At 64.9% G+C, this 55,843-nt stretch carries 56 protein-coding genes and 1 riboswitch (2 of these 57 running past the window's edge); of the genes, 25 read left to right on the plus strand and 31 right to left on the minus strand.

Annotation, left to right across the window (positions count from 1 at the left end; genetic code table 11):
* Together leuS and JL811_RS12820 are read right to left on the minus strand one after the other, a co-directional pair.
* Positions 1-209 carry the 5' portion of a leucine--tRNA ligase gene (gene leuS / locus JL811_RS12815; RefSeq protein WP_202689099.1) on the minus strand. The gene continues 2,347 nt to the left of window position 1, outside the view, so the window shows 209 of its 2,556 coding nt (coding positions 1-209); the start codon lies at positions 207-209; its stop codon lies off the left edge, out of view.
* 79 nt (positions 210-288) lie between these two features.
* Complete coding sequence (locus JL811_RS12820) at positions 289-843, minus strand: DUF3576 domain-containing protein (RefSeq protein WP_237684957.1); 555 nt, start codon at positions 841-843, stop codon at positions 289-291.
* Positions 844-1,305: 462 nt separating this feature from the next.
* Between JL811_RS12820 and JL811_RS12825 the strand changes: the two genes are divergently transcribed.
* The 4 genes from JL811_RS12825 to JL811_RS12840 all read left to right on the plus strand — a co-directional run bounded on the left by JL811_RS12825 (position 1,306) and on the right by JL811_RS12840 (position 4,154).
* Complete coding sequence (locus tag JL811_RS12825; RefSeq protein ID WP_202689100.1) at positions 1,306-2,250, plus strand: porin; 945 nt, start codon at positions 1,306-1,308, stop codon at positions 2,248-2,250.
* Positions 2,251-2,404: 154 nt separating this feature from the next.
* On the plus strand, positions 2,405-2,713 hold the full coding sequence (locus JL811_RS12830; protein WP_202689101.1) for a porin: 309 nt from the start codon (positions 2,405-2,407) through the stop codon (positions 2,711-2,713).
* Between the two features lie 126 nt (positions 2,714-2,839).
* Positions 2,840-3,487: a YggS family pyridoxal phosphate-dependent enzyme gene (locus tag JL811_RS12835; RefSeq protein WP_202689102.1), complete on the plus strand. Its 648-nt coding sequence runs from the start codon at positions 2,840-2,842 to the stop codon at positions 3,485-3,487.
* Positions 3,488-3,491: 4 nt separating this feature from the next.
* Positions 3,492-4,154 carry a hypothetical protein gene (locus JL811_RS12840; protein ID WP_202689103.1) on the plus strand — a complete coding sequence of 221 codons (663 nt, stop codon included), beginning with the start codon at positions 3,492-3,494 and terminating at the stop codon, positions 4,152-4,154.
* Here the strand turns inward: JL811_RS12840 and JL811_RS12845 are convergent.
* Together JL811_RS12845 and ribA are read right to left on the minus strand one after the other, a co-directional pair.
* Positions 4,111-4,674: a L,D-transpeptidase family protein gene (locus JL811_RS12845; protein ID WP_202689294.1), complete on the minus strand. Its 564-nt coding sequence runs from the start codon at positions 4,672-4,674 to the stop codon at positions 4,111-4,113. The two genes, JL811_RS12840 and JL811_RS12845, sit on opposite strands and share 44 nt — an antisense overlap.
* Complete coding sequence (gene ribA / locus JL811_RS12850; protein ID WP_202689104.1) at positions 4,674-5,750, minus strand: GTP cyclohydrolase II; 1,077 nt, start codon at positions 5,748-5,750, stop codon at positions 4,674-4,676. The genes JL811_RS12845 and ribA overlap by 1 nt, the downstream gene beginning before the upstream one ends.
* A 154-nt stretch (positions 5,751-5,904) precedes the next feature.
* On the opposite strand from ribA, the gene JL811_RS12855 reads away from it, so the two are divergent.
* Positions 5,905-6,591, plus strand: coding sequence for a response regulator transcription factor (locus JL811_RS12855; protein WP_202689105.1), 687 nt, complete (start codon positions 5,905-5,907; stop codon positions 6,589-6,591).
* A 299-nt stretch (positions 6,592-6,890) separates the two neighbouring features.
* On the opposite strand, the gene pncB is transcribed toward JL811_RS12855, so the two are convergent.
* Entirely contained in the window at positions 6,891-8,183 is a 1,293-nt protein-coding gene (gene pncB, locus JL811_RS12860) for a nicotinate phosphoribosyltransferase (RefSeq protein ID WP_202689106.1), read from the minus strand.
* Between the two features lie 28 nt (positions 8,184-8,211).
* Positions 8,212-8,832, minus strand: coding sequence for a bifunctional nicotinamidase/pyrazinamidase (gene pncA / locus JL811_RS12865; protein ID WP_202689107.1), 621 nt, complete (start codon positions 8,830-8,832; stop codon positions 8,212-8,214).
* A 101-nt stretch (positions 8,833-8,933) separates the two neighbouring features.
* On the opposite strand from pncA, the gene trhO reads away from it, so the two are divergent.
* The 6 genes from trhO to JL811_RS12895 all read left to right on the plus strand — a co-directional run bounded on the left by trhO (position 8,934) and on the right by JL811_RS12895 (position 14,561).
* On the plus strand, positions 8,934-9,839 hold the full coding sequence (trhO, locus tag JL811_RS12870) for an oxygen-dependent tRNA uridine(34) hydroxylase TrhO (protein WP_202689108.1): 906 nt from the start codon (positions 8,934-8,936) through the stop codon (positions 9,837-9,839).
* A 165-nt stretch (positions 9,840-10,004) separates the two neighbouring features.
* Positions 10,005-10,772, plus strand: coding sequence for an SDR family NAD(P)-dependent oxidoreductase (locus tag JL811_RS12875; RefSeq protein WP_202689109.1), 768 nt, complete (start codon positions 10,005-10,007; stop codon positions 10,770-10,772).
* A 59-nt stretch (positions 10,773-10,831) separates the two neighbouring features.
* Positions 10,832-11,722: a 2-dehydro-3-deoxygalactonokinase gene (locus tag JL811_RS12880; RefSeq protein WP_202689295.1), complete on the plus strand. Its 891-nt coding sequence runs from the start codon at positions 10,832-10,834 to the stop codon at positions 11,720-11,722.
* Positions 11,722-12,324, plus strand: coding sequence for a 2-dehydro-3-deoxy-6-phosphogalactonate aldolase (locus JL811_RS12885; RefSeq protein WP_202689110.1), 603 nt, complete (start codon positions 11,722-11,724; stop codon positions 12,322-12,324). The genes JL811_RS12880 and JL811_RS12885 overlap by 1 nt, the downstream gene beginning before the upstream one ends.
* Complete coding sequence (locus JL811_RS12890; RefSeq protein ID WP_202689111.1) at positions 12,321-13,196, plus strand: SMP-30/gluconolactonase/LRE family protein; 876 nt, start codon at positions 12,321-12,323, stop codon at positions 13,194-13,196. The genes JL811_RS12885 and JL811_RS12890 overlap by 4 nt, the downstream gene beginning before the upstream one ends.
* A 126-nt stretch (positions 13,197-13,322) precedes the next feature.
* Positions 13,323-14,561, plus strand: a complete 1,239-nt coding sequence (locus JL811_RS12895) for an MFS transporter (RefSeq protein WP_202689112.1) — start codon at positions 13,323-13,325, stop codon at positions 14,559-14,561.
* Positions 14,562-14,655: 94 nt separating this feature from the next.
* Here the strand turns inward: JL811_RS12895 and panC are convergent, their stop codons facing one another.
* Together panC and panB are read right to left on the minus strand one after the other, a co-directional pair.
* Positions 14,656-15,498, minus strand: coding sequence for a pantoate--beta-alanine ligase (gene panC / locus JL811_RS12900; protein ID WP_202689296.1), 843 nt, complete (start codon positions 15,496-15,498; stop codon positions 14,656-14,658).
* Between the two features lie 14 nt (positions 15,499-15,512).
* A complete protein-coding gene (panB, locus tag JL811_RS12905; protein ID WP_202689113.1) occupies positions 15,513-16,355 on the minus strand; it encodes a 3-methyl-2-oxobutanoate hydroxymethyltransferase in 843 nt (280 codons plus the stop codon).
* Between the two features lie 242 nt (positions 16,356-16,597).
* On the opposite strand from panB, the gene JL811_RS12910 reads away from it, so the two are divergent.
* Complete coding sequence (locus JL811_RS12910) at positions 16,598-16,945, plus strand: cupin domain-containing protein (protein WP_202689114.1); 348 nt, start codon at positions 16,598-16,600, stop codon at positions 16,943-16,945.
* A 39-nt stretch (positions 16,946-16,984) separates the two neighbouring features.
* On the opposite strand, the gene JL811_RS12915 is transcribed toward JL811_RS12910, so the two are convergent.
* From JL811_RS12915 to argH, 3 genes are read right to left on the minus strand one after another with little or no spacing between them, the layout of a single operon-like run.
* A complete protein-coding gene (locus tag JL811_RS12915) occupies positions 16,985-17,302 on the minus strand; it encodes a DUF2834 domain-containing protein (protein WP_202689297.1) in 318 nt (105 codons plus the stop codon).
* The gene (locus JL811_RS12920; RefSeq protein ID WP_202689115.1) at positions 17,302-17,439 is read right to left on the minus strand and encodes a hypothetical protein; all 138 of its coding nucleotides are present in this window, start codon (positions 17,437-17,439) and stop codon (positions 17,302-17,304) included. The genes JL811_RS12915 and JL811_RS12920 overlap by 1 nt, the downstream gene beginning before the upstream one ends.
* Complete coding sequence (gene argH, locus JL811_RS12925) at positions 17,436-18,857, minus strand: argininosuccinate lyase (RefSeq protein WP_202689116.1); 1,422 nt, start codon at positions 18,855-18,857, stop codon at positions 17,436-17,438. The genes JL811_RS12920 and argH overlap by 4 nt, the downstream gene beginning before the upstream one ends.
* Before the next feature lie 25 nt (positions 18,858-18,882).
* Here argH and JL811_RS12930 point away from each other — a divergent pair, with 25 nt between their 5' ends.
* On the plus strand, positions 18,883-19,443 hold the full coding sequence (locus tag JL811_RS12930; RefSeq protein WP_202689117.1) for a TlpA family protein disulfide reductase: 561 nt from the start codon (positions 18,883-18,885) through the stop codon (positions 19,441-19,443).
* Between the two features lie 96 nt (positions 19,444-19,539).
* Here the strand turns inward: JL811_RS12930 and JL811_RS12935 are convergent, their stop codons facing one another.
* Both JL811_RS12935 and JL811_RS12940 read right to left on the minus strand, forming a co-directional pair.
* A complete protein-coding gene (locus JL811_RS12935) occupies positions 19,540-20,235 on the minus strand; it encodes a hypothetical protein (RefSeq protein WP_202689118.1) in 696 nt (231 codons plus the stop codon).
* A 62-nt stretch (positions 20,236-20,297) separates the two neighbouring features.
* Entirely contained in the window at positions 20,298-20,879 is a 582-nt protein-coding gene (locus JL811_RS12940) for a DNA-3-methyladenine glycosylase I (protein ID WP_202689119.1), read from the minus strand.
* A gap of 120 nt (positions 20,880-20,999) precedes the next feature.
* On the opposite strand from JL811_RS12940, the gene JL811_RS12945 reads away from it, so the two are divergent.
* The 3 genes from JL811_RS12945 (at position 21,000) to phbB (ending at position 23,969) form a co-directional block, all read left to right on the plus strand.
* Positions 21,000-21,821: an EAL domain-containing protein gene (locus tag JL811_RS12945; RefSeq protein WP_202689120.1), complete on the plus strand. Its 822-nt coding sequence runs from the start codon at positions 21,000-21,002 to the stop codon at positions 21,819-21,821.
* 151 nt (positions 21,822-21,972) lie between these two features.
* Positions 21,973-23,148, plus strand: a complete 1,176-nt coding sequence (locus JL811_RS12950) for an acetyl-CoA C-acetyltransferase (protein WP_202689121.1) — start codon at positions 21,973-21,975, stop codon at positions 23,146-23,148.
* 98 nt (positions 23,149-23,246) lie between these two features.
* Positions 23,247-23,969 (plus strand): acetoacetyl-CoA reductase, encoded by a 723-nt coding sequence (gene phbB / locus JL811_RS12955; RefSeq protein WP_202689122.1) that lies wholly within the window; start codon positions 23,247-23,249, stop codon positions 23,967-23,969.
* Positions 23,970-24,124: 155 nt separating this feature from the next.
* Here phbB and JL811_RS12960 read toward each other — a convergent pair whose 3' ends face one another.
* From JL811_RS12960 to JL811_RS12970, 3 genes are read right to left on the minus strand one after another with little or no spacing between them, the layout of a single operon-like run.
* Positions 24,125-24,916, minus strand: a complete 792-nt coding sequence (locus tag JL811_RS12960; protein WP_202689123.1) for a metal ABC transporter permease — start codon at positions 24,914-24,916, stop codon at positions 24,125-24,127.
* Complete coding sequence (locus JL811_RS12965; RefSeq protein WP_202689124.1) at positions 24,909-25,763, minus strand: metal ABC transporter ATP-binding protein; 855 nt, start codon at positions 25,761-25,763, stop codon at positions 24,909-24,911. Before JL811_RS12965 ends, JL811_RS12960 begins: the two co-directional genes overlap by 8 nt.
* The gene (locus JL811_RS12970; RefSeq protein WP_202689125.1) at positions 25,760-26,263 is read right to left on the minus strand and encodes a Fur family transcriptional regulator; all 504 of its coding nucleotides are present in this window, start codon (positions 26,261-26,263) and stop codon (positions 25,760-25,762) included. The genes JL811_RS12965 and JL811_RS12970 overlap by 4 nt, the downstream gene beginning before the upstream one ends.
* A gap of 72 nt (positions 26,264-26,335) precedes the next feature.
* Between JL811_RS12970 and JL811_RS12975 the strand changes: the two genes are divergently transcribed.
* Together JL811_RS12975 and JL811_RS12980 are read left to right on the plus strand one after the other, a co-directional pair.
* Positions 26,336-27,394, plus strand: coding sequence for a zinc ABC transporter substrate-binding protein (locus tag JL811_RS12975; protein ID WP_202689126.1), 1,059 nt, complete (start codon positions 26,336-26,338; stop codon positions 27,392-27,394).
* 74 nt (positions 27,395-27,468) lie between these two features.
* On the plus strand, positions 27,469-28,446 hold the full coding sequence (locus JL811_RS12980) for an aldose epimerase family protein (protein ID WP_202689127.1): 978 nt from the start codon (positions 27,469-27,471) through the stop codon (positions 28,444-28,446).
* Positions 28,447-28,586: 140 nt separating this feature from the next.
* On the opposite strand, the gene JL811_RS12985 is transcribed toward JL811_RS12980, so the two are convergent.
* The 12 genes from JL811_RS12985 to JL811_RS13040 all read right to left on the minus strand — a co-directional run bounded on the left by JL811_RS12985 (position 28,587) and on the right by JL811_RS13040 (position 44,258).
* Positions 28,587-29,747 (minus strand): iron-containing alcohol dehydrogenase, encoded by a 1,161-nt coding sequence (locus tag JL811_RS12985; RefSeq protein ID WP_202689128.1) that lies wholly within the window; start codon positions 29,745-29,747, stop codon positions 28,587-28,589.
* Complete coding sequence (locus JL811_RS12990; protein ID WP_202689129.1) at positions 29,744-31,129, minus strand: aldehyde dehydrogenase family protein; 1,386 nt, start codon at positions 31,127-31,129, stop codon at positions 29,744-29,746. Before JL811_RS12990 ends, JL811_RS12985 begins: the two co-directional genes overlap by 4 nt.
* Positions 31,130-31,179: 50 nt before the next feature.
* A complete protein-coding gene (locus JL811_RS12995) occupies positions 31,180-32,559 on the minus strand; it encodes a glutamine synthetase family protein (protein ID WP_202689130.1) in 1,380 nt (459 codons plus the stop codon).
* Positions 32,560-32,707: 148 nt separating this feature from the next.
* A complete protein-coding gene (locus tag JL811_RS13000; protein ID WP_202689131.1) occupies positions 32,708-33,598 on the minus strand; it encodes a DMT family transporter in 891 nt (296 codons plus the stop codon).
* 110 nt (positions 33,599-33,708) lie between these two features.
* Complete coding sequence (locus tag JL811_RS13005; RefSeq protein WP_202689132.1) at positions 33,709-34,644, minus strand: 2-hydroxyacid dehydrogenase; 936 nt, start codon at positions 34,642-34,644, stop codon at positions 33,709-33,711.
* Between the two features lie 104 nt (positions 34,645-34,748).
* A complete protein-coding gene (gene rodA, locus JL811_RS13010) occupies positions 34,749-35,888 on the minus strand; it encodes a rod shape-determining protein RodA (RefSeq protein ID WP_202689133.1) in 1,140 nt (379 codons plus the stop codon).
* Positions 35,889-35,905: 17 nt separating this feature from the next.
* On the minus strand, positions 35,906-37,846 hold the full coding sequence (mrdA, locus tag JL811_RS13015) for a penicillin-binding protein 2 (protein ID WP_202689134.1): 1,941 nt from the start codon (positions 37,844-37,846) through the stop codon (positions 35,906-35,908).
* The gene (locus JL811_RS13020; protein WP_202689135.1) at positions 37,843-38,382 is read right to left on the minus strand and encodes a rod shape-determining protein MreD; all 540 of its coding nucleotides are present in this window, start codon (positions 38,380-38,382) and stop codon (positions 37,843-37,845) included. The genes mrdA and JL811_RS13020 overlap by 4 nt, the downstream gene beginning before the upstream one ends.
* A complete protein-coding gene (gene mreC, locus JL811_RS13025) occupies positions 38,375-39,343 on the minus strand; it encodes a rod shape-determining protein MreC (protein WP_202689136.1) in 969 nt (322 codons plus the stop codon). The genes JL811_RS13020 and mreC overlap by 8 nt, the downstream gene beginning before the upstream one ends.
* A 52-nt stretch (positions 39,344-39,395) precedes the next feature.
* Positions 39,396-40,433 carry a rod shape-determining protein gene (locus JL811_RS13030; RefSeq protein ID WP_202689137.1) on the minus strand — a complete coding sequence of 346 codons (1,038 nt, stop codon included), beginning with the start codon at positions 40,431-40,433 and terminating at the stop codon, positions 39,396-39,398.
* A gap of 278 nt (positions 40,434-40,711) precedes the next feature.
* Entirely contained in the window at positions 40,712-42,289 is a 1,578-nt protein-coding gene (locus tag JL811_RS13035) for a 2-isopropylmalate synthase (protein ID WP_202689138.1), read from the minus strand.
* Positions 42,290-42,764: 475 nt separating this feature from the next.
* On the minus strand, positions 42,765-44,258 hold the full coding sequence (locus JL811_RS13040; protein ID WP_202689139.1) for an MORN repeat-containing protein: 1,494 nt from the start codon (positions 44,256-44,258) through the stop codon (positions 42,765-42,767).
* A 182-nt stretch (positions 44,259-44,440) separates the two neighbouring features.
* Between JL811_RS13040 and JL811_RS13045 the strand changes: the two genes are divergently transcribed.
* Positions 44,441-46,111, plus strand: a complete 1,671-nt coding sequence (locus tag JL811_RS13045) for an NAD+ synthase (protein ID WP_202689140.1) — start codon at positions 44,441-44,443, stop codon at positions 46,109-46,111.
* Between the two features lie 166 nt (positions 46,112-46,277).
* Positions 46,278-46,868 carry an NAD(P)H:quinone oxidoreductase gene (wrbA, locus tag JL811_RS13050; RefSeq protein WP_202689141.1) on the plus strand — a complete coding sequence of 197 codons (591 nt, stop codon included), beginning with the start codon at positions 46,278-46,280 and terminating at the stop codon, positions 46,866-46,868.
* A gap of 158 nt (positions 46,869-47,026) precedes the next feature.
* Here the strand turns inward: wrbA and JL811_RS13055 are convergent, their stop codons facing one another.
* Positions 47,027-47,956: an MBL fold metallo-hydrolase gene (locus JL811_RS13055; RefSeq protein WP_202689142.1), complete on the minus strand. Its 930-nt coding sequence runs from the start codon at positions 47,954-47,956 to the stop codon at positions 47,027-47,029.
* 221 nt (positions 47,957-48,177) lie between these two features.
* Positions 48,178-48,588 (minus strand): metallopeptidase family protein, encoded by a 411-nt coding sequence (locus JL811_RS13060; protein ID WP_202689143.1) that lies wholly within the window; start codon positions 48,586-48,588, stop codon positions 48,178-48,180.
* 122 nt (positions 48,589-48,710) lie between these two features.
* Between JL811_RS13060 and gltX the strand changes: the two genes are divergently transcribed.
* Positions 48,711-50,051 (plus strand): glutamate--tRNA ligase, encoded by a 1,341-nt coding sequence (gene gltX / locus JL811_RS13065; protein WP_202689144.1) that lies wholly within the window; start codon positions 48,711-48,713, stop codon positions 50,049-50,051.
* Positions 50,052-50,157: 106 nt separating this feature from the next.
* On the opposite strand, the gene JL811_RS13070 is transcribed toward gltX, so the two are convergent.
* Positions 50,158-50,790 (minus strand): gamma-glutamylcyclotransferase family protein, encoded by a 633-nt coding sequence (locus JL811_RS13070; protein ID WP_202689145.1) that lies wholly within the window; start codon positions 50,788-50,790, stop codon positions 50,158-50,160.
* A gap of 74 nt (positions 50,791-50,864) precedes the next feature.
* A riboswitch (glycine riboswitch) is annotated at positions 50,865-50,968 on the plus strand.
* A gap of 156 nt (positions 50,969-51,124) precedes the next feature.
* Between JL811_RS13070 and gcvT the strand changes: the two genes are divergently transcribed.
* The 4 genes from gcvT to JL811_RS13090 form a co-directional block, all read left to right on the plus strand.
* Complete coding sequence (gcvT, locus tag JL811_RS13075) at positions 51,125-52,252, plus strand: glycine cleavage system aminomethyltransferase GcvT (protein ID WP_202689146.1); 1,128 nt, start codon at positions 51,125-51,127, stop codon at positions 52,250-52,252.
* A gap of 13 nt (positions 52,253-52,265) precedes the next feature.
* Positions 52,266-52,637 carry a glycine cleavage system protein GcvH gene (gcvH, locus tag JL811_RS13080; protein WP_202689147.1) on the plus strand — a complete coding sequence of 124 codons (372 nt, stop codon included), beginning with the start codon at positions 52,266-52,268 and terminating at the stop codon, positions 52,635-52,637.
* 106 nt (positions 52,638-52,743) lie between these two features.
* Entirely contained in the window at positions 52,744-55,581 is a 2,838-nt protein-coding gene (gcvP, locus tag JL811_RS13085) for an aminomethyl-transferring glycine dehydrogenase (protein WP_202689148.1), read from the plus strand.
* 133 nt (positions 55,582-55,714) lie between these two features.
* Positions 55,715-55,843 carry the beginning of an acetate/propionate family kinase gene (locus tag JL811_RS13090; RefSeq protein ID WP_202689149.1) on the plus strand. Its footprint extends 1,008 nt past the window's final position, so 129 of the gene's 1,137 nt are visible here — the first part of the coding sequence; it begins with the start codon at positions 55,715-55,717; its stop codon lies beyond the right edge, outside the window.

Raw genomic sequence — 55,843 nt, forward strand, 5'->3', positions numbered from 1 at the left:
AACCCTTGTGCGGCCTTGGTGCGCGCCACGACATCGCCCATCGTGTAATTGCGCACATGGCCCATATGGATGCGCCCCGACGGATAGGGGAACATCTCAAGCACATAGTATTTCGGGCGGGACGGGTCGCGCCGCGCGGTAAAAACCCCCGCCTCATCCCAGGCCTTGCGCCAGCGGGGTTCGATTTCAGCGGGATCGTAGCGCGACATGACAGGGCCTCAGACCGGGGGATTTCCGGGCGCAGTTAACCCGCATCCCCCCCGAAGGTCCAGAGCCGCAAACGGGTGGTCAAAGCCTGCTGTCACGCACCCGCAACTGCCGCGCCCGGGTCAGGATCGCATCCTCGACCGCCCGCGCGGTTTCGCGGCTGACCGGTCCGCCGCCGCGTGTCTGAAGCGCCAGTTTCAGGCTGCGCGCATCCAGGGCCGTATCCTGAATATAGGCGGTGGCCCGATAGGCGCGTCCGCCGCCGGGCGGGGTGCCATAGCCGGTGACGATCACCCCGGTGAAGGGATCGACCGATTCAATCGGCAGGAAGTTCAGCACGTCCAGCGTGGCGTTCCAGATGTATTTGTTGACCTCGACCGTGGTGTTGGGGTCCGACGAATTGCCGAAGATCGACCAGATCGTGCTGTTGCCGCGCCGTTCCTGTTCCAGTTCGGCCTCGGCCACCTGTGCTGCGCGTTCGCGTGCGGCAAGCGCCTGATCCGAGGGCACATCATTGCGGCTGCCGCCGAAGAACCCGCCGAAACCACCCCCGCCACAGGCCGCAAGGCTGGTCAACAGGGCCAGCGCGGTTCCCATGCGCAGCATTCGGATCGGCAAAAGGCGGTGCAGCTTCATACGGTCCCCCGTTTCTTGACCCGTTCTGTCTATCTTGGCGCGCCATGCCGGACAAGGGCTTTTGCCCCCTTGGCCGGGACGGGCGTCCGGCAGGGGGATGGCGGGCGGGAATCACCCCCGCGTCCCGTGTGGCGCGGCGCGCCCGCGCGCGACTCATCCTTTATGGACGGCGACGGGCGACATGCGGGGCGGCAGTTGATCCGTGCCTTGGGCAGGCAAGGGCCGCGAAACTGCGCCCGATCACGGCTGCCTGCCGCTGCGGAAGGCGCGCGCAACGGCGCAGGATGCCTGCCATCAAAGAGGCCCTGCCCGCGACTGTGGCATAGCTGCACCATCATCCACGTCTTTCCGTCCGTCCGGGCCGCTGTCGTTGCAATCCGGGGCGTGAGAGTGGAAACACAATGCATACCCAATTCGGATTTCCCTGAGTTGGGCAGCACCTTTGAACAAACGAGGGAAACCATGAAAAAGCTTCTGATTGCGACGACCGCGCTCGTGGCAACCGCTGGCGTCGCCGCTGCCGACGTCAAACTGTCCGGCTACGGCCGCTTCGGTCTGGACTATCGCGCTGATCGCGGCCTGCCGAATGGCCCGGGCGGCGCTGTGACCGACTCCAAGACCCAAGTCAACATGCGGATGCGTCTGAACATCGACGCCAGCACCGAAACCGATTCCGGCGTGACCTTCGGCGGTCGTTTCCGCCTGCAGTCGTCGACCAACAGCAATGCTACCGCGACCAGCGCAGCGCTGCTCTATGCCACCTATGCCGGCATGCGCATGGAAGTTGGTAACACCAACAACGCGTTCGATACCGCGAAGCTGGTTTACAACTCGGAAATGGGCTACCTGGACCGCTCGTTCGGCGACCCGATCACCGTCGGCGCAGCATACAGCTCGTCCACTGGTGTTGCTAACACCATGGGCATCTTCGCTTCCTACAACTTCGGTGCAGGTAGCGTCCGCGTTTCGTGGAAAACTCCGGACCAGACCACGAATGCTTCGGTCGACGAAGAAGTCCAGATCTCGGCTGACTATGCCTTCGGTCAGTTCACGGTTTCGGGTGTCTACAGCGACAACACCGGTGGTCTTGCTCGCAAAGACTACTTCATCGGTGCTGAATATGCCGTGAACTCCGACATCAATGTCGGCCTGCTGCACTTCCGTGGCAAGCCCGATGGCGGCGCTTCGCAAAACCGCACCACGCTCTATGGTAACTACTCCATGGGCGCGATCACCTATCGTGGCTATGTCGCTCATGACAACTCCATGACCCTTCCGTTCCAAACCAAAACCGCTTTCGGTCTGGGCCTCGACTACGATCTGGGCGGCGCGCGTCTGGGTGCGGACATCCACCGCTCCTACGACAAAGAGACCGTTGCCGGTCTTGGTGTTCGCTTCGACTTCTGATCTTAACCGATCCGAAGCACAGCTACGGGAAGGCGGGCCATTGGCCCGCCTTTTCGCTTTGCGCCCCATCCTTCCCTGCGCGATCCCCCGCCGCCAAAGCGCCCGCCGGGTCCGCGCCCTTGCCCGGCCCGGGCGGATCGGGCAGGATTGCGGCATGAAACCCCGGATTGCCCCCCTTTGCCTTGCCCTGATCGGCAGCCTTGCGGCAGCGCCCGCCATGGCGCAGATTTCGCTTTCGGGTCAGGCGGCGATGGGGCTGGACCGCGCAGAATCGGGCGATGTCTCGATCCGCAACAAGACGCGGCTGGATATCGACGCCGCCCGCGTGACCGATGGCGGCATAACCTTCGGCGCCCGCATCCGGGTTGAGGATGATACAGGCCGGGGCGGCTGTCGCCGCGCCGGGCGCCGCGATTGCGGCCTGCCGATGCCGATGCTGTATCTGCAATTCGGCGAAAACTGACCCCCCCTGGAAATACCTCTCACGCAAAAACCGCCCGGAAACCTGACACGAAATTCTGAAAGGGCTGGTCTTTCCATCCCGCCCCCGCGCGCCTAGGGTCCGGCCAGCGCAAAAGGGGGGCTTTCCATGTCACTCGATCTGATTCGAAACCGCATTGCCGCCGCCTGCACCGCCGCCGGGCGCGACCCGGCCAGCGTGACGCTGATTGCGGTGTCGAAAATCCAGCCCATCGACCGGGTCGAGGCCGCGCTGGCGCAGGGGCAGCGGGTTTTCGGAGAAAACTACGTTCAGGAAGCGCAAGGAAAATGGCCCGATCTGCGCGTGCGTTTCGCCGATGTCGCGCTGCATATGATCGGCCCGTTGCAAAGCAACAAGGCCAAGGCGGCGGCAGAGCTTTTCGACGCGATCCACAGCCTTGACCGCGCCAGCCTGCGCGACAAGCTGGCAGCACAGGCGCAGTCGCGCGGTGCTTCGCCCGATCTGTTCATCCAGATCAATACCGGGTCCGAACCGCAAAAGGCAGGCGTGGACCCTGCCGATGCCGATGCCTTCATCGCCTCTGTCCGCGCCAGCGATCTGCCGGTGCGGGGCCTGATGTGCATTCCCCCTGAAGGGCAGGACAGCCGACCCCATTTCCGCGAACTGGCGGCCATTGCGGCGCGCAACGGTCTGGCGGGCCTGTCGATGGGGATGAGCAGCGATTTCGAGAACGCAATTACTGAAGGCGCCACGCATATCCGTGTGGGTTCGGCGCTGTTCGGCGCGCGGGGCTAGGGCGATGCGTCTGGCGCTGGTCCTGCTGGCCTGCCTGCCGCTGCCCGCCCTTGGCGAGGACTGGATCGTCCGGCTGGGGGAGCGTCAGATCGGCAGCGTCACTTTCGAGACCGGCGCCAAGGGCGCGTTGCAGATCGCATCGACACTGGATGCAACGCCGCTGGGTCTGGCCGATGGCAGTTTCACCGCCCGCAGCTTTGCCGCCCTGACGCCCGATGGCCGCGCCGTCACGCAGTATCTGAGCGAATCACGATCCGCGCGGGAGGCGCGCAACATCTCGGTCCTGACCGATGCGGGGCGGGTTCTGGAAACGCAGATTGAACCCCCCGGTGAGGCCACGGCCCTGTCCGATCCGGCGGTGGTGCAAGGGGTGGTCCTGAACCCGGTCGAGGCCTTTGCGCGGCTGGTCACCTCGACCGATTGCCCCGATGCGCTGCGCTATTATGACGGGCGGCGGGTGGTGGCGATTGCACTGGCCGAAAGGGTCGAACAGGCGGACGGCCTGCGCTGCGCGATGGATTATCGCGTGACGGACGGCCCGGGCCATCTGTCGCCGCTGCGCTTTCGTCAGGTGGCGATGGAACTGGATTATTCCGGGGCGGGGCCCTTCACCCTTCGCCGGATCACGATGACGGCGGCGGGGTTTTCGGTCTCGCTGGCGCGCTAGCCCCGGATTTCCAGCCCCGGATTTCCAGCGTCGTGCCGGGCCGGATCCGGGCGGCCAGCCACAGAAGATCGGGCCGGGAAAAGGCAAGGCACCCGGCGGTGGGGTGGCGCGGCCTGCGCCATGTATGCACAAAAATCGCCGAACCGCGCCCCGGCACCGCATCGGGATGGTTCCAGTCGGTCAGCAGGATCAGATCATAAAGCGGATCAGGCCGCGACAGGCGTTCATGCCCGAATGGATGCGGCGCGCGGACCGGGTGATTATAGGCCGGGTCGCGCAGATCATCCGACCACAGATCCCGCGGCCCGATGGGCACGGCCCAGCCCGGCAGGCGGGCAGGCGCAATCCGGTCGGGCCGGAACAGCATACCGACAATCCGGTGCAGCCCGGCAGGTGTCGCCCCGTCCCCCTCGCACTTTTGCGCGGCAGGCACGATCCCGCCCCGCCCGATGGATGCCGCCAGACGCCGCCCCGCGAACTGCACGCCCCAGCGGGTTGCCAGAATCGTGCCGGGGTGAATCACAGCAAATGCCCGGATTTGCGCGCCTTGGTCGCCAGATAATCCGCATTCTGCGCGGTCTGGCCCACCTGCAGCGGCACCCGTTCGGCGACGGAAATGCCCATCGCCTCCATCATCGCGATCTTGGCGGGGTTGTTGGTCAACAGCCGCACGGCGGAAAACCCCATTTCCCGCAGGATCGAGGCCCCAAGCCGGAAATCGCGTTCATCATCCTCGAACCCCAGCCGGTGATTGGCCTCGACCGTGTCAAAGCCCTGATCCTGCAGCGAATAGGCGCGCAGCTTGTTGGCAAGGCCGATGCCGCGCCCCTCCTGATTGAGATAGAGCAGAACGCCGGCACCTTCGGCCCCCATCCGGGCAAGGGCGGCGCGCAGTTGCGGGCCGCAATCGCATTTCAGACTGCCCAGTACATCGCCGGTGAAACAGGCCGAATGCAGCCGCGCCAGAACCGGACGGGCGCGGTCGGGCTGGCCGATTTCGATGGCGTAATGTTCCGGCCCGCCATCCTCGGGGCGGAAGACATGAACCCGTCCGGCATCCGAGGCGACCATCGGCAGGCGCGCGGCGGCGACCGGATGCAGCGGTGAGGCGCGCAAAAGTTCGGGCGCGATATCGGCCAGCGCCAGACGGGTCAGATCGGGATCGGTCAGCGCATGGACCCGCACCAGCAAAAGCGCAGGCAGAAGCTGCGCCGATTTCACCAAGGCCAGTCCGGCGCGGTGCAGGGCAGGTGATCCGTTGCGCAAGGGGCGGAACGGCCCCTTCATCGGGCGGGCCAGATCCTGCGCCGGATCGGCCATGGCAAGGATCCATGCCAGATCGGCCTCGTCCGGCAGGGCGAAGCGGGCAATATCCCCGTCATAGACCGGGCTGCGCAGGGTTTCGGCGCGGCGCGCACTCAGCACCAGTTCCGGCTGACCAAGGGCGCGCAACTGCGCCAGCCTGCCTGCCGTCAGCGGTTCCGCCGCGATGACCAGCGCCGCCGCCCCCGCCTCGGTCAGAACCACGGGAACGCCCATACGCAGATCGCCCCGCGCGCGGGTCAGGCGTTCGACTGTGGAAAGCGCAAGAACCATGGCGCATCCTTCCCGCGCTTTCCGGTCATGTGCAAGCACGGCAATTTGAAACATACGCGCTTTTTGCGACACGAGCGCGTGATTTTCCTGCCACAAATCTTGATGACACAGGGGCACAGGCGCATGTCGAAGCCAAGGAATGATGGAGGATGCCATGGCTGCGCTGCGCAAGATACTGCTGGTGGATGATGACGAGGACCTGCGCGAGGCGCTGAGCGAACAGCTTGTCATGACCGAGGATTTCGATGTGTTCGAGGCCGGTAGCGGCGCCGAGGGCATGGAGAAGGCCAAGGCCGCGCTTTACGATCTGGTCATCCTTGATGTTGGCCTGCCCGATACCGACGGGCGGGAGGTGTGCCGCCGGATGCGCAAGGCGGGGGTGAAATGCCCCATCCTGATGCTGACGGGCCATGACACCGATGCCGATACGATCCTCGGGCTGGATGCCGGGGCGAATGACTATATCACCAAGCCGTTCAAGTTCCCGGTTCTTCTGGCCCGCATCCGGGCGCAACTGCGCCAGCATGAACAATCCGAGGACGCGATTTTTCAGCTTGGGCCCTATACGTTCAAACCCGCGCAGAAAATGCTGCTGGACGAAAAGGATCGCAAGATCCGCCTGACCGAGAAAGAGACCAATATCCTGAAGTTCCTGTACCGCGCGAGCCAGAGCGTGGTGGCCCGCGATGTGCTGCTGCATGAGGTCTGGGGTTATAATGCGGGGGTCACGACCCACACGCTTGAGACGCATATCTACCGCCTTCGTCAGAAGATCGAACCCGATCCGTCAAACGCCCGGCTGCTGGTGACCGAGTCCGGTGGTTACCGACTTGTGGCCTAAGCGCCATATCTTGCCTATTTTCCGGGCGACCGGGAACCATATGCAACTTTATGGGGTATAGTTAACAGGCGGATGAAATTCAGTTCCCCTTGTCGCGTCGGGGTTATGGCGCGGCATCCTCCCTGTTGGACCTGGCCGGGCTTTATGCCCGGCCTTTTTTTGCGCTTCGGGTTTCGGTGCTGCGGCTTCATCCGCAGCTTCTTCCGACGGGGCAGGGGGGCTGTCTGCCCCCCTCGGCCCTGACGGGCCTCACCCCCCGAGGATATTTGTAGACAGAAAAATCCGCCGGGGACGGAAGATCAGACGATCACTTCTTGTGCCTGCTGTTCCCCGACGCCGAAAACCCGCTTGTAGCGCGCGATTTCCGCCTCGGGGCCCATGGCCTTGTTGGGATTGTCCGACAGTTTCACCGTCGGCCTTCCATCGGCGGCCACGGCCTTGCAGACAAGGCTGAACGGGGCCAGCCCGTCGCCCGCAACCAGCCCCCGGAAATCATTGGTCAGCATCGTGCCCCAGCCGAAGGACACCTTGACCCGTCCGGCGAAACGGCGCTGCAACTCCTCGATCTTCTCGACATCCAGCCCGTCCGAGAAGATCACCAGCTTGTCGCGCGGGTTCTCGCCCCGCGCGGTCCACCAGTCGATGGCGGTTTCCGCGCCCAGTGCCGGATCGCCGCTGTCGATGCGGATCCCGGTCCAGGCCGCAAGCCAGTCGGGCGCGCGGTCCAGAAAGCCCTTGGTGCCATAGGTATCGGGCAGCATGATGCGCAGATTGCCGTCATGTTCCTCATGCCAGTCGGCCAGCACCTGATAGGGGGCCTGCGCCAGCGCCGCATCATCGGGCGCCAGCGCGGAATAGACCATCGGCAGTTCATGCGCATTGGTACCGATGGCCTCAACCTCGCGCCGCATCGCGATCAGGCAGTTCGATGTGCCGGCAAAGGCCCCGCCCAACCCTTCCTGCAGCGCCTGAACGCACCAGTCCTGCCACATGAAGGAATGCCGCCTGCGCGTGCCGAAATCGGCAAGGCGCAGGCCGTCGACCGCGCGCAGCCGCTCAACCTTTTCCCAAAGCCGCGTCATCGCGCGGGCGTAAAGCACCTGCAATTCGAACCGCCCCATGCTGCGCAGCACCGCGCGGGACCGCAGTTCCATCAGCACCGCCAGCGCAGGAATTTCCCACATCATCACCTCGGGCCAGCGTCCCTCGAAGGTCAGTTCATACTGGCCATCGCGCTTTTCCAGATGATAGGGCGGCAGTTGCAGCCCCTCGAACCATTCCATGAAATCCGGGCGGAACATCTGCCGCTTGCCGTAAAAGGTGTTGCCGCGCAGAAAGGTGCTTTCGCCACGCGACAGGCGCAGGCTGCGGATATGGTCAAGCTGTTCGCGCAACTCTCCCTCATCCACCAGATCCGCCAGCCGGATGGATTTCGTCCGGTTGATCAGGCTGAAGGTTACAGTGGTGTCGGGCTTGTTGCGAAAGATCGACTGACACATCAGAAGCTTGTAGAAATCGGTGTCGATCAGCGACCGCACAATCGGGTCGATCTTCCATTTGTGATTGTAGACGCGCGTGGCGATATCGACCATTTCAGGGGCTCCGTTCGGGCGGCGGCTGTCAGGACAGGCGGACGCCGGCGGCGCGCATCTGGTCGGACATGGTGGCAAGCGATCCGTCAAGGTCGATGGCGCGGCACAGATCCATCCGCACCGTGACCTCATATCCCAGACGGGCGGCATCAAGCGCCGAAAAGGCGACGCAGAAATCGGTGGCAAGCCCCGCCAGCACCAGACGGTTGATCCCCCGGTCCCGAAGATAGCCGTCCAGCCCGGTGGCGGTGCTGCGATCATTCTCGAAAAAGGCGGAATAGCTGTCGATGGCGGGACGGAAGCCTTTGCGGATCACCAGATCGGCGCGCCGCGTGTCCAGTGCCGCATGAAATTCCGCGCCCGCGCTGCCCTGCACGCAATGACGCGGCCAGAGAACCTGCGAACCATAAGGCATGTCCGTCATGGAAAAGGGTGCAGCACCGGGGTGATTTTCGGCAAAAGAGGCGTGATCGGCCGGGTGCCAGTCCTGCGTCAGCACCACCGCCGTAAAATCCGCCATCGCCGCATTGATGCCGGGCAGGATCGCATCGCCATCCGCCACCGCCAGCGCGCCACCGGGGCAGAAATCATTCTGCACATCAATGACGATCAGCGCCTCATCCGGCAATGTCTTGTCCGGTCCGGCCATGACCTGTCCCTCCGCCTGTCCCTGCCTTGGGGTAAGCCGCGCATCGGGGGGCGTCAAGCGCGGGACTTGCAAATCGGCGGGCTTCGCGCCAAGGGACGGGAATGATCGTGATTGCAGCCCTCTATCATTTTACCCGTTTCGACGACCCTGCAGCGCTCTGCGCGCCCCTGCGCGCGATTGGCGCGGAAGGCGGGGTTCGCGGCTCATTGCTGATCGCGGCCGAGGGGATCAATGGCACCATCGCAGGGACGCGCGCCGGCATTGACGCGATGCTGGCCCATATCCGCGCGCTGCCGGGCTGTGCCGGGCTGGACTGGAAGGAAAGCCATGCCGAGATGCAGCCCTTCGGGCGGCTGAAGGTGCGGCTGAAACGTGAAATCGTCACCATGGGCCAGCCCGATATCGACCCCGGCACAAGGGTCGGGCATTATGTTGATCCGGTTGACTGGAACGCATTGATCGCGTCGCCCGATGTGGCGGTGATCGACACGCGCAATGATTATGAGGTCGGGATTGGCCAATTTTCGGGCGCGGTGGACCCCGGAACCCGCAGTTTCCGCGATTTTCCGCAATGGTGGCAGGACAATCGCGACCTGTTCCGGGGCAAGCGCATCGCGATGTATTGCACCGGCGGCATCCGCTGTGAGAAATCGACGAATTACCTGCTGGGGCAGGGGGTGGAGGATGTCTTTCACCTCAGGGGCGGTATCCTGAAATATCTTGAGGAAGTGCCCGAGGCCGAAAGCCTGTGGCAGGGGGAATGCTATGTGTTCGACGGGCGGGTGTCGGTCGGGCATGGGCTGGTGCCCGGCCCGCATGTCACCTGCCATGCCTGCCGCCGCCCGCTGTCACCCGCGGACCGCGCCCATCCCGATTATCAGGAAGGCGCGCAATGCCATCACTGCAAGGATGAATATTCCGAGGACGACCGCGCCCGGTTCCGCGAACGCGCCCGCCAGATCGCGCTGGCAGCAGCGCGGGGTCAGCGGCATCTGGGGCAGGACTGACCGCCCGCGCCCTGTGCCGAACGGCTTGACCCTGCAGGTAGGACGTGCTGTTTCATCTTGGTAAAAATACCGCCGCCGGAGGCGCAGGCCAGCCAGAGGCACACGCTCTCTGACCCCCGTCCTGACCCCGCCGCGCCCGGCCCCAGCAATGCCAAAGGCCCGATCATGACCGAAGCGACCTTTTCCGACCTGCGCGGACAATCCGTCTTCATCACCGGGGGCGGGTCCGGTATCGGTGCGGCGATCACCGAGGCTTTCCTGCGGCAAGGCGCGAATGTGGCCTTCGTCCAGCGCTCTGACGCGACCGCCTTTTGCGATGCGATGGAAGCGGCGACCGGCCAGCGCCCGCTTTTCCTGCAATGCGATATCACCGATACGGGCGCATTGGGGGCCGCAATCGCGGCAGCATCGGCGGCCCATGGCCCGGTGCGGGTGCTGGTCAACAATGCCGCGAACGACCAGCGCCATGCGACGCTGGACGTGACCGAGGAATTTTTCCAGTGGTCACTGGATATCAACCTCAAGGCCTATTTCTTTGCCGCGCAGGCGGTGATTCCGGGCATGCAGGCCGCAGGCGGCGGGTCGATCGTGAATTTCTCCTCGATCAGCTACATGATGGGCAATGCGGGTTATCCGGTCTATGCGGCGGCCAATGCCGCGATCAATTCGCTGTCGCGCAGTCTGGCGCGGGAATTCGGCGCTGACCGGATCCGGGTCAATGCGCTGATGCCGGGCTGGGTGCTGACGCAGAAACAGAAAGACCTTTGGGTGACGCCCGAAGGGCTGGAGGCGCATCTGGCGCGGCAATGTCTGAAGGACACGCTGGCGCCCGAGGATATCACCGGGGGCGTGCTGTTCCTTGCGTCGGATCTGTCGCGCATGATGACCGGGCAGGCGCTGGTCATCGATGGTGGCGTGGTGGTGACGGGATGACCGGCATGGTGAACGGAATCGCGGCCAAGTCCGTAGCCGAAGGGAATGCCGCCGGGCGCATCGCCCCTGACTGGATTGCGGTGGACTGGGGCACCTCGAACCTGCGCGTGACCGCGATGGGCCCCGAGGGGCCGCTGGCCACACGCGGATCGGATCAGGGCATGGGACAGCTTGCGCCCGACGGGTTCGAACCTGCGCTGCTGGCGCTGATTTCCGACTGGCTGCCCGCGACGGGGCAGATGCCGGTCATGGTCTGCGGCATGGCGGGCGCGAGGCAGGGCTGGGTCGAGGCGCGCTACCGCGCCGTGCCCTGCACCCCGCTGGATGCGGGCGCGCTGACGCCGGTGCCGACCCGCGACCCCCGGCTGGAAGTCCGGATCGCACCGGGCCTGTCCCAGGCCGACCCGGCCGATGTGATGCGGGGGGAGGAAACCCAGATTGCGGGCGCGCTGACGCTGGATCCCGGTTTCGACGGGGTGATCTGCCTGCCGGGTACGCATTCGAAATGGGCCCATGTCAGCGCAGGCGAGGTGGTCAGTTTCCAGACCTTCCTGACGGGTGAGCTGTTCGCCCTGCTGTCGGAACAATCGGTGCTGCGGCACGGGCTGGCGGGCGGCGACGGGTTTGAGGAAGACGCCTTTGACGCGGCGCTGTCCGATGCGCTGTCCCATCCGCACCGCTTTGCCGCGCGGTTGTTCGGGCTGCGGGCCGAGGGGCTTTTGTCCGGTCTGACGCCGGTTGCGGCGCGCTCGCGCCTTTCGGGGCTGCTGATCGGCGTCGAACTGGCCGCCGCGCGCCCTTATTGGCTGGGTCAGCCCGTCACCCTTGTCGGGGCAGAGAAGCTTTCTGCCCTTTATGCCCGTGCCTTGGCCCAGCAGGGTATCACGGCGCGTCAACTCTCCGGTCCGGCCTCGGCGCTGGCCGGGCTTGCCAGCCTGCGGAGGCCCTGATGACCCTTCCCCTGATCGCCATTCTGCGTGGTATCACGCCCGCCGAGGCCCTGCCGGTGGCCGAGGCCCTGATTGCAGCGGGCATCACGTCGATCGAGGTGCCGCTGAACTCGCCTGACCCGCTGGACTCCATCGCCGCCATGGCGCGGGAATTCCGCGACCGCGCCCTGATCGGCGCGGGCACGGTGCTGACCGTGGCGCAGGTGCAGGATGTGGCGGCGGCAGGCGGGCGGCTGATCGTGTCCCCCAATACCGACGCCGAGGTGATCCGCGCCACGGTCGCGGCGGGCATGGCAAGCTGGCCCGGGGCGCTGACCCCGACCGAATGTTTCGCGGCCCTTGGCGCCGGTGCGACGGGGATCAAGATCTTCCCTTCTTTCCTGATGGGTTGTGAAGGCTTGCGCGCCATCCGCGCGGTGCTGCCACCGGGCACACAGGTCTATGCTGTGGGCGGTGTCGGGCCTGCGAATTTCGCCGAATGGCGCGGCGCGGGCGCCGACGGGTTCGGCATCGGCACGGCGCTGTATCGCCCGGGTCAGCCGGTTGCCGAGATCGCGGCCAATGCCCGCGCGCTGGTCACCGCATGGAGGGGGATGGAATGACAGATCCGGCACAGGGTTATGAAATCGCTGATGACCGGCGCTGCGAATTGGGCGAGGGGCCGCTGTGGCATCCGCTGCGCGAACAGCTTTACTGGGTCGACATTCTGGGCAAGCGGCTGCTGACGCAGGAAAACGGGCAGCCGCGCGAATGGCAATTCGATGAACATGTTTCGGCAGCGGGCTGGATCGGGCGGGATGCGCTGCTGATCGCCTCGGAAACCGCGCTGTTCCGCTTCGATCTGGTCACCGGCGCGCGGGAGGATCTGGTGCCGCTTGAGGCCGACAATCCGGTGACGCGGTCGAATGACGGACGCGCGGACCCCTGGGGCGGTTTCTGGATCGGCACCATGGGGAAGGCGGCGGAAAAGGCGGCCGGATCAATCTGGCGCTATTACCGGGGGGAGTTGCGCCGCATCTTCCCCGGGATCAGCATCACCAATGCGATCTGCTTTTCGCCCGATGCCGGTTTCGCCTGTTTCACCGATACCGACAGTTGCCAGATCCGGCGGGTCGCACTGGACGGGCAGGGCTGGCCGGTCGGCGATCCGGTGGTGCATGTCGATACGCGGGCGGGCGGGCTGCGCCCGGATGGCGCAGTGTTCGACCGGCAGGGCAATATCTGGGTTGCCCATTGGGGCGCGGGCTGCGTTGCGGCTTATGACCCGTCAGGCCAGCCCCTGACGCGGATCGACCTGCCGGTGCGCCAGCCCTCCTGTCCCGGGTTCGGGGGGGCTGACATGACCACGCTGTACGTCACCTCGGCGCAGAAAGGCATGACCGAGGCCGCGCGCGCCGAGCAGCCGCATTCGGGCAAGCTGTTCCGCATCGAGACGGAATTTCGCGGGCAATACGAACATCAGGTCATTCTTTGACTCCGACAGGGCAAGCCGAGGGCTGAGGGATAGGCCAAGGTCTGCGGCGATTGTGTCGCAGACAATTCCGGCATTGACCCCGGATCGGCGCAGGTTCACCTTGCGCGCCGGTTCAGGAGCCTTCCCATGCAACAGAAATCCCCCCTTATCACCCCGGTATTGGTCGCGGGGTGCATCATCCTGATGCTGTCCTTTGCGGTGCGGGCCAGTTTCGGCGTGTTCCAGATCCCGATTGCCGATGAATTTGGCTGGCTGCGGTCGGATTTCTCGATGGCCATCGCGATCCAGAACCTTGCCTGGGGGATCGGGCAGCCGATCTTTGGCGCCTTCGCCGAACGCTTCGGGGATCGCCGCGCGATCATCCTGGGCGCCCTGATCTATGCGGCGGGGCTGATCCTGTCCTCTTTCGCGGTGACGCCGGGCCAGCATCATGTGCTGGAAATCCTTGTCGGTTTCGGCGTCGCGGGCACCGGGTTTGGCGTGATTCTGGCCGTCGTCGGGCGCGCGGCCAGTGCGGAAAACCGGTCAATGGCGCTGGGCATCGCGACGGCGGCGGGATCGGCGGGGCAGGTCTTCGGCGCCCCCACGGCGGAATTCCTGTTGCAAAGCTATACTTGGCAAACGGTGTTCGTGATCTTTGCAGTGGTCATTCTGGCCAGCCTGCTGGCGCTGCCCTTCATGCGCGCGCCGGTCACCGCAACCAAGGCGGAACTTGAGGAAACGCTGGGTCAGGTGCTGCGGCGGGCCTTTCGCGATCCGTCCTATACGCTGATCTTTCTGGGATTCTTCTCCTGCGGTTATCAGCTTGCCTTCGTCACCGCGCATTTCCCGGCCTTCGTGACCGAGATGTGCGGACCCATCGACCCGAACGGATCGCTGGCGGCCATCGGCGTGACGACAACCTCGGCGCTGGGGGCGGTGGCCATCGCGCTGATCGGGCTGGCCAATATCGTGGGCACGCTGACGGCGGGCTGGCTGGGCAAGCGCTATTCCAAGAAATACCTGCTGGCCGGGATCTATACCGGGCGCACGATCATCGCGGCGCTGTTCATCCTGCTGCCGATGACGCCGACGACGGTCGTGCTGTTCTCGGTCTCAATGGGGGCGTTGTGGCTGGCCACGGTGCCGCTGACCTCGGGGCTGGTCGCGCATATCTACGGGCTGCGCTATATGGGCACGCTTTACGGTCTGGTGTTCTTCAGCCATCAGCTGGGGTCATTCCTGGGCGTCTGGCTGGGCGGCCGGATGTATGACATCACCGGCGATTACACACTGGTCTGGTGGATCGGCGTGGGGGTCGGGGCGTTTTCGGCCATCGTGCATCTGCCGATCCGCGAGCGCCCGATGGACCTGCGCCCGGCCTGACGCGGCCCCGTTCTGCCCCGGCGGCGCATGGCGCGGCCGGGGAAGCCTCCGGCGGAGGTACTTGGGCCATGTGAACGCCGGAAGGGCGCAGGTTTCAGACCGCGATATTGTCGATCAGGCGCACGCCGCCCAGATGGGCTGCGGCCAGCATCCGGGCCGGGGCGGACAGGTCCTGCACCCGGTCCAGCGTCGCCGCCGAACGCAGTTCAAGATATTCGACCGAGGCGAAACCGGCCTCGACCAGCTGCGCGCGGGCGGTTTTCATCGTCTCCGGCACCGGCGCGCCAGCCCGGATCAGGGCGGCGCTTTCCTGCATGATCCGATGCAGGGCGGGGGCGATGGCGCGGGCGGCAGGATCCAGCCTGCGGTTGCGCGAGGACATGGCCAGCCCGTCGGTTTCGCGGATCGTTTCACAGCCGACCACGGTCAGCGGCAGGTTCAGATCGGCCACGAAACGCTGCACGATCTGCAATTGCTGCCAGTCCTTCTGCCCGAAATAGGCGCGATCCGCCTCGGTCATGCCGAAGAGTTTCGTGACCACGGTCGCCATTCCGTCGAAATGGCCGGGCCGGTGCTCGCCCTCCATCGGGGCGGAAAGGCCCGAAACCGAAACCGTAGTGGCAAAGCCGGGGGGATAAACCTCCTCCGGGGGCGGGGACAGCACCGCATCGACCCCCAGCGGCGCAAGAAGGGCCAGATCCTCGTCTTCGGTGCGGGGATATTTCGCCAGATCCTCGGTGCTGTTGAACTGTTTGGGATTGATGAAAATGGTGACGATCACCCGGCTGCATTCGGCACGGGCGGCGCGCACAAGGCTCAGATGGCCTTCATGCAGGGCGCCCATGGTGGGGACGACCCCGACGGTTTCATTCGCGCGTTTCCAGCCCGCGACAAGCGGGCGCATCATTGCAACGCGGCGCAGAACGGGGGGCGGCATGATCGGGGGGCGGGTCATGATCTGTTGCCTTTCGGCTGCGGGGCGGTATCGGCGAAACTGTGTTCGGCGCCGGGAAACTGGCCCGCGCGCACCTCATCGGCATAGGCGCCGATCGCGGTCGCGGCATCGGCGCCCAGACTGGCATAGCGCTTGACGAATTTCGGCCGGAAATCGGTGAAAAGCCCCAGCATGTCGTCGATGACCAGAATCTGCCCGTCGCAATCGGGACCTGCCCCGATGCCGATGGTGGGGATGGCCAGATCGCGCGTGATCTGCCCGGCCAGCGTTGCCGGCACCTTTTCCAGCACTACGGAAAACGCCCCGGCAGCCGCCACGGCGCGGGCATCCGCCATGACCGTTTCAGCCTCGGCATCGCGTCCCACGACCTTGTAGCCGCCCAGTGTGTTGACCGATTGCGGCGTCAGTCCGATATGGGCCATGACCGGCACACCGCGCGCGGTCAGAAAGGCGATGGTTTCGGCCATATGCTGCCCGCCTTCCAGTTTCACCGCCGGGGCGCCGGTTTCGGCCATCAGCCTTGCGGCATTGCGGAAGGCCTGTTGGGGGCTTTCCTCATAGCTGCCGAAGGGCATGTCGATCACCGCCAGCGATCTGGTCAGCCCGCGCATCACAGCCTGTCCATGCAGGATCATCATCTCCATCGTCACGCCCAAGGTCGAGGGCAGCCCGTGGATCACCATGCCCAGACTGTCACCCACCAGAACCAGATCGCAATGCGGATCGACCAGCCGGGCAACCGGGGTGGTATAGGCCGTCAGGCAGACCAAGGGTGCGGCCCCCTTGCGGGACTGGAAATCGGCGGGAAGGGGGGGGCGGACCGGGGTTTGGGCGCTCATCCGTCAAGGCTCTCCGTCTTGGATATCGGCTGGGGGTCTCGGCTGGGTCTCGGCGCGGGCGTTATACCGGGCCGGGGCGGGGGGGGCCAGAGGGAAGCGGTGACCTAAGGGAAAGAACACCGGGGGGAAAGAACGCCGAGGGGAAGGAAAGACCGGGGCGCGGCGGGACAAGGCGGGGCCTTGCCGGATGCCGGGCTTTCGGTCAAAGCTGCCTGCGAAACCGCCAACGACGGAGACCCCTGATGACCACCCCCCTGATCCTGCGGATGGACCGCGACAGCGTGCCTGTGGAAGAGGAACGCCCCGCCCCGGACCGGCTGATTTCCGGGGATCCGGTGCACCGGACGTGGAATCTGGAAGACAGTGACGGGCTTTATTGCGGGCTCTGGCAGTCGACGCCGGGAAAATGGCGCGTGTCCTATGTGGAATGGGAATATATCCGCATTCTGGAAGGCGTCTCGGTGCTGACCGATGCCGACGGCCACGAGACGCGGCTGGTCGCGGGCGACAGCTGGATCATCCGCCCGGGGTTTGAGGGCACATGGGAGGTGATTGAGACTACGCTGAAGGATTATGTGATCCGGCTCTGATCGGCGCTTGTTCTGCCCTCATGGCGGGGCGCGGCGTCGTCAGGTGACAGGGCGGGTGCGCAGGAACAGGTAAAGCGGCAGGCCGCAGGACAGACCTATGCAGAAGGTCGCGGGTATCGCGGCCAGCGCTGTCCAGTTCTGCCGCACCCGGACCTCGGCCACGATCCAGACCGTCAGCGCAATGGCCGCGATGGTCAGATCCCATGTCAGGCCCGTGGTGGAGGCATTGGCATGCCAAGCCGAGATCAGGCCGGAAAGACCTGTGCCCTCGGCCCGCATATGGGTCACGAACCAATACATCGGATGGACCGCGCCCCAGATCGCCAGCGCCAGATACAACAGGCGCAGCGGCGAGATCACTTGGTGGTGATCCCGAAACGCGCATCCCCGTCGACCGACAGGTTTGCGCCGGGGGCGGTGGGCGCGCCATCGACCCCGCAGGCCGCCAGCAGGACAAGCGCCGTCAGCGCGGCAAAAATGGGACGATGCTTCATTTCAGACGGGCCTTCCAGTCATTGATCCGGGCGCGCACCTGATCGGGTGCCGTGCCCCCGAAAGAGATACGGCTGCGGACGGAATTTTCAACGCCCAGCACATCGAACACATCGGCGCTTATCTGCCCATGCACCGATTGCATCTGCTCCAGCGTCAGATCGGGCAGGTCGATGCCGGCCCTTTCGGCCATGGCGACAAGGCTTCCGGTGATGTGATGCGCGTCGCGGAAAGGCAGGCCCAGTTCCCGCACCAGCCAGTCGGCCAGATCGGTTGCGGTTGAAAAACCGCTGGCGGCGGCGGCGGCAAGGCTGTCGCGGTTGGCGGTCATGTCGCTGACCATGCCGGTCATCGCGGCCAGTCCCAGCATCAGCGTATCGGCCGCGTCAAAAACCTGTTCCTTGTCTTCCTGCATATCCTTGGAATAGGTCAGCGGCAGACCCTTCATCACCGTGAACAGCGCCACCGTCGCCCCGAGGATCCGCCCCAGTTTCGCGCGCAGAAGTTCTGCCGCATCGGGGTTTTTCTTCTGCGGCATGATCGACGATCCGGTCGTCCAGCGATCCGACAATTGCACAAACCGAAACTGGGCCGAGGACCATATGACCAATTCTTCGGCAAAGCGGCTCAGGTGCATTGCACAAATCGAACTTGCAGACAGGAATTCCAGCGCGAAATCCCGATCCGAGACCGAATCGAGGCTGTTTGCCGTGGGCCGGTCAAACCCAAGCGCCTGCGCCGTCATGTTCCGGTCGATAGGAAAGGAGGTGCCCGCCAGCGCCGCCGCCCCCAGGGGGCTTTCGTTCATCCGCGCGCGGGCATCCTGAAACCGCGACCGGTCGCGCGCAAACATCTCGACATAGGCCATCATGTGATGGCCCCAGGTTACGGGCTGGGCGGTCTGCAGATGGGTAAAGCCGGGCATGACCCAATTCGCCCCGGCCTCGGCCTGCGCCAGAAACGCCCGGATCAGCGCCTCAAGCCCCGTGATCGCGGCATCGCACTGGTCGCGGACCCAAAGCCGGAAATCCAGCGCCACCTGATCATTGCGCGACCGCGCGGTGTGAAGGCGACCCGCCGGTTCACCGATAAGCTCCTTCAGGCGTGCCTCCACATTCATGTGGATATCCTCAAGCTCGACCCGGAAGGGGAAGATGCCCATTTCAATCTCTGACAACACCGTGAGAAGCCCTTCCCGGATCGCCTCGGCATCCTTAGAACCGATGATGCCGGTGGCAGCCAGCATCGCGGCATGGGCGCGGGAGCCTTCGATATCCTGACGCGCCAGCCTGCGGTCAAACCCGATGGAGGCGTTGATCGCCTGCATGATGGCGTCATTGCCGGCCTCGAAACGGCCGCCCCACATGGCATTCGCGCCGGGGGCTGCGCTGGCGGGGGATTTGGACAGGGTATCGGTCATGGATCGGCCCTTCGGAGGGAATGGGATGCGCGGTTTTCTGGTGGTGCTTTATACGGCCTTGGCGCTTGGTGCAAATCCGGCGCTGGCCGATGCGACCGCTGCCGCCGCACTGCGCGAGGGCGACATGCGCAAGCTGGCCTTTCACGAGTCGCCGCAACCGGTGCCGCAGGCCGCGCTGGTCGATCTGGCCGAAGCGCCCCGGTCGCTGGACGAATGGCAGGGCCAATGGGTGGTGTTGAATTTCTGGGCGACATGGTGTGCGCCCTGCCGCCATGAGATGCCCGCGCTGGACCGGCTGGCAGCCCTGATGGCGGATGAGGGCGTGGCGGTAGTGACGGTTGCGACCGGGCGCAATCCGGTGCCGGGGATTGAACGGTTCTTTGATGAAATCGGCATGCAGAACCTGCCCGCGCTGCGCGACCCGAAATCCGAACTGGCACGCGCCATGGGCGTTCTGGGCCTGCCGGTCACGGTGATCCTGAATCCCGAGGGACAAGAGGTCGCGCGGCTGATCGGCGATGCCGAATGGGACAGCGCCAATGCGCAGGCCGTTCTGCGCGCCTTGACGGCCGGTCCCGAGATGTGACCGGTGGGGGGGCATTCGCCTGATATGCCAAGCGCTGCCGGTCACCCCGATCAGGTGAGACGCCAATGGCCCGGCCCCTGTGATGCCATGCTGGGGTCAGGCGCCCGGGGGCGGATCACCGCGCCCGCCACCCAGACCCACCCCCATTCCCATACCCATGCCGCCGCCCCCGGCGGCACCTCCGCCCGCGCCGCCTCCGCCGCCGCCCTGACCGCCACCCTCGCGCCGTCCGCTTCTGCTGCCTCCGCCGGTTGCCGGTCGGGTCGGCCCCTGAAACGGGATCGCCACGCCTGCGGGCACGGGGTCAAGATCCAGCGCCTCGCGGATATAGTTGCGCAGGCTGATCACCAGTTCGGCGGTATGGATGGGCTGGCCCGCCGCCAGATCCGCCGCGGCCTGACCGGCAAGGCGGACATGGGTTTCGGTGCCCAGCAGCAGGATATCCGACAGGGCCGCCTCGACCGCATCGCGGATCCGCCGGGGCCGGTCTGATCCGGTCTGGCCCGCGTTTTCCGGATCTGCCTCGGCCGCAGGATCGGTTCCGGTTTCACGAAGGTCACGCAGATGCAGCGGGCTGACCGTCAGATCGCCGGTGAACGACCCGCCCAGCGTGCGATAGGCCGCCATCAGCGTTCTGAGCCGTTCATTGATCTGGCGGTTGCGCCGCTGCTGACGCTGCTGGATCGTCAGCATCATCAGAACGCGGATGCCGACCCCGATCAGTGTAATCAGCGCAAGCCCCAGCACGGTGCCCAGAATGCCCTGCCAGCTGGTCAGATCAAGAAAGCGCATGGTCGGTCTCCTTGCCCACACGGCCGGAATGGCCGCTTCGGGCGGATTGAACAAAGGCCGGATCAGCCCGCCATCGCCGCGACGTCTGCATGGCGCGGGCAGGACAGCAGATGGTCATTCACCAGCCCCGCCGCCTGCATGAAGGCATAGGTGATCACCGGCCCGCAATAGCCGAAACCAGCCTGTTTGAGGGTCTTCGACAGGATCACCGAGCCGGGTGTCTGGGCCTGCGCCCCGGCCATGGATGCAAGCCCTGTCTGCACCGGGCGCCCGTCGACATGGCCCCAGATCCAGCCCGAGAACCCTTCGCGCGCCTCGATCTCCTGAAAGGCGCGGGCGGCGCGGATCGTGCCCTCGATCTTGCCGCGATGGCGGATGATGCCCGGATCGGCCAGAAGGCGCGTCACCTCGTCCTCCCCCCAACCGGCAATCTGGCCGGGATCGAAGCCGCGAAAGGCCGCGCGGAAATTTTCACGCCGTTTCAGGATCGTATACCAGCTGAGACCGGCCTGAAATCCTTCGAGGATCAGCATTTCCCACAGCGCACGGGAATCGCGTTCCGGCACGCCCCATTCCTGATCGTGATAAGCGACATACAGCGGATCGGTCCCGCACCAGGGGCAGCGCCCGTTTTCCTGATCCAAGGAAGGCCCTCCGAAATGTTCGTTAAGATTTGCGTCAAACCCGCGACCTTTACCACCCCTTTACGCCGTCTGCCGCAGTCTGCCCATGTCAGGGGACACGGCGTCATTACGGAGAGCGGCATGAACCGCAGGGTCAGGACCGATATCGCGTCCGGGCAGGAAAGCCCGCTTGCCGCGGCGATTGCCGCGCAGGATCGCGAAACCATCGCCATGGTGCAGCGGGCCGTGGCGGAAAAACGCTTGCGTCTTGCCTGGCAACCGGTGGTTTCGGCGGCCGATCCGTCGCGTATTGCCTTTCATGAAGGGCTGATCCGGGTGCTGGACGATACCGGCCGCCCGATTCCGGCGCGTGATTTCATCGGCGCGGTCGAGGCGGATGAACTGGGCCGCCAGATCGACTGTGCCGCGCTGGACATGGGGCTGAACACGCTGATCCGTCATCCGTCCCTGCGCATCTCGGTCAATATGTCGGCGCGATCCGTCGGTTATCCGCGCTGGATGCGGATCCTGCGCCGGGCCCTGTCGGCCCATCCCACGCTGGGCGAAAGGCTGATCCTTGAAATCACCGAAAGTTCCGCCATGCTGGTGCCGGAACTGGTGATCGCCTTCATGGATGACATGCAGGCCGAGGGGGTCAGTTTCGCGCTGGATGATTTCGGCGCCGGCCAGACCGCGTTCCGCTATTTCCGCGATTTCTGCTTTGATATCCTCAAGATCGACGGGCAGTTCATCCGCGACGTGCATCGCAACCCCGACAATCAGGCCCTGACCCGGGCACTTTTGTCGATTGGCAGGCATTTCGACATGCTGACGGTCGCGGAATCGGTCGAAACCCCGCAGGATGCCGCATGGCTGCATCAGGCCGGGGCAGGGGGGCTGCAGGGCTTTCTGTTCGGCGCGCCGACCATTCATCCGGCATGGCAGCAGCAGAAATCGGCCTGACCTTTCGTCGCGCGGCGGCTGTAACACTCTGTCATCCCCTCGGGGCGCCGCACTGCGGCAGGGCCTTGCTTTTGCGCCGGTCAGCCCTTAGCCAGAAAGAAAAGGCGCCGGGACATCCCCCGCGCATCGGCCAAGGGAGAGGATCAGAGCCATGACCAATGTCGTGATCGTATCGGCAGCACGAACCGCTGTCGGCAGCTTCAACGGCGCTTTCGCCGCGACCCCGGCGCATGATCTGGGCGCCGCGGTGATCGCCGAAGTCGTGACCCGGGCAGGCGTCGACAAGGCCGAGGTCGAGGAAACCATCCTCGGTCAGGTCCTGACCGCCGGGCAGGGGCAGAACCCCGCGCGCCAGGCGCATATCAAGGCGGGTCTGGCGAAAGAGGCCAGCGCCTGGTCGCTCAATCAGGTTTGCGGATCGGGCCTGCGGGCGGTTGCGCTGGGCGCGCAGCATGTGCAGTTGGGCGACGCCGCCATCGTGGTCGCCGGCGGACAAGAGAATATGAGCCTTTCACCCCATGTCGCGCATCTGCGTGCGGGGCAGAAGATGGGTGATCTGAACTTCATTGACAGCATGATCCGTGACGGGCTCTGGGATGCGTTCAACGGCTATCACATGGGCCAGACCGCCGAGAATGTTGCGAACCAGTGGCAGATCAGCCGCGAGATGCAGGACGAATTCGCGGTTGCCAGCCAGAACAAGGCTGAGGCCGCGCAAAAGGCCGGAAAATTCGCCGATGAGATCGTGGCCTTCACCATCAAGACCCGCAAGGGCGATGTGACGGTCGATGCCGACGAATATATCCGCCATGGTGCCACGATCGAGGCGATGCAGAAACTGCGCCCCGCCTTTGCCAAGGATGGTTCGGTGACGGCGGCCAATGCCTCGGGCCTGAATGACGGCGCGGCAGCGGTGCTGCTGATGACCGAGGAAGAGGCCGCAAAGCGCGGACTGACGCCGCTGGCGCGGATCGCCTCCTATGCCACCGCCGGGCTGGATCCGTCCATCATGGGCGTGGGGCCGATCCATGCCAGCCGCAAGGCGCTGGACAAGGCGGGCTGGAAGGTCGGCGATCTGGGGCTGGTCGAGGCGAATGAGGCCTTTGCGGCGCAGGCCTGCGCGGTCAACAAGGATATGGGCTGGGATCCGGCCATCGTGAACGTGAATGGCGGTGCCATTGCCATCGGCCATCCTATCGGCGCCTCGGGCGCGCGGATCCTCAACACGCTGCTGTTCGAGATGCAGCGTTCGGGCACGAAGAAGGGCCTTGCCACGCTGTGCATCGGTGGCGGCATGGGCGTCGCGATGTGCCTTGAACGGGCCTGACCGCATCGCGGTGTGAAAAAGGCGGGCGCAACAATGTTGCGTCCGCTTTTTCATTTCGATAACACTGTTTCAAATCAACGTCTCGCGGAGGAGAGAACATGTCCAGAATTGCCCTTGTCACCGGAGGATCGCGCGGCATCGGAGCGGCCATTTCCGTGGCCCTGAAAGCTGCAGGCCATACGGTCGCGGCAAATTACGCCGGCAATGACGAGGCGGCAGAGAAATTCACAGCTGAGACGGGTATCAAGACCTATAAGTGGAATGTCGCGGATTACGAGGCCTCAAAGGCCGGGATCGCGCAGGTCGAGGCCGATCTGGGTCCGGTCGACATTGTCGTGGCCAATGCCGGGATCACCCGTGACGCGCCGTTCCACAAGATGACGCCCGAACAGTGGCATCAGGTGATCGACACCAACCTGACCGGCGTGTTCAACACCGTTCATCCGGTCTGGCCCGGCATGCGCGACCGTAAATTCGGCCGCGTCGTCGTGATCTCCTCGATCAATGGGCAGAAGGGGCAGTTCGCTCAGGTGAACTATGCCGCGACCAAGGCGGGCGATCTGGGCATCGTGAAAAGCCTCGCACAAGAGGGCGCGCGGGCTGGCATCACCGCCAATGCGGTCTGCCCGGGCTATATCGCGACCGAAATGGTGATGGCCGTGCCGGAAAAGGTGCGCGACTCGATCATCGCGCAGATTCCGGCGGGACGGCTGGGAGAGCCTGAGGAAATCGCGCGCTGCGTTGCCTTCCTGGTGTCCGAGGATGCAGGATTCATCAACGGATCCACCATCAGTGCAAATGGCGCGCAGTTCTTCGTCTGATCTGGACCATCTTGCAGTGATCCGCAAAGGGGGCGCCGATCCGGTCGCCCCCTTTTTACATTGCAGGTTTCCGGGGCAATGGGCTATGCGCCGCGCCGCGCCGAAGGGGGCAGCGCCCCCGATGATGCACTGTCCGCCAAAGCGCAATCTGTGGCTCAGGCCTGGCGCAGCCGCCCCGCCAGAACTGAGGCGATGAAACACAGCGCCGCCACGGTGACGATCGAGGGCCCGGCAGGCGTGTCAAAGCGCAAGGAGGCCCAAAGCCCGCCCAGCACCGCCCCCGCCCCGGCCAGCACGGCAAGGGCGGCCATCGTTTCGGGGCTGCGGGCCAGTCCGCGCGCCGTCGCCGCCGGAATGATCAGCATGGCTGCGATCAACAGCGCCCCCACGATCTTGATCGCCACCGCCACCACCACCGCCAGCGCCAGTGTCAGCACCAGACGCTCCCGGTCCGGGTTCACGCCTGCGGCATGGGCCAGATCCGTGCTCAACGTGGCGGTCAGCAGGCTTTGCCAGCGCCAGATCAACAGTCCCGCCACCAAGAGCGACCCGCCCCAGATCCAGCCCAGATCGGCCCGCGAGACGGCAAGGATATCGCCGAACAGCAGCGCCGAAAGATCGGTGCGCATCCCCGGCAGGAAGCTGACCGCGACCAGTCCGAAGGCCAGCGCCGAATGCGCCAGCACGCCAAGCGTCGTATCCATCGCCCAGCCCCGGGCCGACAGGGTGGAGACCGTCGCCGCCATGGCCAGCGCCACCAGCAATGTGCCCGCCCCGACCGGAAGGTTCGTTGCCAGCGCCAGCGCCACGCCCAGAATGGCCGCATGGCTGGTCGCATCCCCGAAATAGGCCATCCGCCGCCAGACCACCATTGCCCCCAGCGGCCCCGTGGCAAGGCTGAGCCCAAGCCCGGCAAGGGCAGCGCGTGTCAGGAAATCGTCAAGCATGATGCGGACCTGTCCCCGAATGCCCTTCGCCTGCATGGCCTGCCGCAGTATATTCCTTCGCGGCATGATCCTTCGCCGCATGATCGGGTGCCGAATGGTCATGATCACAGGCCGCATCATGGTGATGCGCCAGTCCCGGCCCGTGATTATGGTCATGGTCATGGCGGTAAAGCGCCAGCGCGCCTTGCGTGCCATAGCCGAACAGCGCGCGATACTCCGGCGCGTCCCGCACCACCTGCGGCGTGCCCTCGCAGCAGACATGACCGTTGAGACAGATCACCCGGTCTGACGCCGCCATGACCACATGCAGGTCATGGCTGACCATCAGCACCGCCGCCCCGGTCTCGGCCCGCACATCGGCGATCAACTGGTAAAACGCCGCCTCTCCGGGCTGGTCCAGCCCCTGTGTCGGCTCATCCAGCACCAGAAGTTCGGGCCGCCCGATCAGCGCCCGCGCGAACAGCACCCGCTGCAACTGCCCGCCCGACAGGTCCACCAGTTGCCGTTCCGCCACTGCGCCCACGCCGCAGCGATCCAGCGCCGCCGCCGCCTCGGCATCGCTGACCCGGCGCGGCAGCGACAGAAAGCGCCGTGCCGTCATCGGCAGGCTGCGGTCGATGGCCAGACGCTGCGGCACATAGCCGATCCGCAGCCCCGCCTTGCGCATCACCCGGCCGGAACTGGCGGGCTGAATGCCCAGCATCGCACGCAGCAGCGTCGATTTTCCCGATCCGTTCGGACCGACAATGGTCACGATCTCAGAGGCTGAAACCGACAGGTCGATATCGCGCAGCACCTCTGCCCCGCCAAAGCGCACAGCCAGCGATTGCACCGAGACCAGTGTCATGCCGCGTCCCTGCAGGCCGGGCACAGGCCCAAAGCCTCGATATTGCTGCGCTCGATGACAAAGCCCAGTTTGTCCGCTGTGGTATCAAGGGCACTGCGCACCGCATCGGCCGGGGCCTCGGCCACGGCATTGCACTGGCGGCAGATCAGAAAGGCGGGCGCATGATCCTGCCCCGAATGGCGGCAGGCGGTAAAGGCATTCAGCCGCCGGACACGATGGGCAAGCCCATGATCTACAAGGAATTCCAGCGCCCGATAGGCAACGGGCGGCTGGTTGCCGAATCCGTCCGCGGCCAGACGTTCCAGAACTTCATACGCCCCCAGCGCGCGGTGATCCTCCAGCAGGATTTCCAGCGTGCGGCGGCGCACCGGGGTCAGGCGGACCTTGCGACCGGCCAGAATCTCTTCCGCCCGCGCCAGCCCTTCACCGGCGCAGCGGTGATGGTCATGTTTGGCAAAGGCCGGATCGTCCTTTGGCGGGGGCGGGGTGTGATCATGCATATTCAAACCTTGACCTGTTATGATATTACATAGATATGAGGGGCCGACCCAACAAGCCCTGAGGATGTTTCCATGCGTTATACCATAGCCCTTTCGCTGGCCAGCCTTCTGACCTCGACCGCTGCCCTTGCCGAAGTGCCGCGTGTCGTGACGGATGTGCCGCCGGTCCATTCCCTTGTCGCCATGGTGCTGGGCGATCTGGGGGAACCGGGGCTTGTGATGGACAGGGGCGGCAATGCGCATGATCTGCAACTGCGCCCGTCACAGGCGGCGATGATCGCCGAGGCGCAGCTTGCCATCTGGGCGGGCGCGGCCATGGCGCCCTGGATGGACCGCGCCTTGACGGGGCTTGGTGCCGATGTCCCGCGCCTGACGCTGCTGGAGACCGAGGGCACGCGGTTGCGTGACTTCGGCGCGGCGCAGGACGCAGAACCCGGGCATGACGGTCACGACCACGGTGAGCATGACCATGACGCGGAGCATGAAGGCCATGACCATGACCACGCACATGATGATCATGATCATGACCATGCCGGGGAACCGGGTCACGACCACGACCACGCGCATGAGGATCACGCCGGACATGATCATTCCGGACATTCCCATGACGGAATTGACCCGCACGCTTGGCTTGATCCGCACAATGCCGGACATTGGCTGGGTCTGATCGCCGCCGAGCTTTCGCGTCTTGATCCCGATAACGCCGCCACCTATGCCGCCAATGCCACGGCCGGGGCTGACCGTATCGCCACCCTTGAGGCCGAGATTGCCGCGACGCTTGCCCCGGTGCAGGACCGCCCTTTCGTCGTGTTCCACGATGCCTATGGCTATTTCGCGCATGAATTCGGTCTGAATGTTGCAGGCGCGGTGCGACTGGGCGATGCCTCCTCCCCCGGTGCGGCGCGGTTGCGCGAGTTGCGCGCGGGGCTTGAGGGCGGCTTTGCCCTTTGTGCCTTCCCCGAGGCGGGCCATGATCCGGCTTTGCTGGAGCAGATGGCCGAAGGCACCGGCGTGCGGATCGGCGGCCTTCTGGACCCGGCCGGGGCCGCGCTGACCCCAGGACCCATGCTTTATGAAGATCTGATGCGCGGTCTTGCCACCACGATCACCGACTGCCTGACCCGGGGATAAGGCCCCGCCCCTTGACCTTGGTGTGATTCCCGGCAAGGCAAGGGGCGCATAGATCAGGGCAAAGGGCTGGCAGGATGATCCGGGATTTCGGCAAGGCACCCGATAACGCGTTGGTTCATGGCGTGACCCTGAGCGCTGGCAATCTGCAGGCCGAGATCCTGACATGGGGGGCGGCGCTGCGCTCGGTCCGTCTTGCGGGCGTCGCGCATGACCTGACCCATGGTGTTCAGCGGATGGCGGATTTCTTTCCCGACATGCGCTTTCACGGGGCCATCGTCGGGCCGGTTGCCAATCGCATCAGCGGTGCGCGGGCGGTGATCGACGGGCGGGAACACCGGTTCGAGATTGACAGTGAACCGGGGGCGACCTTGCATTCCGGCCCGTCGGGCCTGCATCGCCGCCTCTGGCAGATTGCGGATCATCGCCCCGACCGGCTGGTGCTGCACTGCGCGTTGGCCGATGGGGAAGGCGGCTTTCCCGGCAATCGGGTGATCCGCGCCACTTATGGCCTGCAGGCCCCCGCGACGCTGCGCCTGACCATCACCATGCAGACCGATGCGCCGACAGTCGCCAATCCGGCGCATCACGGCTATTGGACCCTTGACGGGCCGGGCGGCATTGCGGGGCAGCGCCTGTGCATCAATGCCGACCATGTGACCGAGGTGGATGCCGCCCTGCTGCCGACGGGGCGGCTGCTGCCGGTGGCGGAAAGCGGTTTCGATTTCCGCGCGCCGCGGCTGATCGAACCGGGCCAGCCACCGCTTGATACGAATTTCTGCCTGTCCCGCGCGCGGGGGAAACTGCGCGATGTGCTGTGGCTGGAGGGGCGTTCGGGCGTGTCGCTGACGCTGGCCACAACCGAACCGGGCCTGCAGATCTATGATCAGCGCCCGGGCTATCAGGCGCTGGCGATCGAGCCTCAATTCTGGCCGGATGCACCAAACCGGCCCGAATTTCCGCCCATAATGCTGCAACCCGGGCAGGACTGGCAGCAGGTCAGTGAATGGCGCTTTGCCCGCCCCGGTGAAACACCATCCACGCTTTCACCTTGAACAAATACCCTTGTGAATGAACTGGCGGGGGTGAACCAGCCCGCAAGGCCGGGAGGGGGCAGACAGCCCCCTTGACCGGTTTCCGGTATGCCCCCCGGTCATCGTCAGCGCCGAAGACAGAACGGCGCCGACCCAAGAGGTCACAGACAGGTTTCGAACAGGGCGCGGGTATTGTCTTTCGTCATTTCGACCGGATTGCCGCCGCAGGACGGATCTTCCAGCGCCATATCGGTCAGCCTGTCCAGATCCGCGGCCTTCACGCCCAAAGCGGTCAGGTTTCCGGGGATCGAAAGCTCGGTCCGCAGGCTCATGATCCTTGCGCGGAACCCGTCGAAACCGCCCGCGATGCCCAGATAGGCCGAGGCCGCGATGATGCGATCCTCAATGGCGGCGCGGTTGAAATCCAGCACCATCGGCATGACGACCGCATTGGTGGTGCCGTGATGGGTGCCATAGACCGCGCCGACCGGATGGGACAGCGAATGGATCGCCCCCAGCCCTTTCTGGAAGGCGACCGCCCCCATGGCGGCGGCGGACATCATATGCGCGCGGGCCATCAGGTCGGTCGGGTTGGTATAGACGCGGGGCAGGTTTTCAAAGACCAGCCGCATCCCTTCCAGCGCGATGCCCTGCGACATCGGGTGGTAGAAGGGGCTGCAATAGGCCTCAAGGCAATGCGCCAGCGCATCCATGCCGGTGCCCGCCGTGATGAAGGCGGGCATGCCAACGGTCAGTTCCGGATCGCAGATCGTGATCGCGGGCATCAGTTTGGGATGGAAGATGATCTTCTTCTTATGGGTTTCCGAATTGGTCAGAACGCCTGCGCGCCCGACCTCGGACCCGGTGCCTGCGGTGGTGGGCACGGCAAGGATCGGCGCGATTTTCGCCTCATCCGCGCGCGTATACCAATCGTCGACATCTTCCAGATCCCAGACCGAAAGATCGGCCCGCTGCCCCGCCATCAGCGCGATCATCTTGCCCAGATCCAGCGCCGAGCCGCCGCCGAAACAGATCACCCCGTCATGGCCACCTGCCTTGTAGGCGGCGATACCGGCAGCCATATTGCCCTCATTCGGGTTCGGATCGACCTCGGAAAACAGGGCGCGGCCCAGCCCGGCCCCCTCCAGCACATCCAGTGCCGCCGCCGTGATCGGCAGGGTTGCCAGCGCCTTGTCGGTGACCAAGAGCGGGCGCGCCATTCCGGCCGCGCGCGCATGATCGGCCAGTTCCGCGATCCGGCCCGCGCCGAACTTGATGGCCGTGGGATAGGACCAGTTCCGGTTGGGAACAGCTTGGGTCATTTCGTCACCTGTTTGAGATGGTAGGATTTAGGCCGCGTCACCGAATGGAAGCCCAGATAGGACAGCGATCCGCCGCGCCCGGTATCCTTGCAGCCGGTCCAGCACAGCGCGGGATCAAGGTAATCGCAGCGGTTCATCAGGACGGTCCCGGTTTCCAACTGCGCGCCGATTTCGGCGGCGGCCCCGGCATCTTTTGTCCATATCGAACATGTCAGTCCATAGGGGCTGTCATTCATAAGGGAAATCGCCTCATCGTCGCCGGAAACTTTCATGATTCCAACAACGGGGCCAAAACTTTCCTCGGTCATGACGCGCATGGAATGGGTCACATCGACAAGGATCTGCGGCGCCAGATAGGCACCGCCATCATCGGCGGGAAACAGGGCCGGGTCGATCAGCCCGCGCGCGCCCGCCACCACGGCCTCGGCCACCTGTTCGCGCACGACACGGGCAAAGCGGGCATTGGCCATCGGCCCCAGCGTGGTTTCGGGCGCGAAAGGATTGCCCAGCCGCAGACCCTTCACCCAGTCCACGGCCTTTTCGACAAAGGCGTCATACAGGCTTTCATGGACATAGATCCGTTCGATCCCGCAGCAGCATTGCCCGGCATTGAACATCGCGCCATCCATTAGCCCGTCCACCGCCGCATCCAGATCGGCATCGGCGCGGACATAGCCGGGATCCTTGCCGCCCAGTTCCAGCCCCATCGCGGTGAAGGTGCCCGCTGCGGCGCGTTCCATCGCCTGACCGCCCCTGACCGAGCCGGTGAAATTGACGAAATCGAAGGCGCGGCCCGCGATCAGGCTTTCGGTCGTGGCATGGTCCAGCACAAGGTTCTGGAACACATCCGCAGGCACGCCCGCCGCGTGGAACGCCTCGGCCAGCCGTTCCCCGACCAGAAGCGTCTGGCTGGCATGTTTCAGTACCACCGTATTGCCCGCGATCAGGGCCGGGGCCAGCGTGTTGATCGTGGTGAGATATGGATAGTTCCACGGTGCCACGATGAACACCACGCCGACCGGCGCACGGTGCAGCGCGCGGTGAAAGCGGTCACTGTCTTCGACCACTTTCGGGGCCAGCGTCTCGGCCGCGATCGAGGCCATGTAGTCGGCACGGTCGCGCACTCCGCCGAATTCACCGCCATAGCGGGTGGGGCGGCCCATCTGCCATGCCAGTTCCTCAACCAGAAGATCCTTCTTTTCCTCCAGTTTCGCGACACCGGCCCGGACCAGCGCGATGCGCTCCTCCAGCGGGCGGGCGGCCCAGTCCTTTTGTGCGGCGCGCGCCTTCTCGACGGCCTGCCGCGCGGCATCGGGCGCAAGCGGTATCCGTTCGGCCCAGACAGAGCCATCGACGGGGGAAATCAGCTGGATCGGGTTCATATCTGTCCTCTTGGGGTTCCCGGGTTTGGGCCCGGGTTGGGCGCCGGCGCTCAGGCGCGTTCCATCAGGCGGTTGACCTCAAAATCGGTCACCACGCGGTTATGTTCGGAAACCTCCCACATCGCTGCGTGGTGGTAATGGTCGATCACCTCATCGCCGAAGGCTTTGCGCAGCATGGCCGATCCGTGCATCCGTTTCGCCGCCTCGTCAAGCGTGGCGGGAATCGCACGCATGCCTTCGGCCTGATACATGTCGCCCTTCAGTTCCGGCTCAAGCGGCAGCTTGCGTTCGATCCCGTCCAGCCCGGCCGCCAGCAAGGCCGCCAGCGCCAGATAGGGGTTCAGATCGGCCCCGCCGATCCGGCATTCGACGCGCACGCCCTTGGTGCCCGCGCCGCAGACGCGGAAGCCCGCCGTGCGGTTGTCGCAGGACCAGACCGCCTTGGTGGGGGCGAACATGCCGACAGTGAATCGTTTGTAGCTGTTCACATAAGGGGCAAGGAAGGCGGTGATATCGCCGATATGCTCCAGTTGGCCCGCAAGGAAATGGCGCATCGTGTCGGACATGCCATGTTCGCCGTTTTCGTCGCGAAAAGCGGGTTTGCCGTCCGACCACAGCGACTGATGCACATGGCTCGATGATCCCGCCCGGCGATGGTCATATTTCGCCATGAAGGTCACCGACCGGCCCTTGGCCCATGCGATTTCCTTCACCCCGGTCTTGGTGATCGAATGGTTGTCGGCCGTGTCCAGCGCATCGGAATAGCGGATGTTGATTTCTTCCTGCCCGGCATCGGCTTCACCCTTGGAACATTCGACGGGGATATTCGCGCCGTATAGCCCGTTGCGGATGGCGCGCATCACGTCATCCTCCATCGTGGTCTGGAAGATCTGGTAATCGGCATTATGCGCGGCCATGGTGCGCAGATCGCGGATGCCACCTGTCTGCTGGATACTGTCGCGCAGGGATTCATAGCTGTTCTGGAACAGGTAAAACTCAAGCTCCGTCGCCATGATCGGATCAAACCCCAGGGCGCGGGCGCGTTCGACCTGCCGTTTCAGCACCGCGCGGGGGGAATGGGGGACGGGTTCGTGGCTGTGATGGTCCAGATGGTCACAGATCACCAGCGCGGTTGCGGGCAGCCAGGGCACCCGGCGCAGAGTGGACAGGTCCGCCTTCATGACATAATCGCCGTATCCCGCCTGCCATGAGGTGGAGCGATACCCCTGCACCGTGTTCATCTCCATATCCGTGGCGATGAGATAGTTGCAGCAATGGGTTTCCTCCCATGCCGTTTCAAGGAAGTTGCGGACGTGGAAGCGTTTGCCGGTCAGACGTCCCTGCATGTCGATGGCAGCGGCGATCACGGTGTCGATCTCACCGGTATCGGCAGCGGTTTTCAACTCATCCAGCGTCATGTTTCCGGGCATGTCCGGCCTCTCCCTTGCTGTTTCCCTGTTCGTCCCCCTGCCGGTTTCACACGGCTTGCGGATGTGCCCTTCGTCGGGCGCGTCCGGGGGCAATCGGGCAAGGCTAGCGCGGGGAAATGCGCGACGCCAGCCCCCTTCGGCAGGGCCATCAAACGGGCGGGATCGGGGGCGCAAGCGGGCGGCGGCGCATGCCAGACAAGGCGTTGAAGGCGACGGCAGTCATCAGCACTGCGCCCCCCGCCAGAGTGCCGGGACTGGCGGTTTCGCCCATCAGCGCCCAGACCCAGACCGGGGCCAGCATCACCTCGACCATGGTCAGCAGCGTCAGTTCGGCGGCAGGGATCACGCGGCTGCCCAGCGTATAAAGCATCATTCCGGCGGCCAGCAGTCCCGCCCCCATGCCCATTGAAATCACGATGTCGCGGGGCGGCACGGCTAGCGTGCCGGGCTGCACGGTCAGCACCAGCGCCGCCGCGATCATCGACATCACCCCTCCAAGCGCAATCGCGGGCAACATGTCGTTCAGCCGTCCCCAGCGCAGCGACAGGGTGAAGGTGGCAAAACCGGCGGCTGAGAGAAGCGCCGCCAGATTGCCCGTAAGCGCGCCCATCGACAGCCCCTCGCGCACCATCAGGAAAATGCCGATGCCCGCCAGCGCAATGGCTGCCCATGTCGCGCTGCGCACGCTTTCGCCCAGCAGCAGAAAGCCCAGAACCGCTGCAAGAAAGGGCGAGGCTGCGAAGAGAAAGACCGCGTTGGCGACGGTGGTTGCCTGAATGGCATAGATTGCGCCCGCAAAGGCCGCGACAAGCCCAAGCCCGCCCACCAGCCCCGGCCAGCCCACGCGGCGCAGGGGCGCGATCAGCGCGCCGCCATTGCGCCATGCGATGAAGGCAAGCAGAACCGGCACCATCCCCGCCGAGCGCCAGAACAGGATCGCCCATGTTCCGGCCTCGTCGATCTGGCGGATGACAAGGCCCATGGCCGACCACAGCACTGACGCCACCACCACCAGCACGACGCCCGGCCCGTAAGTCATCGCCACCCTCCGCTTGCGGCGTCAGACTGGCCGGGGGGCGGGGACCGGTCTGTTCCGTTCCCGACAGGCGATGCCGTTTTGGCGGGAAGGCGGGGCGTCAGCGGCCACCATCAGTAGCCGCGCGCGCGGTCCACCAGATGCAGCAGCGGCTGCCCCGCTTCGGCGCGGCAGATGTTTTCCACGATCACCCGGCTGGCCGAGGCGGGGCGGGTTTCGGCGGCGATATGGGGGGTGACGGTCACGCGGGGATGGGACCAGAACGGATGATCCTTGGGCAGGGGTTCGACGCGGAACACATCAAGCGTGGCATGGCCCAGCCGCCCGGCATCCAGTTCCGCCAACAGCGCGTCATCCTCGATCAGCGCGCCCCGGCCGGGGTTCACGATGCAGGCCCCATCGGGCAGCAGCGCCAGCCGTTCGGCATTCAGGATATTCTCGGTTCCGGGCGTTTTCGGCAGCAGCAGCACGACGATCTGCGCGGTTTTCAGCAAGCGGCGCAGCCCGTCCTCGCCATGCTCCGAGGGCAAGCCGGAAATGGATTTCGGGCTGCGCGACCAGCCTGTGACCGGAAAGCCAAGCCCACTCAGCGCGTGCGCGCAGGCCAGCCCCAGTTCGCCCATGCCCAGCATCGCGACGGGGCGTTCGGGGGCAATCGGCGGGCAGGTCGCATCCCAGATGTGATCGGGATTGACGATATAGCGGTCCATGCCAAGGTGGTGACGCAGCACATGGCCGGTGACCCATTCCACCATCCCGGCGGTCAGTGCGGGATCCACCATGCGCGCAAGGGGCTGGATCAGGGTTTGATTGCCGACGATGTTTTCCACCCCGGCCCAGAGGTTCAGCACCGCCTTGGCGCCGGTGAAGGGCGAAAAATCGGTGATCTCACCGCCCGGTGCAAAGATGATGTAATCAACCGATGCCGGATCGGCGGGACGGTCGGGCGTCAGCTCTGCCACGATGCCGGCCTCGTTCAGGGCGGCCTTCAGCGGCGCTTCATAGGCGGGCCAGCGCGCGGCGCCTGCGGCGAAATAGATCAGGGGCATGTCGGTCCTTTCCGGGCTTTCCTGCAAGGTGTCGCATCCCATGGCACACTGTTCAAGCCTTGCGGACCTTTGCAGGGCTTGTCACGCCCAACGGGCTGCGCGGCCTATCGGGGCCGGTGGACATGCGCACTTTGCGCGATGCCGAATGCCGCCAGCAACACCAGCATCGAGGATCCGCCATAGCTGACCAGCGGCAGGGGCACGCCCACAACCGGCGCCAGTCCCATCACCATCAGCATATTGACCGCGAAATAGAAGAAGAACGTCGCAGCGATGCCCAATGTCACAAGGCTCGCAAACCGGTCCTTGTTCTGGATTGCCGAGGCAATACAGAACGCCAGCACCAGCACATAGAGGATCAGAAGGGAAATGCCGCCGATGAAACCGAATTCCTCGGCCAAAGTGGTGAAGATGAAATCGGTGTGCTTTTCGGGCAGGAAGTTCAGCCGCGACTGCGTGCCTTGCATGAAGCCGCGCCCGGTCCAGCCGCCCGAACCCAGAGCGATCTTGGCCTGACTGATGTGATAGCCCGCACCCAGCGGGTCCTGACTGGGATCAAGGAAGGTGTCGATGCGGCGATATTGGTAATCTTTCAGCAATTGCCATTCGGTGCCGCGTGACGTCAGGACCGCCGCCACGCCTCCGCCGCCCAGCCCGGCCACCACTGCGAAATACAGCCAGTGAACGCCCGCGCAGAACATCACCACCGCGCCGCCGCCCAGCAACAGCAATGCCGTGCCCAGATCGGGCTGCCCCATCACCAGCGCCACCGGCAACAGGATCAGCGCAACCGGAATGAGCACCCAGAGCGGTCGCGAGGTTTTCTTGATGTCCAGCCAGTCGTAATAGGCCGCAAGCAGCATCACCAATGTGATCTTCGTCAGTTCCGAAGGCTGCAGGCGCAAAGGGCCGATCTCGATCCAGCGCTGTGCGCCCATGCCGACCGTGCCAAAGAACTCGACCCCCAGCAGCAAAAGCAGTGACAGCGCATAGGCCAGCCCCGCCATGTTGCGCCAAAACCAGATCGGCACGAAGGCGATGAAAAACATCACCACCAGCCCCGCCGCAAAACGCTTCATCTGCGGCTCGGACCAGACCTCGATCCGCCCACCCGCGACTGAATAAAGCATCAGGAACCCGACCGAGGCGATGGCGGCCAGCAGCAGCACCAGCGCCCAGTTCAGATGCAGGATCTTGCGGGCGCCGGTCGGCGCGGTCTTGAGACGGTATTCAAGAAAACTCATCGCAATTTTCCCGGATCTCAGGCGCGCGACGTGCCGGGCGTGCCGCTGTCAGGATCCCGCAGGTTCAGATCGCGATGCATCGCGTCGATGCGGTTGCGCTGCGAGGCGGGATAGGCGCTGGCAGGCGGGATGCCGTCATGCAATGCCCGCAGCAGCAGATCGCGGCCGATGGGGGCCGCCGCCGTACCGCCGCCGCCACCATGTTCCACCACGACCGACACCGCATAGCGCGGCGCGTCATGCGGGGCGTAGCCGACATAAAGCGCATGGTCACGCCGGTTCCAGGGCAGCTGATCATTCGATATCACGCCGCGCGCCCGTTCGGCGGCAGAAATATTGCGCACCTGACTTGTGCCGGTCTTGCCCGCGACGCGCATCGTGCGTTCCTCGATCCGCGTGGAATAGGCCGTCCCGCGCTGGGTGTTATGGACGGCGAACATGCCTTCCTGCACAGCGCGCAGGTGGCTGGGGGTCAGGCCCAGATCCGTGGCTTCCGGTATCGGCTGCACCTGCCCGTCAATGGCATGAATCAGCCGGGGAACAATCTCGCGCCCTGTGGCAAGCCGCGCGGTCATCACCGCCAGTTGCAGCGGTGATGTCAGCACATAGCCCTGCCCGATCGAGGCATTGACCGTATCGCCGATGCGCCAGACCTCGTTATAGCGTTCCTGTTTCCAGGCGTGATTGGGCATCAACCCTTCGGTGATCGCGGACATGGGGATGTCATGGCGCATGCCAAGCCCCAGCTTGCGGCCCATTTCGGCAATCTTGTCGATCCCCACCTTCAGCGCGATGTCGTAATAATAGACGTCGCAGCTTTCGGCGAGGCTGCGTTCCAGCGACACACGCCCATGTCCGCCGCGCCGCCAGCAATGAAAGCGGCGGCCGCCCACCTCGTAATGACCGGGGCAGTTCACCGAGGTGGAGGCGGTAATCACCCCGGCCTCAAGGGCGGCAAGCGCCGTCACCATCTTGAAGGTCGATCCGGGCGGATAGGCGCCCTGCACCGATTTATTGGCCAGCGGGCGGTGGTCATTCTCCATCAGCGCGTTGTAGTCACGATGCGAGATGCCGCGCACGAAAAGGTTGGGATCGAAAGAGGGGGCCGAGGCGATGGCCACCAGATCGCCGGTCTGCACATCCATGACGATGCCCGCCGCACTTTCGTCCCCCAGCCGGGCCTGCGCGTAATTCTGCACATCCGCGTCGATGGTCAGCCGGATATCGGCCCCGGCATCACCCTCTTGCCGGCTCAGTTCGCGCATGATGCGGCCCAGCACATTGACCTCGACCCTGCGGTTCCCGGCCCGGCCGCGCAGATCGCTTTCCATCCATGTTTCGACCCCGATCTTGCCGATCTGAAACTTCGGGGTCTGCAGCAGCGGATCGGGGGTTTCCAGCTTGGCAAGGTCATTTTCACTGACCGGGCCGACATAGCCCACGACATGGGCGAAATCGGCGTCGCGGGGATAGATCCGGCTCAGCCCGAATTCCGGCGTCACGCCGGGCAGGGCGGGGGCGTTGATGGCGACTTTCGACACGTCCTCCCAGCTAAGCCGGTCGGCGACGATGATCGGCAGCGGGGATCGGCGCTGTGCCTCTTTCAGCGCGCGGTCCTGATCCTCGGCCGAGATCGGCAGGAATTCGGTCAGCTTTTCCAGAACGTCCTCGACATCGCCCGCGTCCTCACGGCTGATGACCACGCGGAAATTCTGCTCATTCCCGGCGATCAGCTTGCCGTTGCGGTCCTGGATCAGACCGCGCGCGGGCGGGATCAGCCGGATCGAGATGCGGTTATCCTCGGCCAGCAGGCGGAACTGATCGGCCTGATCGACCTGCATATGTCGCATTCTTGCGCCCAGAATGGCGGCCACGGCGGCCATCGAGCCGCCCATGAACAGGGCACGCCGCGTGATATGGCGGGCGCTTTCATCGGTGTCGCGGGCGGATCGTCTCACAGCCGTCTCCCCATGGCATCGACCTCCCCGGCCGAAGGTTTGCGCAGGTTGATCGCAAGGCGCAGCGCGCCGACCACCGCAGGATAACACAGGATCGAGGCGATGGTCTGCACCAGTGCGAAACCCAGCGCGGGTTGTTCCAGAAAGGCAACCGCAAAGACCAGCCGGTAGCCCAGCAGCATGGCCAGCATCACCACCGCGATCAGCAGCCATTCAGCGGTAAACCCCAGTTCGCGCGTCAGCGCCGACCGCGCGCGCAGGAATTCGGTCGCCAGAACGACCAACGCAGTCCAGAGCCCGGGGGGGCGCATCAGCAGCAGATCCTCGACCAGCATGACGCCTGCGATCATCAGAACGGGCAGATGGTCGGGGCGCTGCGTGACCCATGCCAGCATCAGGCACAGCAGCAGATCGGGGCCCGGCCATTCCCCGGCCTGCCCGCCCAGCGGCAGCAGCCGCAGCATCAGCAGCATGACCCAGAACAGCAGAAACGCCGCCCGGTAAAGCCAGATATTGCCGCGCAGCGCCTCAGCCATCGGCAGCGGTCTCGGCGGTTGCGGGCAGGGGCCGGGCGGGCAGGGGGGCTGCGGCGCCGGTCGCCCCTTCGGGGTTCTCGCTGTCGATCTCGGGGGCGGCAATGGGGGCCGCGATCAGGCCGCCGGGATCGGTGATCGGCTCGATTTCATGGCTGCGCAGCACGCGCAGGAATTCCAGCCGTTCATAATCGGCGGCCAGCCGGATGCGCAGGCGGCGGTCATTGCCCTGCACCACAGACCCCACCAGCAGCCCCGCCGGAAACACCCCGCCATCGCCCGAGGTCACGACCTGATCGCCGGGGCGCACCAGATCGGGCTTTTCCAGAAACTCGATCGGCGGGATCGGGCTGTTGTCCCCGGACAAAAGCCCGCGCTGCCCCGAGGGCTGCACGGTGACCGGGATGCGGCTGTTGCTGTCGGTCAGCAGGATCACCCGTGCGGTGCGGTGCCCGACGCCCGAGATGCGCCCGACCAGCCCCAGCCCGTCCATTGTGGCCCAGCCGTCGCGGATGCCGTCACGGGCGCCGACATTCAGCAGCACTGACTGGCGGAAGGGGCTGCCGCTGTCGGCCATGACCACGCCCGTCACATGGGTCAGCTTGGGATCCAGCCGCACCTGATTGAGATCCATCAGCCGCGCGTTCTTCTGTTCCAGTTGCAGCGCCGCCTCACGCCAGGCCTTCATCTGCTGCAATTCGCGGCGCAGTTCGCGGTTCTGTTCATAAAGGCTGGCATAGGACCGGAAGCCTTCAACCATGCCGACGACTTTCGTGACCGGCACCAGTGCCCATTCGAAACTGGGCACGAATGTATCGACCAGCACCACGCGGAACCGTTCCACGCGGGGGCTGTCGATCCGCCAGATCAGGAAAAGCACCACAAGCAGCATGACCAGCCCGCCCACCAGAATGCGGCGGATCGGGCGGGTATAGTCCTCGGGCGTTGTCCGGTTGTTCGCCACCTTGGCCTCTCAGGGTCGCGCCGGGACTCGGGTCAGGGTTCCGGGTCGGGCGTCAGCTGTCGTAATCTATGACATGCCGGAGCTGTTTTTCATATTCCAGCGCCTTTCCGGTGCCGAGCGCCACACAATTGAGTGACTCATTGGCGACCGAGATCGAAAGACCGGTCTGTTCGCGCAGCGCAAGGTCCAGATCGCCCAGCAGCGCCCCGCCCCCGGTCAGCATCACGCCGCGATCTACGATATCGGCGGCAAGGTCGGGGGGGGTCGCCTCAAGCGCCTGCATCACCGCGTCGCAGATCTGCTGCACGGGTTCGGCCAGCGCCTCGGCCACCTGGGCCTGACTGATCTCGGTTTCCTTCGGCACGCCGTTCAGCAGGTCGCGCCCGCGGATCTGCAGGGCCGAGCCGCGCCCGTCGTCGGGCATCCGGGCCGTGCCGATCGAGGTCTTGATCCGTTCGGCGGTGGATTCACCGATCAGCAGGTTCTGATGGCGCCGCAGATAGGAAATGATCGCCTCATCCATCCGGTCGCCGCCGACGCGGACCGACCGCGCATAGACGATATCGCCCAAGGACAGCACGGCAACCTCGGTCGTGCCGCCGCCGATATCGACGACCATATTGCCGGTCGGATCGGTGATCGGCATGCCTGCGCCGATGGCCGCCGCGATGGGTTCGGCAATCAGGCCCGCGCGCCGTGCGCCCGCCGACAGCACAGACTGCCGGATCGCGCGTTTCTCAACCGGCGTCGCCCCATGGGGCACACAGACGATGATCTTGGGTTTGCTGAAGGTCGTGCGCTTGTGGACCTTGCGGATGAAATGCTTGATCATCTCTTCCGCCGTGTCGAAATCGGCGATGACCCCGTCGCGCATCGGGCGGATCGCCTCGATGCTGCCGGGGGTGCGGCCCAGCATCAGCTTGGCATCCTCACCCACCGCCAGAACCTGCTTCTTGCCGTCCTTGACATGATAGGCCACGACCGAGGGTTCGTTCAGCACGATGCCCTTGCCGCGCACATAGACCAGCGTGTTTGCCGTGCCGAGGTCGATGGCCATGTCGGACGAGAAAAGACCGGAAAGAAATCTCATGCCAAGGCAATCCTCTTGATGCGAAGGGCGGGGCACCGGCGAGTCGGCGCAAGCGAACCCTATACGACCAGCCGGGAAGGAGGGAAAGTGCCCGGACCGCGTACGATGGGCGCCGGACCGCCGAAGGGATGCGGGCATAGGGCGGTGATTATTGAAGGAATGAAAAAGTGATCGGACCAAAGTGCAAAAGGGCGGTCCGAAGACCGCCCGAATGTTCGATTTCTACAATTTTACGATTTCAGTGAATTTTCCGTCACCCCGGTCGGAACCGGGGTGTTTCAGCCCCTGTCCTTGTAGCTGACGGTTTTCACGTCATAGCCGACCTCGGCCTTCTTGCGCCGTTCGATCAGCCGGTTCAGCGCGTTGACATAGGCCTTGACACTGGCCACGACCGTGTCGGTATCGGCCGATTGACCGGTGGCGATGCGGCCTTCCTCTTCGATGCGGACCGAAACCGTGGCCTGCGCGTCGGTGCCTTCGGTCACGGCATGGACCTGATAAAGCTGCAGCCGCGCCCCATGCGGGAAGATCATCTTGACCGCGTTGAAGGCCGCATCCACCGGACCGTCACCGGTCGCATCGATGGAATGATCCTCACCGTCGATGGACAGCGTCAGTTCCGCCTCTTGCGGGCCCTCGGTGCCGCAGACCACGCGCAGGCGTTTGACCTGCAGCGTGTCATGCGCCTCGCTGGTATCGGCGTCCTGAACCAGCGCCAGCAGGTCATCGTCAAAAACCTCTTTCTTGCGGTCGGCCAGCGCCTTGAATCGTACGAAAAGATCATTGAGCTGGTTATCGGCCAGATCGACGCCCAGATCTTTCATCTTGGCGCGCAGTGCCGCGCGGCCCGAATGCTTGCCCAGCGGCAGCGAGGTGCCCGAAAGGCCGATATCCTCGGGACGCATGATCTCGAAGGTTTCGGCGTTTTTCAGCATTCCATCCTGATGGATGCCGGATTCATGCGCAAAGGCGTTCTTGCCGACAATGGCCTTGTTGAACTGCACCGCAAAGCCCGAGACGGTGGAAACCCGGCGCGAGATATGCATCAGGCGGCGCGTGTCGATCCGGGTGCTGTAGGGCATGATGTCATTGCGCACCTTCAGCGCCATGACCACCTCTTCCAGCGCGGTATTGCCCGCGCGTTCACCCAGACCGTTGATGGTGCATTCGATCTGCCGCGCGCCCGCCTCGACTGCGGCAAGGCTGTTCGCGGTCGCCATGCCCAGATCGTTGTGGCAATGGGTCGCGAAGGTGATCGTCTCCGCCCCCGGCACGCGCTCCAGCAACATGCGGATCAGATCGGCGCTTTCGCGCGGCGCGGTGTAGCCCACGGTGTCGGGAATGTTGATCGTCGTGGCACCGGCCTTGATCGCGATTTCCACCACGCGGCACAGATAGTCATGCTCGGTCCGCGTGGCATCCATCGGCGACCATTGCACATTGTCGCACAGGTTGCGCGCATGGGTCACCGTGTCATGGATCCGCTCGGCCATCTCATCCATCGTCAGGTTCGGAATCGCCCGATGCAGGGGCGAGGTGCCGATGAATGTATGGATCCGCGGGGATTTCGCATGGCGCACGGCCTCCCAGCAGCGGTCGATATCCTTGTAATTGGCGCGGCTGAGGCCGCAGATCGTGGCCTGTTTCGCCCGTCTGGAAATCTCGGAAACCGCAGCGAAATCGCCTTCGGAGGCGATGGGAAAGCCTGCCTCGATGATATCGACGCCCATCTCATCCAGAAGATCGGCGATTTCCAGCTTTTCCTCATGGGTCATGGTGGCGCCGGGTGACTGTTCGCCGTCGCGCAGGGTGGTGTCGAAAATCAGGACGCGGGGTTGCGTGGTCTGGTCGGTCATGGGGTATCTCTTCTTGCTTTGTCCGTCAGCCTGGGCCGGGTGCCCTGTCAGGTGATCCCTTGCGGGGGCCTTGTCGGGGCGGGGCGTATCGGGTGCTGGTCATCTCCGAGCGGTCGCACCCGAGGGCACGCTCAGAGAAGACTAAGGAGAAGCAGGCCACGGGCGGCCGGGGCGCCCTGCGGCGCGCGGAAATGGATATGCGGAACCCGTGTCATGGCATCGTTTATACGCAGGGATTTCCGAAAGGAAAGCGAAAATCGCGCCTTTCGGGCTGTGGGCACCCGGAACAGGGGCGGGGTTTCTGAGAAATCCAGCGTGCAGGATCAATCGGGCCGGGTGATCCCCAAAGAACCTTTCAACAGCTTTTTCTGTCTTCAAATATCCCAGGGGGTGAATTTGGCGCAGCCAAAGAGGGGGGCCGCGCCCCCTTCACCCTGTTGTTTCCGCCGACCCTATGCGGCGGTGATGGGGGAAATCATGGGGTAGTGGCGGCCTCGCCTGTCGCATTCTCCCCCGTATCTCCGGCCTCATCTCCGGCCTCATCGGCCCCGGGCGGGGCAGGGGCGGTCAGCAGGCCGTTGGTCCATTCCCCGGCGCTCTGCTGGCCATCGGCATAGCGCAGCACGCCCTGTCCCTGCCGTTTGCCATCCACGAAGTCGCCCTCATAGACATCGCCCGTGGCATAGGTCGCGATCCCGCGCCCCTCGATCCGGCCTTCGACCCAGTCGCCGATATAGCTGAACCCGTCCGGCATGGTGACCTCACCGCTGCCGTGACGCTCTCCATTGCGGAAATCGCCGCTATAGACCGTGCCATCGGGATAGGTCGCGATGCCCCGGCCCTGACGCTGACCATTCTGCCATTCGCCCTCATAGCGGAACCCGTCGGGGAAAGTCATGACGCCCTCGCCATGAAAGCGGGCCGAAACGAAGCCGCCTTCATAGACCTGCCCGTTGGCATAGGTGGCGCGGCCCTCGCCCTCGATCACACCGCCGGACCACGCCCCCTCATAGCCGGCCCCGTCGGCATAGGTGATCCGGCCCTGCCCCTCGGGCTGGTCATCGGCAAAACTGCCCTCATAGACCGCGCCGTCGGGATAGGTGACCTTGCCGCTGCCCGCGATCTTGCCTTCACGCCAGTCGCCTTCATAGACATAGCCGTCGGGGCCGCGGAACACGCCCTGCCCATGGCGCTGATCGGCGGCAAACTCGCCCTCATAGCTGTCGCCATTGCCATAGGTCACGCGCCCCTCGCCGACCCGCTGGCCATTGACAAAGGTGCCTTCATAGGTGTCGCCATTGGGCTGGGTCAGCTTGCCGGTGCCGTTGATCTGCCCGCCCTGCCATTCGCCCGCATAGGTCAGACCGTCGGGCATGATCAGCGTGCCCTGCCCCTCGCGTTCCCCGGCGACAAGATCGCCCTCATAGCTGGCGCCATCGGGATAGGTGATGCGCCCGGTGCCTTCCTTGCGGCCCTCGACCCATGCGCCTTCATAGACATAGCCCTTGCCATCCTCCAGCCTGCCTTGCCCCTGATGCACCCCGTCGACGAAATCGCCGGTATAGACTGACCCATCGGCAAAGCGTGCGGTGCCCGTGCCGGTGATCCGCCCGTCGCGCCATTCGCCGTCATAGCTGCCGCCATCGGCATAGGTGATGCGGCCCTGACCCTCGGGCTTGCCTGCGGCAAAGGCGCCTTCATAGACGGATCCGTTGGGAAAGCGGGCCGTGCCATTGCCCCGGATCTCACCATTCACCCAGTCGCCGGTATAGCTGTAGCCATTGGGCAGCGTATAGGTGCCGGTGCCGTGCTGGCGGCCATCGCGGAACGTGCCCTCATAGACCGAGCCGTCGTCATATTGCTTGGTGACGACGCCGTCCTGCGCGCTTGTCGCGGTTGCCGCGCCAAGGGTCAGAACCCCCGCGACAATCGCCCCTCGGAACCGCCGCCCTATTGCTCTGCCATTCATCCGTCGCCATTCCCCGCTGCCGCGCGCGCCTTGGTCAAAGAAGGCCCGCCCTGTTCCGGCGACAGGTTAGCCGTCCGTCCCCCCCCATGACAAGCGCAGGCGGCCCCGATGCCTTGCCTGCCCTTTCCCTTGCGCGGCAACCTGCTAAACCTGCCTGCAATGTAATTCGCGAAGGACTGCCCATGGCCGACCGTTTCCGCCTGACGCTGGCACAGCTCAACCCGACCGTCGGGGCCATCGCGGCCAATACCGAAATGGCCCGCGCCGCATGGCAGACCGCGCGTGACGCCGGGGCCGACATGCTGGCCCTGCCGGAAATGTTCATCACCGGCTATCAGACGCAGGACCTGATCCAGCGCCCTGCCTTCGTGGCCGAGGCGATTGCCGCGATCGAGACGCTGGCCGGGCAATGCGCCGAGGGGCCTGCCATCGGCATCGGCGGGCCGCATCTGCGGGCCGGGCGGCTTTACAATGCGTGGTATGTGCTCAAGGGCGGGCAGATCACGGCCACGGTGCTGAAACATCATCTGCCCAATGACAATGTTTTCGACGAAAAACGGTTGTTTTCCTCGGCCGAGGTCAACGGGCCCTATGTCGTCGGGCCCATGCGGATCGGCACCCCGATCTGTGAGGACAGCTGGTTTGCCGATGTAGCCGAGACGCTGGCCGAGACCGGCGCCGAGATCTTGGTCGTGCCCAACGGATCGCCTTATCACCGGGGCAAGCTGGGCCTGCGGCAATCCTTGATGGTGGCGCGGGTGGTCGAGACCGGGCTGCCGCTCGTCTATCTCAACATGGTGGGCGGGCAGGACGATCAGGTGTTCGACGGGGCGTCCTTCGTGCTGGACACGGGCGGTCGGCTGCGGGTGCAGATGCCCGCCTTTGCCGAAGGGTTCGCCCATGTCGATTTCACCAGGAAGCCCGCTGCCGAGGGCGGCGGCTGGCAGGTGCTGCCCGGCGATCTGGCGCCGCAACCCGATGAATGGGAGGCCGATTATCACGCGATGGTGTTGTCCTTGCGCGACTATCTGGCCAAGACCGGGTTCCGCAAGGTGCTGCTGGGGCTTTCGGGCGGGATCGATTCGGCGCTGGTCGCGGCCATCGCGGTGGATGCGATCGGGGCGGCGAATGTGCGCTGCGTGATGCTGCCTTCGGAATATACCTCCGAGGCATCGCTGGAAGATGCCCGTGCCGTCGCGGAACGTCTGGGCTGCCGCTATGATTACGTTCCCATCGCGGGTCCGCGCGCGGCGGTGACCGAGGCGCTGGCCCCGCTGTTCGAGGGGACAAGACCGGATCTGACCGAAGAGAATATCCAGTCGCGCCTGCGCGGTGTGATGCTGATGGCGCTGTCGAACAAGTTCGGGGAAATGCTGCTGACCACCGGCAACAAATCCGAGGTGGCTGTGGGCTATGCCACGATCTATGGCGACATGGCGGGCGGCTATAACCCGATCAAGGATCTGTACAAGACAAGGGTGTTCGAGACCTGCCGCTGGCGCAACATCCATCACCGGCCCTGGATGCAAGGCCCGGAGGGGGAGGTGATCGTGCCGCGCGTCATCGAGAAACCCCCCTCGGCGGAACTGCGCCCGGATCAGAAGGATGAGGACAGCCTGCCCCCCTATCCCGTGCTGGATGCCATTCTGGAAGGGCTGGTCGACAATGACCTGTCGGTTGCCGATCTGGTGGAAGCGGGCTTCGCGCGTGAAACGGTCAAACAGGTGGAGCGTCTGGTCTATCTATCGGAATACAAACGCTTTCAATCCGCACCCGGAACACGGCTGACACGCCGCGCCTTCTGGCTGGACCGGCGCTATCCGCTGGTCAACCGCTGGCGCGATCCGACCTGAGATCGTTCAGATATGTTCGGTTTTCGATAATTGTTACGGATCAAATGCATTTCTGCACAGATCCCATGCGCGCAGCGGGACTAGGACGGCCCGGCGCAGAGGATTAGGTTGATCGGGTAACATCGTATCATCCGGGACTGCCCCGGAGCATCTGAGGGAGATCCGCATGACCAAGCTCGCGATCCTGTTTTATTCAACCTATGGCCATAACCGCGCAATGGCCGAGGCCGCTGCCGAAACCGCCCGGACCGAAGGGGCCGATGTGCGCCTGCTGCGCATTGCCGAGACCGCCCCCGCCGATGTGGTGAACGGTCAGGATGCCTGGAAGGCCGAGACCGAGGCGGCCTCGAAATACAAGGCGGCGACGCCCGAGGATATGGAATGGGCCGATGCCTATCTCTTTTCCGCCCCCACCCGTTTCGGGGCCGCGCCCTCGCAGTTGCGCGCCTTCATCGACACGCTGGGCGGGATGTGGTCACAGGGCAAGCTGGCCGACAAGGCGGTCAGCGCAATGACCTCGGCGCAAAATCCCCATGGCGGGCAGGAGGCGACGATTCTGGGCCTTTACACCACCTTCATGCATTGGGGCTCGGTCATCGTGGCACCGGGATATACGGATGAATCTGTCGGCGCCACCGGAGGCAATCCCTATGGCTACAGCCATACCGCTGGCACGGATGTGGATGACAAGGCCAAGGCGGCCATCGCGCATCAGACGAAGCGTCTGCTGAAAATGGCGGGCAAGATCCGGGGCTGAACGGCGCCGGGCCAGCAATCACAACATCCCGACGGGCTGCGCGACGCGCGGCCCGTTTTGCATTGCGGGACCTGCGGTTCTAGAGTGAGGCGGAGCGGGTATCGAAGGAAGCGATGGATGGGGGGCGGGACGCGGCCGCCCCCCAAGCGCGGACTGTCTCAGCCCTCCAGCATCATCTGATAGGCCATCGGCACATAATGGAACCCGTCGCCCCGGGTCTCGACATGGCCCATGGCGGGGAAGGGCATGTGATAGCCGATCATCGGCACCCGGTCGGCGGCCAGCATGTCCAGCACGCGGCGGCGGCTGGCGGCTGCAGCCTCCTTGTCCATGTCGAAGCGCACCTCCCAGTCGGGATGGGCCAGCGACCAGACCGGGTGATTGGCGAGATCCGCAATCAGCATCATCTGCCGGTCGCCGCTGTCGATCATATAGCCCATATGGCCGGGCGTATGGCCCGCCGCCAGCACTGCCGTCAGTCCCGGCGCCACGCTGCCGCCATCGTCAAGAAAGGTCATCTGGTCGTTCAGCGGGCGCACAGATGTGTCAAAACCCTCATTGCCTGCCGCCATCCAGTGATTGTGTTCGGCGGCACCCGTCACATAGCGGGCATTGGCGAAGGTCGGCCCGGCATCGCCCATCAGCCCGCCGATATGGTCACCATGCATATGGGTCAGCACGACAACATCCACCTGATCGGGGGTGTAGCCTGCGGCTGCCAGCGCGGCAGTAATCCCTTCGGGCGAAAGCCCGGCATCGAACAGTACAAGCTCGGCCCCGGTATTCACCAGTGTCGGGGTGAAGAAGAACTGCGCCCGGTCGGCAGGCAGGAAGGCCGCCTCGGACACGGCGGCAAATTCGGCCGGATCGGCGTTCAGCCCGAAGATTTCCGATACGTTCTCAACGGTGCGGGTGCCCGACAGCAATGTCGTTACCTCGAAATCCCCGAGTTTGAACCGGTTATGCACGGGGGTTGAGGCCCCCATCATTTCGGCCGCGGCCCGGGCGGGGGCGGCAAAGGCCGGGAGCAGCGGCAGCGTCACGGCGCTGGCGATCATATGGCGGCGCGAGAGCATCGGCGTTTTCATGCGGGTATCCTCCGGGTTTCGATCAGGCGTCGCGCGGAAGTCTAGACCGGGCGGGGCCTGCGTCCAGCCCTGCGCGTCCTGCGTTGACGCAGAGGTGATCCGAGGCGTGGCGGTTGGTCGAAAAACCGCGTTCCGCACGCAATCAGGGCGGCGACGGGCGGGGTTGCCGCGTCAATTGTTTCAACCGGACCGGCAGCCGGGGAGGACGACGCAGGGCGACGCTATTCCCACCAAGGGTCGATGGCGGCGATATCCGCATCGCTCCAGCCGAAATGATGGGCCAGTTCATGCACCAGAACATGTGTCACGATCTCGGTCAGGGTCACATTGCCCCGGTCCAGCCATTCATCAAGGATAGGTCGGCGGAACAGCCAGATCGTATCGGGGCGGGCGGGCTGATCCATCACCGATTTCTCGGTCAGGGGTGTGCCCTCGTAAAGCCCGGTCAATTCGAACGGATCGGCGATTTCCATTTCGGCAAGGATCTCGCCCGGGGCGAAATCCTCGATCCGCAGCGCCAGTGACAGGGCAGCCGCCCGCCAGGGGTCGGGCAAGGCCGCGACCGCGCCCTGGGCAAGGCGTTCGATCATCGCAAGATCGGGGGCAAGGGCGTCGTCAGGCAGATGCGTCATGGCGTGACCATAGGCGGGGTCCGGGCGGGCGTCCAGCGACGGCAGGCCGGGGCAGCGGGGGCGCGATATGGACAAACGGCCCGCGCTGTGACAGAGCGGCGGGGTTCAGGAGAGCCGCCCCCATGATCCAGACTGCGACCCATACCGTCACCCGTTTCGCCCCGTCGCCCACCGGCTATATCCATGTCGGCAATCTGCGCACCGCGCTGATGAACTGGATGATCGCCCGCAAGGCAGGCGGCCAGTTCATCCTGCGGCTGGACGATACCGATCAGGAACGGTCAAAACCGGAATATGCCGACGCCATCATGGAAGATCTCGAATGGCTGGGCCTGACATGGGACCGGGTGGAACGGCAATCCGCGCGGCTGGAGCGTTACGGCGAACAGGCACAGGCGCTGCGCGCCGCTGGGCGGTTCTATGAATGTTTCGAAAGCCCGACCGATCTGGACCTGAAGCGCAAGAAACTGCTGAACATGGGCCGCCCGCCGGTCTATGACCGCGCCAGTCTGGCCCTGACCGAGGCCGATCGTGACCGGCTGCGTGAAACGACCCCGGGTTATTGGCGCTTCCTGCTGGATCAGGAGCGGATCGAGTGGACGGATGGTATCCTTGGCCCCGTCTCGATCGACGCGGCCAGCGTGTCGGATCCGGTGCTGATCCGGGCCGATGGGCAGGTGCTGTATACCTTTGCCTCTTCGGTTGATGATATCGACATGGGCGTGACCCATATCGTGCGCGGGGCCGACCATGTGACCAATACCGCGACGCAGATCCAGATCATGCAGGCGATGGGGGGCACCCCGCCGCAATTCGCCCATCACAGCCTCTTGACCGGGCCGCTGGGTGAGGCGCTGTCGAAACGGCTGGGCACGCTGTCCCTGCGCGATCTGCGCGCCCGGGGGGTGGAGCCGATGGCGCTGCTGTCGCTGATGGCGCGGTTGGGATCCGCGCGCCCGGTGGAACTGGCGGCCAGCCATGCCGACCTGATCGAAGGGTTCGATATTGCCAGCTTTGGCGCGGCGCCGACGAAATTCGATGCCGAGGATCTGTTCCCGCTGACCCGTGCCCATGTTCAGGCACTGCCCTTTGCCGATGTCGCAGGGCGAATTGCGGCGCTGGGCGTGCCCGACGATCTGGCCGAACCCTTCTGGCGCGTCGCGCGGGAAAATATCACCGTTCTGGCGGATCTGGAGGGCTGGTGGGCGCTGTTCCGCGACGGGGCCGAACCGCTGATCGCCGAAGAGGACCGCGACTTTGTCGCGCAGGCGCTGGGCCTTTTGCCGCCGCGCCCCTGGGGTCCGGCAAGCTGGGGCGAATGGACCGCCGCGGTGAAGACGGCGACGGGGCGCAAGGGCAAAGGGCTGTTCATGCCGCTGCGCAAGGCGCTGACCGGGCAGGGCCATGGGCCGGAAATGGCCGATCTCATGCCGCTGTTGCAGCGGGTCCGCGCGCTGGACTGATCGCGCTTTGGTTTCCGACCTGTCAGGGGGCGCCCGCGCCCCCCTTTGGCCTTGCGGCCAATTCACCCCCTGAGGATATTTCTCAGGCGAAGAACGGGGGCCGGGGTCAGCGGAGCGCCCTGCGGGGGCCAAGCGTGGCGCGGAAGGTATCGACCACGGCGCGTTCGGCATCCGTCAGCACTTGCGCACGGGGATAAAGTGGCGCGGCGCGGTCATCGCGGATCGGGGCATCCCAGCCATCGGTCGTGGCAAAGAACGCCGCCGCGCCCGCCGCGCCGAATTCGCGCAGGAAGCCCTGAACCACCGTATCGAGATAGCTGAGCAGGATCGGATGCGCGGGGCTTGCGGGCTGCTGATCCGCCTCGGGCACGGCGTAGACCTGCGCGGAAAGCGGGGCGCCGCTGGTCAGATCGGCCATGACCGGATGGCGGGCATAGGCAAATTCGCGCGCGTCCAGCGCGCTCCAGTCCGCCCCCGGCACCTCGGCCACCAGCCCCTCGATTTCGGCCCCCGCGATTTCGGCCCCCGCGATTTCGGCCCTGGCATCGCGGCGCACCGACAGGAAGGCCAGATCGCGTGCGGGCGTATGGACCCAGACCCGGCGCCAGCCCCGCAGCCGCGCGGGCCTTGCGGCGGGATAATCATGGGTCGCGCGGTTCACAAGGCTACCATAGCCGAAGAAATGCGGGGCCGGGCCGGGCTGTGCCCCCGCGTCGGGACGGAGTGAATCAGGGGTCATGTCGGTTTTGCGGGCCTTTGCGTCGGAATGTCGCTTTGCTCTTGCCAGTTCGCGGGGCGGCAGGCTAGACCCAAGGAGCAGGATCGGGAGAATCCGGTACGGGCATCACAGCCCGTTCTGGTGCCGAAGGAGCAACCGCCCCGGTAAACTCTCAGGCGCAAGGGACCGTTCCTGCTGACAGACTCTGGAGAGTGGCGCTTGCGCCCGCCGAAGGGATAACGATCTCAGGCGCCCGGACCCGGCAAGGGAAAGGGCAAGGACAGAGGGGGCATCGACAGGCGGGATAATCCTGCCTGCGCGGTGCCGGGCGTCCGGCAAGGGGAAGGGGGGCCTGATGGCCGATCTGAGGCGGACCTGTCTTTACGATCTTCATGAAGAACTGGGCGCGAAACTGGTGCCTTTCGCGGGCTATGAAATGCCGGTGCAATACCCGATGGGGGTGCTGAAAGAGCATCTGCACACGCGCGCACAGGCCGGGCTGTTCGATGTCAGCCATATGGGGCAGGTGATCCTGCGCCCCAAAGGCGATATGGCGGCGCTGGAGGCAGCATTCGAGGCGCTGATGCCGGTGGCGGTGACGGGGCTGGCCGAGGGGCGGCAGCGTTACGGGCTGTTCACCAATGCGCGCGGCGGGATTCTGGATGACCTGATGTTCGCCAATCGCGGCGATCATCTGTTCGTCGTTGTCAATGCCGCCTGCAAGGAGACCGATATCGCCCATATGACCGCGCATCTGGGGCCGGTGGCCAAGGTGGAGCCGGTGACCGACCGCGCGCTGCTGGCGCTTCAGGGGCCCGAGGCCGAGGCGGTTCTGGCCGCGCTGGTGCCGCAGGTTGCCGAAATGCGCTTCATGGATGTGATTGCGGTCGATACGGTTTTCGGCGCGCTGTGGATTTCGCGCTCGGGCTATAGCGGCGAGGACGGGTTCGAGATTTCGCTGCCCGAAGCCTCGGCCCCTGATTTCGCGCGCAACCTGCTGGCCCATCCTGCGGTGGCCCCCATCGGGCTGGGCGCACGCGACAGCCTGCGGCTTGAGGCGGGGCTGTGCCTTTACGGGCATGACATCGACGAAAACACGACGCCGGTTGCGGCGGGGCTGTCCTGGGCGATCCAGAAGGCCCGCCGCCGCGGCGGCGCGCGGGAGGGCGGATTTCCGGGGGCCGAACGCATCCTGCAGGAACTGGCTGAGGGCGCGCCCGCGCTGCGGGTCGGGTTCCACCCCGAAACCCGCGCCCCCATGCGCGAAGGCACCGTCATCTGGGATGCGCCCGAGGGGGGGCGCAATGTCGGGGGCATCACCTCGGGCGGCTATGGCCCGTCAGTCGAGGCCCCGATCGCCATGGGCTATGTGCCGCAGGACTGCGCCGAACCGGGCACCCGTCTTTGGGGAGAGTTGCGTGGCAAGCGTCTGCCTGTCACGGTCAGCGAACTTCCGTTCCGTCCATCCACCTACAAGCGCTGAGGAGCGTTTCACGATGAAATATACCGAAGATCATGAATGGCTGCGTGTCGAATCCACCCCCGAGGGGGATATCGTCGTGGTCGGCATCACCGAGCATGCCGCAACCCAACTGGGCGATGTGGTATTCGTCGAACTGCCCGAAGTGGAAACCGTGGTGGCCACCGGCGACGAGGTCGTGGTGATCGAAAGCGTCAAGGCCGCGTCGGATATTCTGGCGCCGGTCGATGGCGAGATCATCGAGGTCAATGCGAAACTGTCCGACAAGCCGGGGCTGGTGAATGATGATCCGACCGGGGCGGCGTGGTTTTTCAAGATGAAGATTGATGACCTGTCCGTGCTCGACGATTTCATGGATGAAGATGAATATAATGACATGATCGGCTGAAGGCCGGTCCGTCGCGCAAGCCGGGGGGCCAGCCCCCCGGACCCCCCGGGATATTTGAGGACAGAAAAAGGGGAACCCCCCGTTTCCGGTCCGAAAGGTGAGCGCCATGAGTTTCACGCCGACTGACTACAACACCTATGATTTCGCGAACCGTCGCCATATCGGCCCCTCGCCCGCCGAGATGACCGAAATGCTCGCCGCCGTGGGCGCGGCTGATCTTGAGACTTTGGTCGCCGAAACCGTGCCGCCCTCGATCCGGCAGGGCAAGGCGCTGACCTGGGCGCCACTGGCCGAGCATGAATTGCTGGCGCGGATGCGCGAGGTCGCGGCGAAGAACCGGGTGATGACCAGCCTGATCGGGCAAGGCTATTACGGCACCGTGACGCCGCCCGCGATCCAGCGCAACATTCTGGAAAACCCGGCATGGTATACGGCCTATACGCCCTATCAGCCCGAGATTGCACAGGGGCGGCTTGAGGCGCTGCTGAACTATCAGACCATGGTGGCCGATCTGACCGGGTTGCCGGTGGCCAATGCCAGCCTGCTGGATGAGGCGACAGCGGCGGCGGAAGCCATGACCATGGCCGAACGCACAGCGAAATCCAAGGCGCGGGCGTTTTTCGTTGACCGCTTCTGCCATCCCCAGACCATTGCCGTGATCCGCACGCGGGCAGAACCGCTGGGGATCGAGATCATCGAGGATATGGTCGGCAATCTGGACCCATCCAAGGTGTTTGGCGCGATCTTTCAATATCCGGGCAGCTATGGGCATGTGACCGATTTCACCGCGCTGATCGCCAAGGTCCATGCGGCCAAGGGCATTGCCATTGTGGCGACGGATCTGCTGGCGCTGTGCCTTTTGAAGGAACCCGGCGCGATGGGGGCCGATATCGCGGTGGGGTCCAGCCAGCGTTTCGGCGTGCCGATGGGCTATGGCGGGCCGCATGCGGCCTTCATGGCCTGCCGGGATGAGTTGAAGCGCGCCATGCCGGGGCGGATCGTGGGGGTGTCCATTGATTCGCGCGGCAACAAGGCCTACCGGCTGGCGCTGCAGACCCGTGAACAGCATATCCGCCGTGAAAAGGCCACGTCGAATGTCTGCACGGCGCAGGCGCTGCTGGCGGTCATGGCCTCCTTCTATGGCGTGTTCCACGGGCCGAAGGGGCTGCGCGCCATTGCCGAGCGGGTGCATTTCCTGACCAACCGTCTGGCGCGGGCGCTGAAAGCGGCAGGCGCGAAGGTAGCACCCGCGGCCTTTTTTGACACGATCACGGTCGAGGTGGGCGTGGGGCAGGCGGGCATCCTGGCCGCCGCCCGGGCCGAGGGGCTGAACTTCCGCAAGATCGGGCTGGACCGCGTGGGGATCAGCCTTGACGAGACCACGGATGAAAAAGTGCTGATCCGGGTGCTGCGCGCCTTCGGGATCGAGGGCGTGCCGCCACATCGCGCCAGCCTTGGTTTCCCCGAGACGATGCTGCGGGAAAGCGAATACCTGACCCATCCGGTGTTCCATATGAACCGCGCAGAATCCGAGATGATGCGCTATATGCGCCGCCTGTCGGATCGTGACCTTGCGCTGGACAGGGCGATGATTCCGCTGGGATCCTGCACGATGAAGCTGAATGCGGCGGCCGAGATGATGCCGATCACATGGCCGGAATTCGGCAGCCTGCATCCCTTCGTGCCCGCCGATCAGGCGGCGGGCTATGCCGAGGCGATTGACGATCTGACCGCGAAACTGTGTGAGATCACCGGCTATGACGCCTTTTCCATGCAGCCCAATTCGGGCGCGCAGGGGGAATATGCAGGGCTGTTGACGATTCAGGCCTATCACCGCGCGCAGGGGCAGAGGGAGCGGGATATCTGCCTGATCCCGGTTTCGGCCCATGGCACCAATCCGGCCTCGGCGCAGATGTGCGGCATGAAGGTTGTGGTGGTGAAATCCGCACCCAATGGCGATGTTGATCTGGACGATTTCCGCGCCAAGGCGGCAGCGGCGGGCGACAGGCTGGCGGCCTGCATGATCACCTATCCGTCGACCCATGGCGTGTTTGAGGAAACCGTGCGCGAGGTCTGCCAGATCACCCATGACCATGGCGGCCAGGTCTATATCGACGGCGCGAACATGAACGCGCTGGTGGGGCTGGTAAAACCCGGTGAGATCGGCGGTGATGTCAGCCACCTCAACCTGCACAAGACCTTTGCCATCCCGCATGGCGGCGGCGGTCCGGGCATGGGGCCGATCGGCGTGCGCGCGCATCTGGCGCCGCATCTGCCGGGCCATCCGCAGACAGGCGGAGAGGGCGCGGTGAGTGCGGCACCGCTGGGATCAGCCTCGATCCTGCTGATTTCATGGGCTTACTGCCTGATGATGGGCGGTGAGGGGCTGACGCAGGCCACGCGGGTCGCGATCCTGAACGCCAATTACATCGCGGCACGGCTGGCGGGGAAATATCCGATCCTCTTCATGGGCAACAAGGGAAGGGTCGCGCATGAATGCATCCTTGATACCCGCCCCTTTGCCGAAGCGGGCGTGACGGTCGACGACATCGCAAAGCGGCTGATTGACAATGGCTTTCATGCGCCGACCATGAGTTGGCCCGTCGCGGGCACGCTGATGGTGGAGCCGACCGAATCGGAAACCAAGGCCGAGATCGACCGTTTTATCACTGCCCTTCTGGCGATCCGTGACGAGATCGCGGCGGTGGAGGCGGGTGAGATCGCGGCTGCCGACAGCCCCCTGCGTCATGCGCCCCATACGGTTGAGGATCTGGTGGCCGACTGGGACCGGAAATACCCGCGTGAACAGGGCTGTTTCCCACCCGGTGCCTTCCGGGTGGACAAATACTGGCCGCCCGTGGGCCGGGTCGACAATGTCCATGGCGACCGCAATCTGATCTGCATCTGCCCGCCGGTCGAAAGCTATGCGGATGCGGCGGAATAGGGGCTGACCGGCCTGCGCGCGCCTGTCCCCCCTTTGCCGGGGGCAGGACAACAGGCTTTGGCCATCGCGGCACGCTGCGCGGGCTTGTGAATTTGCTGATCTCGCAGCACTCTGCCCCGGAGGGGGGCAGAGAATGACCTTGTTGCTGGTGGTGAATTCAGGCTCGTCCTCGGTCAAGGTTGCCTTGTTCCGGGGGGACATGCAGGTGCTTGAGGCGCAGGCCTCTGAAATCGGCGGGCAATCCCGGCTGCGGTTGGGCGCG

Origin of the sequence: Szabonella alba (assembly GCF_016765775.1) — a bacterium.
Classification (GTDB): domain Bacteria; phylum Pseudomonadota; class Alphaproteobacteria; order Rhodobacterales; family Rhodobacteraceae; genus Szabonella; species Szabonella alba.

Excerpts from the sequence above, each read along its gene's own strand:
- JL811_RS12820 (WP_237684957.1), bottom strand. The coding sequence starts at position 843 with ATGAAGCTGCACCGCCTTTTGCCGATCCGAATGCTGCGCATGGGAACC.
- JL811_RS12825 (WP_202689100.1), top strand. The coding sequence starts at position 1,306 with ATGAAAAAGCTTCTGATTGCGACGACCGCGCTCGTGGCAACCGCTGGC.
- JL811_RS12830 (WP_202689101.1), top strand. The coding sequence starts at position 2,405 with ATGAAACCCCGGATTGCCCCCCTTTGCCTTGCCCTGATCGGCAGCCTT.
- JL811_RS12835 (WP_202689102.1), top strand. The coding sequence starts at position 2,840 with ATGTCACTCGATCTGATTCGAAACCGCATTGCCGCCGCCTGCACCGCC.
- JL811_RS12840 (WP_202689103.1), top strand. The coding sequence starts at position 3,492 with ATGCGTCTGGCGCTGGTCCTGCTGGCCTGCCTGCCGCTGCCCGCCCTT.
- ribA (WP_202689104.1), bottom strand. The coding sequence starts at position 5,750 with ATGGTTCTTGCGCTTTCCACAGTCGAACGCCTGACCCGCGCGCGGGGC.
- JL811_RS12855 (WP_202689105.1), top strand. The coding sequence starts at position 5,905 with ATGGCTGCGCTGCGCAAGATACTGCTGGTGGATGATGACGAGGACCTG.
- pncB (WP_202689106.1), bottom strand. The coding sequence starts at position 8,183 with ATGGTCGATATCGCCACGCGCGTCTACAATCACAAATGGAAGATCGAC.
- pncA (WP_202689107.1), bottom strand. The coding sequence starts at position 8,832 with ATGGCCGGACCGGACAAGACATTGCCGGATGAGGCGCTGATCGTCATT.
- trhO (WP_202689108.1), top strand. The coding sequence starts at position 8,934 with ATGATCGTGATTGCAGCCCTCTATCATTTTACCCGTTTCGACGACCCT.
- JL811_RS12875 (WP_202689109.1), top strand. The coding sequence starts at position 10,005 with ATGACCGAAGCGACCTTTTCCGACCTGCGCGGACAATCCGTCTTCATC.
- JL811_RS12885 (WP_202689110.1), top strand. The coding sequence starts at position 11,722 with ATGACCCTTCCCCTGATCGCCATTCTGCGTGGTATCACGCCCGCCGAG.
- JL811_RS12890 (WP_202689111.1), top strand. The coding sequence starts at position 12,321 with ATGACAGATCCGGCACAGGGTTATGAAATCGCTGATGACCGGCGCTGC.
- JL811_RS12895 (WP_202689112.1), top strand. The coding sequence starts at position 13,323 with ATGCAACAGAAATCCCCCCTTATCACCCCGGTATTGGTCGCGGGGTGC.
- panC (WP_202689296.1), bottom strand. The coding sequence starts at position 15,498 with ATGCCGCCCCCCGTTCTGCGCCGCGTTGCAATGATGCGCCCGCTTGTC.
- panB (WP_202689113.1), bottom strand. The coding sequence starts at position 16,355 with ATGAGCGCCCAAACCCCGGTCCGCCCCCCCCTTCCCGCCGATTTCCAG.
- JL811_RS12910 (WP_202689114.1), top strand. The coding sequence starts at position 16,598 with ATGACCACCCCCCTGATCCTGCGGATGGACCGCGACAGCGTGCCTGTG.
- JL811_RS12920 (WP_202689115.1), bottom strand. The coding sequence starts at position 17,439 with ATGAAGCATCGTCCCATTTTTGCCGCGCTGACGGCGCTTGTCCTGCTG.
- argH (WP_202689116.1), bottom strand. The coding sequence starts at position 18,857 with ATGACCGATACCCTGTCCAAATCCCCCGCCAGCGCAGCCCCCGGCGCG.
- JL811_RS12930 (WP_202689117.1), top strand. The coding sequence starts at position 18,883 with ATGCGCGGTTTTCTGGTGGTGCTTTATACGGCCTTGGCGCTTGGTGCA.
- JL811_RS12935 (WP_202689118.1), bottom strand. The coding sequence starts at position 20,235 with ATGCGCTTTCTTGATCTGACCAGCTGGCAGGGCATTCTGGGCACCGTG.
- JL811_RS12945 (WP_202689120.1), top strand. The coding sequence starts at position 21,000 with ATGAACCGCAGGGTCAGGACCGATATCGCGTCCGGGCAGGAAAGCCCG.
- JL811_RS12950 (WP_202689121.1), top strand. The coding sequence starts at position 21,973 with ATGACCAATGTCGTGATCGTATCGGCAGCACGAACCGCTGTCGGCAGC.
- phbB (WP_202689122.1), top strand. The coding sequence starts at position 23,247 with ATGTCCAGAATTGCCCTTGTCACCGGAGGATCGCGCGGCATCGGAGCG.
- JL811_RS12960 (WP_202689123.1), bottom strand. The coding sequence starts at position 24,916 with ATGCTTGACGATTTCCTGACACGCGCTGCCCTTGCCGGGCTTGGGCTC.
- JL811_RS12965 (WP_202689124.1), bottom strand. The coding sequence starts at position 25,763 with ATGACACTGGTCTCGGTGCAATCGCTGGCTGTGCGCTTTGGCGGGGCA.
- JL811_RS12970 (WP_202689125.1), bottom strand. The coding sequence starts at position 26,263 with ATGCATGATCACACCCCGCCCCCGCCAAAGGACGATCCGGCCTTTGCC.
- JL811_RS12975 (WP_202689126.1), top strand. The coding sequence starts at position 26,336 with ATGCGTTATACCATAGCCCTTTCGCTGGCCAGCCTTCTGACCTCGACC.
- JL811_RS12980 (WP_202689127.1), top strand. The coding sequence starts at position 27,469 with ATGATCCGGGATTTCGGCAAGGCACCCGATAACGCGTTGGTTCATGGC.
- JL811_RS12985 (WP_202689128.1), bottom strand. The coding sequence starts at position 29,747 with ATGACCCAAGCTGTTCCCAACCGGAACTGGTCCTATCCCACGGCCATC.
- JL811_RS12990 (WP_202689129.1), bottom strand. The coding sequence starts at position 31,129 with ATGAACCCGATCCAGCTGATTTCCCCCGTCGATGGCTCTGTCTGGGCC.
- JL811_RS12995 (WP_202689130.1), bottom strand. The coding sequence starts at position 32,559 with ATGCCCGGAAACATGACGCTGGATGAGTTGAAAACCGCTGCCGATACC.
- JL811_RS13000 (WP_202689131.1), bottom strand. The coding sequence starts at position 33,598 with ATGACTTACGGGCCGGGCGTCGTGCTGGTGGTGGTGGCGTCAGTGCTG.
- JL811_RS13005 (WP_202689132.1), bottom strand. The coding sequence starts at position 34,644 with ATGCCCCTGATCTATTTCGCCGCAGGCGCCGCGCGCTGGCCCGCCTAT.
- rodA (WP_202689133.1), bottom strand. The coding sequence starts at position 35,888 with ATGAGTTTTCTTGAATACCGTCTCAAGACCGCGCCGACCGGCGCCCGC.
- JL811_RS13020 (WP_202689135.1), bottom strand. The coding sequence starts at position 38,382 with ATGGCTGAGGCGCTGCGCGGCAATATCTGGCTTTACCGGGCGGCGTTT.
- JL811_RS13030 (WP_202689137.1), bottom strand. The coding sequence starts at position 40,433 with ATGAGATTTCTTTCCGGTCTTTTCTCGTCCGACATGGCCATCGACCTC.
- JL811_RS13035 (WP_202689138.1), bottom strand. The coding sequence starts at position 42,289 with ATGACCGACCAGACCACGCAACCCCGCGTCCTGATTTTCGACACCACC.
- JL811_RS13040 (WP_202689139.1), bottom strand. The coding sequence starts at position 44,258 with ATGAATGGCAGAGCAATAGGGCGGCGGTTCCGAGGGGCGATTGTCGCG.
- JL811_RS13045 (WP_202689140.1), top strand. The coding sequence starts at position 44,441 with ATGGCCGACCGTTTCCGCCTGACGCTGGCACAGCTCAACCCGACCGTC.
- wrbA (WP_202689141.1), top strand. The coding sequence starts at position 46,278 with ATGACCAAGCTCGCGATCCTGTTTTATTCAACCTATGGCCATAACCGC.
- JL811_RS13055 (WP_202689142.1), bottom strand. The coding sequence starts at position 47,956 with ATGAAAACGCCGATGCTCTCGCGCCGCCATATGATCGCCAGCGCCGTG.
- JL811_RS13060 (WP_202689143.1), bottom strand. The coding sequence starts at position 48,588 with ATGACGCATCTGCCTGACGACGCCCTTGCCCCCGATCTTGCGATGATC.
- gltX (WP_202689144.1), top strand. The coding sequence starts at position 48,711 with ATGATCCAGACTGCGACCCATACCGTCACCCGTTTCGCCCCGTCGCCC.
- JL811_RS13070 (WP_202689145.1), bottom strand. The coding sequence starts at position 50,790 with ATGACCCCTGATTCACTCCGTCCCGACGCGGGGGCACAGCCCGGCCCG.
- gcvT (WP_202689146.1), top strand. The coding sequence starts at position 51,125 with ATGGCCGATCTGAGGCGGACCTGTCTTTACGATCTTCATGAAGAACTG.
- gcvH (WP_202689147.1), top strand. The coding sequence starts at position 52,266 with ATGAAATATACCGAAGATCATGAATGGCTGCGTGTCGAATCCACCCCC.
- gcvP (WP_202689148.1), top strand. The coding sequence starts at position 52,744 with ATGAGTTTCACGCCGACTGACTACAACACCTATGATTTCGCGAACCGT.